This window comes from Zobellia alginiliquefaciens (assembly GCF_029323795.1).
Taxonomy (GTDB): domain Bacteria; phylum Bacteroidota; class Bacteroidia; order Flavobacteriales; family Flavobacteriaceae; genus Zobellia; species Zobellia alginiliquefaciens.
The window spans coordinates 1,730,145-1,787,815 of record NZ_CP119758.1 but is presented as its reverse complement, the minus strand read 5'-3'; the positions used below and the strand labels follow the sequence as shown (position 1 = coordinate 1,787,815).

Annotated in this window: 52 protein-coding genes (1 of these 52 only partly in view); 29 read left to right on the top strand and 23 right to left on the bottom strand. The window is 38.0% G+C overall.

Features of this window, described 5'->3' with window-relative positions; all coding sequences use genetic code 11:
• The 7 genes from P0077_RS07595 to hemA form a co-directional block, all read right to left on the bottom strand.
• Positions 1 to 26, bottom strand: the 5' end (the start) of a protein-coding gene (locus tag P0077_RS07595; protein WP_276168522.1) for a hypothetical protein. The gene continues 631 nt to the left of window position 1, outside the view; 26 of the gene's 657 nt are visible here — the first part of the coding sequence; its start codon is at positions 24 to 26; its stop codon lies off the left edge, out of view.
• Positions 23 to 184 carry a hypothetical protein gene (locus tag P0077_RS07590; RefSeq protein ID WP_276168521.1) on the bottom strand — a complete coding sequence of 54 codons (162 nt, stop codon included), beginning with the start codon at positions 182 to 184 and terminating at the stop codon, positions 23 to 25. Before P0077_RS07590 ends, P0077_RS07595 begins: the two co-directional genes overlap by 4 nt.
• A 17-nt stretch (positions 185 to 201) precedes the next feature.
• Positions 202 to 1,104, bottom strand: coding sequence for an oxygen-dependent coproporphyrinogen oxidase (gene hemF, locus P0077_RS07585; RefSeq protein WP_276168520.1), 903 nt, complete (start codon positions 1,102 to 1,104; stop codon positions 202 to 204).
• 115 nt (positions 1,105 to 1,219) lie between these two features.
• Positions 1,220 to 1,771 carry a GNAT family N-acetyltransferase gene (locus P0077_RS07580; protein WP_276168519.1) on the bottom strand — a complete coding sequence of 184 codons (552 nt, stop codon included), beginning with the start codon at positions 1,769 to 1,771 and terminating at the stop codon, positions 1,220 to 1,222.
• 12 nt (positions 1,772 to 1,783) lie between these two features.
• Positions 1,784 to 2,818 carry a uroporphyrinogen decarboxylase gene (hemE, locus tag P0077_RS07575; protein ID WP_276168518.1) on the bottom strand — a complete coding sequence of 345 codons (1,035 nt, stop codon included), beginning with the start codon at positions 2,816 to 2,818 and terminating at the stop codon, positions 1,784 to 1,786.
• Positions 2,819 to 2,877: 59 nt separating this feature from the next.
• Complete coding sequence (gene hemC / locus P0077_RS07570) at positions 2,878 to 4,461, bottom strand: hydroxymethylbilane synthase (protein WP_276168517.1); 1,584 nt, start codon at positions 4,459 to 4,461, stop codon at positions 2,878 to 2,880.
• Positions 4,458 to 5,714, bottom strand: coding sequence for a glutamyl-tRNA reductase (gene hemA, locus P0077_RS07565; protein WP_276168516.1), 1,257 nt, complete (start codon positions 5,712 to 5,714; stop codon positions 4,458 to 4,460). The genes hemC and hemA overlap by 4 nt, the downstream gene beginning before the upstream one ends.
• Before the next feature lie 206 nt (positions 5,715 to 5,920).
• Here hemA and P0077_RS07560 point away from each other — a divergent pair, with 206 nt between their 5' ends.
• Entirely contained in the window at positions 5,921 to 6,811 is an 891-nt protein-coding gene (locus P0077_RS07560) for a helix-turn-helix transcriptional regulator (protein ID WP_276168515.1), read from the top strand.
• A 229-nt stretch (positions 6,812 to 7,040) separates the two neighbouring features.
• Here P0077_RS07560 and P0077_RS07555 read toward each other — a convergent pair whose 3' ends face one another.
• The 4 genes from P0077_RS07555 to P0077_RS07540 form a co-directional block, all read right to left on the bottom strand.
• The gene (locus P0077_RS07555; protein WP_276168514.1) at positions 7,041 to 7,886 is read right to left on the bottom strand and encodes an N-acetylmuramoyl-L-alanine amidase-like domain-containing protein; all 846 of its coding nucleotides are present in this window, start codon (positions 7,884 to 7,886) and stop codon (positions 7,041 to 7,043) included.
• Between the two features lie 74 nt (positions 7,887 to 7,960).
• Complete coding sequence (locus P0077_RS07550; protein ID WP_276168513.1) at positions 7,961 to 9,322, bottom strand: hypothetical protein; 1,362 nt, start codon at positions 9,320 to 9,322, stop codon at positions 7,961 to 7,963.
• A 68-nt stretch (positions 9,323 to 9,390) separates the two neighbouring features.
• The gene (locus tag P0077_RS07545; RefSeq protein ID WP_276168512.1) at positions 9,391 to 12,912 is read right to left on the bottom strand and encodes a TraB/GumN family protein; all 3,522 of its coding nucleotides are present in this window, start codon (positions 12,910 to 12,912) and stop codon (positions 9,391 to 9,393) included.
• Between the two features lie 123 nt (positions 12,913 to 13,035).
• The gene (locus P0077_RS07540) at positions 13,036 to 14,112 is read right to left on the bottom strand and encodes a mechanosensitive ion channel family protein (protein ID WP_276168511.1); all 1,077 of its coding nucleotides are present in this window, start codon (positions 14,110 to 14,112) and stop codon (positions 13,036 to 13,038) included.
• Positions 14,113 to 14,373: 261 nt separating this feature from the next.
• Between P0077_RS07540 and hemH the strand changes: the two genes are divergently transcribed.
• Both hemH and P0077_RS07530 read left to right on the top strand, forming a co-directional pair.
• Positions 14,374 to 15,405 carry a ferrochelatase gene (hemH, locus tag P0077_RS07535; protein ID WP_276168510.1) on the top strand — a complete coding sequence of 344 codons (1,032 nt, stop codon included), beginning with the start codon at positions 14,374 to 14,376 and terminating at the stop codon, positions 15,403 to 15,405.
• 29 nt (positions 15,406 to 15,434) lie between these two features.
• Positions 15,435 to 16,823 carry an MATE family efflux transporter gene (locus tag P0077_RS07530; RefSeq protein WP_276168509.1) on the top strand — a complete coding sequence of 463 codons (1,389 nt, stop codon included), beginning with the start codon at positions 15,435 to 15,437 and terminating at the stop codon, positions 16,821 to 16,823.
• Between the two features lie 30 nt (positions 16,824 to 16,853).
• On the opposite strand, the gene P0077_RS07525 is transcribed toward P0077_RS07530, so the two are convergent.
• Positions 16,854 to 18,182 (bottom strand): alpha/beta hydrolase family protein, encoded by a 1,329-nt coding sequence (locus P0077_RS07525; protein WP_276168508.1) that lies wholly within the window; start codon positions 18,180 to 18,182, stop codon positions 16,854 to 16,856.
• Positions 18,183 to 18,242: 60 nt separating this feature from the next.
• Entirely contained in the window at positions 18,243 to 19,058 is an 816-nt protein-coding gene (locus P0077_RS07520; RefSeq protein ID WP_276168507.1) for an EcsC family protein, read from the bottom strand.
• Positions 19,059 to 19,220: 162 nt separating this feature from the next.
• Here P0077_RS07520 and P0077_RS07515 point away from each other — a divergent pair, with 162 nt between their 5' ends.
• From P0077_RS07515 to P0077_RS07485, 7 genes are all read left to right on the top strand, one after another.
• The gene (locus P0077_RS07515; protein WP_276168506.1) at positions 19,221 to 19,763 is read left to right on the top strand and encodes a CopD family protein; all 543 of its coding nucleotides are present in this window, start codon (positions 19,221 to 19,223) and stop codon (positions 19,761 to 19,763) included.
• A 160-nt stretch (positions 19,764 to 19,923) separates the two neighbouring features.
• Positions 19,924 to 21,333, top strand: a complete 1,410-nt coding sequence (locus P0077_RS07510; protein ID WP_276169179.1) for a sensor histidine kinase — start codon at positions 19,924 to 19,926, stop codon at positions 21,331 to 21,333.
• 46 nt (positions 21,334 to 21,379) lie between these two features.
• Positions 21,380 to 22,159, top strand: coding sequence for an enoyl-CoA hydratase/isomerase family protein (locus tag P0077_RS07505; RefSeq protein ID WP_276168505.1), 780 nt, complete (start codon positions 21,380 to 21,382; stop codon positions 22,157 to 22,159).
• A gap of 22 nt (positions 22,160 to 22,181) precedes the next feature.
• A complete protein-coding gene (locus P0077_RS07500; RefSeq protein ID WP_276168504.1) occupies positions 22,182 to 23,732 on the top strand; it encodes a hypothetical protein in 1,551 nt (516 codons plus the stop codon).
• A 57-nt stretch (positions 23,733 to 23,789) separates the two neighbouring features.
• Positions 23,790 to 24,863 (top strand): PA0069 family radical SAM protein, encoded by a 1,074-nt coding sequence (locus P0077_RS07495; protein ID WP_276168503.1) that lies wholly within the window; start codon positions 23,790 to 23,792, stop codon positions 24,861 to 24,863.
• Between the two features lie 67 nt (positions 24,864 to 24,930).
• Entirely contained in the window at positions 24,931 to 25,491 is a 561-nt protein-coding gene (locus tag P0077_RS07490; protein ID WP_276168502.1) for a porin family protein, read from the top strand.
• A gap of 341 nt (positions 25,492 to 25,832) precedes the next feature.
• A complete protein-coding gene (locus P0077_RS07485; RefSeq protein ID WP_276168501.1) occupies positions 25,833 to 27,239 on the top strand; it encodes a glycosyltransferase family 2 protein in 1,407 nt (468 codons plus the stop codon).
• 105 nt (positions 27,240 to 27,344) lie between these two features.
• Here the strand turns inward: P0077_RS07485 and P0077_RS07480 are convergent, their stop codons facing one another.
• The 4 genes from P0077_RS07480 to P0077_RS07465 all read right to left on the bottom strand — a co-directional run bounded on the left by P0077_RS07480 (position 27,345) and on the right by P0077_RS07465 (position 30,760).
• Entirely contained in the window at positions 27,345 to 28,769 is a 1,425-nt protein-coding gene (locus P0077_RS07480) for a Gfo/Idh/MocA family protein (protein ID WP_276168500.1), read from the bottom strand.
• Positions 28,770 to 28,845: 76 nt separating this feature from the next.
• A complete protein-coding gene (locus P0077_RS07475) occupies positions 28,846 to 29,523 on the bottom strand; it encodes an HD domain-containing protein (protein WP_276168499.1) in 678 nt (225 codons plus the stop codon).
• A 1-nt stretch (position 29,524) separates the two neighbouring features.
• The gene (locus P0077_RS07470; protein WP_276168498.1) at positions 29,525 to 30,265 is read right to left on the bottom strand and encodes a lysophospholipid acyltransferase family protein; all 741 of its coding nucleotides are present in this window, start codon (positions 30,263 to 30,265) and stop codon (positions 29,525 to 29,527) included.
• Between the two features lie 84 nt (positions 30,266 to 30,349).
• The gene (locus P0077_RS07465) at positions 30,350 to 30,760 is read right to left on the bottom strand and encodes a BrxA/BrxB family bacilliredoxin (protein WP_194525195.1); all 411 of its coding nucleotides are present in this window, start codon (positions 30,758 to 30,760) and stop codon (positions 30,350 to 30,352) included.
• Positions 30,761 to 31,104: 344 nt separating this feature from the next.
• On the opposite strand from P0077_RS07465, the gene P0077_RS07460 reads away from it, so the two are divergent.
• The 4 genes from P0077_RS07460 (at position 31,105) to P0077_RS07445 (ending at position 34,648) form a co-directional block, all read left to right on the top strand.
• A complete protein-coding gene (locus P0077_RS07460; RefSeq protein ID WP_276168497.1) occupies positions 31,105 to 31,842 on the top strand; it encodes a TerB family tellurite resistance protein in 738 nt (245 codons plus the stop codon).
• A 19-nt stretch (positions 31,843 to 31,861) separates the two neighbouring features.
• Positions 31,862 to 32,446 (top strand): HupE/UreJ family protein, encoded by a 585-nt coding sequence (locus P0077_RS07455; protein ID WP_276168496.1) that lies wholly within the window; start codon positions 31,862 to 31,864, stop codon positions 32,444 to 32,446.
• Between the two features lie 124 nt (positions 32,447 to 32,570).
• Positions 32,571 to 33,020 (top strand): deoxycytidylate deaminase, encoded by a 450-nt coding sequence (locus tag P0077_RS07450; RefSeq protein ID WP_276168495.1) that lies wholly within the window; start codon positions 32,571 to 32,573, stop codon positions 33,018 to 33,020.
• A 2-nt stretch (positions 33,021 to 33,022) separates the two neighbouring features.
• Entirely contained in the window at positions 33,023 to 34,648 is a 1,626-nt protein-coding gene (locus P0077_RS07445) for a S41 family peptidase (protein ID WP_276168494.1), read from the top strand.
• On the opposite strand, the gene P0077_RS07440 is transcribed toward P0077_RS07445, so the two are convergent.
• Both P0077_RS07440 and P0077_RS07435 read right to left on the bottom strand, forming a co-directional pair.
• Complete coding sequence (locus tag P0077_RS07440) at positions 34,645 to 34,851, bottom strand: hypothetical protein (RefSeq protein ID WP_276168493.1); 207 nt, start codon at positions 34,849 to 34,851, stop codon at positions 34,645 to 34,647. The genes P0077_RS07445 and P0077_RS07440 overlap by 4 nt on opposite strands.
• Before the next feature lie 30 nt (positions 34,852 to 34,881).
• Positions 34,882 to 35,460 (bottom strand): MarC family protein, encoded by a 579-nt coding sequence (locus tag P0077_RS07435; RefSeq protein ID WP_432422803.1) that lies wholly within the window; start codon positions 35,458 to 35,460, stop codon positions 34,882 to 34,884.
• Positions 35,461 to 35,577: 117 nt separating this feature from the next.
• Here P0077_RS07435 and P0077_RS07430 point away from each other — a divergent pair, with 117 nt between their 5' ends.
• Positions 35,578 to 36,150, top strand: coding sequence for a DUF3109 family protein (locus tag P0077_RS07430; RefSeq protein ID WP_276168492.1), 573 nt, complete (start codon positions 35,578 to 35,580; stop codon positions 36,148 to 36,150).
• On the opposite strand, the gene P0077_RS07425 is transcribed toward P0077_RS07430, so the two are convergent.
• Both P0077_RS07425 and P0077_RS07420 read right to left on the bottom strand, forming a co-directional pair.
• The gene (locus P0077_RS07425) at positions 36,140 to 37,927 is read right to left on the bottom strand and encodes a tetratricopeptide repeat-containing sensor histidine kinase (RefSeq protein ID WP_276168491.1); all 1,788 of its coding nucleotides are present in this window, start codon (positions 37,925 to 37,927) and stop codon (positions 36,140 to 36,142) included. The genes P0077_RS07430 and P0077_RS07425 overlap by 11 nt on opposite strands.
• A 203-nt stretch (positions 37,928 to 38,130) precedes the next feature.
• Entirely contained in the window at positions 38,131 to 38,865 is a 735-nt protein-coding gene (locus tag P0077_RS07420) for a LytR/AlgR family response regulator transcription factor (protein ID WP_194525186.1), read from the bottom strand.
• A gap of 377 nt (positions 38,866 to 39,242) precedes the next feature.
• On the opposite strand from P0077_RS07420, the gene P0077_RS07415 reads away from it, so the two are divergent.
• The 4 genes from P0077_RS07415 (at position 39,243) to P0077_RS07400 (ending at position 44,236) form a co-directional block, all read left to right on the top strand.
• Positions 39,243 to 39,395, top strand: coding sequence for a hypothetical protein (locus P0077_RS07415; protein ID WP_276168490.1), 153 nt, complete (start codon positions 39,243 to 39,245; stop codon positions 39,393 to 39,395).
• 8 nt (positions 39,396 to 39,403) lie between these two features.
• A complete protein-coding gene (locus tag P0077_RS07410; RefSeq protein ID WP_276168489.1) occupies positions 39,404 to 39,970 on the top strand; it encodes a hypothetical protein in 567 nt (188 codons plus the stop codon).
• 721 nt (positions 39,971 to 40,691) lie between these two features.
• A complete protein-coding gene (locus tag P0077_RS07405) occupies positions 40,692 to 41,339 on the top strand; it encodes a hypothetical protein (RefSeq protein WP_276168488.1) in 648 nt (215 codons plus the stop codon).
• Between the two features lie 59 nt (positions 41,340 to 41,398).
• Positions 41,399 to 44,236, top strand: a complete 2,838-nt coding sequence (locus P0077_RS07400) for a CHAT domain-containing protein (RefSeq protein WP_276168487.1) — start codon at positions 41,399 to 41,401, stop codon at positions 44,234 to 44,236.
• On the opposite strand, the gene P0077_RS07395 is transcribed toward P0077_RS07400, so the two are convergent.
• Complete coding sequence (locus P0077_RS07395) at positions 44,233 to 44,970, bottom strand: tetratricopeptide repeat protein (RefSeq protein ID WP_276168486.1); 738 nt, start codon at positions 44,968 to 44,970, stop codon at positions 44,233 to 44,235. The genes P0077_RS07400 and P0077_RS07395 overlap by 4 nt on opposite strands.
• Positions 44,954 to 45,508 carry an RNA polymerase sigma factor gene (locus P0077_RS07390; protein WP_276168485.1) on the bottom strand — a complete coding sequence of 185 codons (555 nt, stop codon included), beginning with the start codon at positions 45,506 to 45,508 and terminating at the stop codon, positions 44,954 to 44,956. The genes P0077_RS07395 and P0077_RS07390 overlap by 17 nt, the downstream gene beginning before the upstream one ends.
• A gap of 117 nt (positions 45,509 to 45,625) precedes the next feature.
• On the opposite strand from P0077_RS07390, the gene P0077_RS07385 reads away from it, so the two are divergent.
• From P0077_RS07385 to P0077_RS07340, 10 genes are all read left to right on the top strand, one after another.
• Entirely contained in the window at positions 45,626 to 47,161 is a 1,536-nt protein-coding gene (locus P0077_RS07385; RefSeq protein ID WP_276168484.1) for a hypothetical protein, read from the top strand.
• A 198-nt stretch (positions 47,162 to 47,359) separates the two neighbouring features.
• Positions 47,360 to 47,701, top strand: a complete 342-nt coding sequence (locus tag P0077_RS07380; RefSeq protein WP_276168483.1) for a hypothetical protein — start codon at positions 47,360 to 47,362, stop codon at positions 47,699 to 47,701.
• Positions 47,702 to 47,728: 27 nt separating this feature from the next.
• The gene (locus tag P0077_RS07375) at positions 47,729 to 48,349 is read left to right on the top strand and encodes a hypothetical protein (RefSeq protein WP_276168482.1); all 621 of its coding nucleotides are present in this window, start codon (positions 47,729 to 47,731) and stop codon (positions 48,347 to 48,349) included.
• Positions 48,350 to 48,369: 20 nt separating this feature from the next.
• Positions 48,370 to 48,741 carry a DUF4870 domain-containing protein gene (locus P0077_RS07370; RefSeq protein ID WP_276168481.1) on the top strand — a complete coding sequence of 124 codons (372 nt, stop codon included), beginning with the start codon at positions 48,370 to 48,372 and terminating at the stop codon, positions 48,739 to 48,741.
• A gap of 521 nt (positions 48,742 to 49,262) precedes the next feature.
• Positions 49,263 to 49,493, top strand: coding sequence for a hypothetical protein (locus tag P0077_RS07365; RefSeq protein ID WP_276168480.1), 231 nt, complete (start codon positions 49,263 to 49,265; stop codon positions 49,491 to 49,493).
• A gap of 83 nt (positions 49,494 to 49,576) precedes the next feature.
• On the top strand, positions 49,577 to 50,059 hold the full coding sequence (locus tag P0077_RS07360; protein ID WP_276168479.1) for a T9SS type A sorting domain-containing protein: 483 nt from the start codon (positions 49,577 to 49,579) through the stop codon (positions 50,057 to 50,059).
• Between the two features lie 4 nt (positions 50,060 to 50,063).
• Complete coding sequence (locus P0077_RS07355) at positions 50,064 to 52,595, top strand: DUF8740 domain-containing protein (RefSeq protein ID WP_276168478.1); 2,532 nt, start codon at positions 50,064 to 50,066, stop codon at positions 52,593 to 52,595.
• Positions 52,596 to 52,905: 310 nt separating this feature from the next.
• On the top strand, positions 52,906 to 53,892 hold the full coding sequence (locus P0077_RS07350; protein WP_276169177.1) for a ribonucleotide-diphosphate reductase subunit beta: 987 nt from the start codon (positions 52,906 to 52,908) through the stop codon (positions 53,890 to 53,892).
• Positions 53,893 to 54,017: 125 nt separating this feature from the next.
• Positions 54,018 to 56,504, top strand: coding sequence for a ribonucleoside-diphosphate reductase subunit alpha (locus P0077_RS07345; protein ID WP_276168477.1), 2,487 nt, complete (start codon positions 54,018 to 54,020; stop codon positions 56,502 to 56,504).
• A 339-nt stretch (positions 56,505 to 56,843) separates the two neighbouring features.
• Complete coding sequence (locus P0077_RS07340; RefSeq protein WP_276168476.1) at positions 56,844 to 57,515, top strand: hypothetical protein; 672 nt, start codon at positions 56,844 to 56,846, stop codon at positions 57,513 to 57,515.
• The last annotated feature ends 156 nt before the right edge of the window (positions 57,516 to 57,671 follow it).

Here is a 57,671-nt window from a genome sequence, read left to right as displayed (position 1 = left end):
GTATTAGGGGTCTTTAAAAATTTCACTCCTTGGATGAGGGTTTTTTTTGGCCTTGTTTTGCTATCTCCTTCAGGCGTAATTTACGCGTCTCCTTCTCCTGTTTCAACTTTGCTTTTTTCCGATTTAAAAGCTTGGTGTGCTTGGCTTTGTTAACTGTATTTTTTGCTTTTCCTTTTTTTGGCATAACGAGTCATTCAGGATTTATACCCATTCCTTCGGGTTTTCAAGAATATCTACCAACTGGAATTCTTTACTGCCTTCCTTGGGTTGATGGTCATAACGCCACTGTACATGGGGAGGTAGGCTCATTAGTATACTTTCAATTCTACCGTTGGTCTTCAATCCAAATAAAGTGCCTTTGTCATGAACCAGGTTAAATTCTACATATCGTCCTCTTCTAACTTCTTGCCAATTGCGTTGCTCTTTGGAATAATCTAAATCTTTTCTTTTTAAGACAATCGGTACATAACTGTTTAAAAAGCTGTTTCCAACTTCGGTTACAAAATCATACCAGTTTTGCATGCTCATCTCCTCTGTAGCCTTACAATAATCAAAAAATAGTCCACCTATGCCACGTGCTTCATTTCTATGGGCATTCCAGAAGTAGTCATCACACCTCTTTTTATACGTAGAATAAAAGTCCGGGTTATGATTATCACAGGCAGCTTTACAAACAGAGTGGAAGTGAACGGCGTCTTCATCAAAAAGATAATAAGGAGTCAAATCCTGTCCGCCCCCGAACCACTGGTCAACAATATTCCCCTCCTTATCATACATTTCAAAATAACGCCAATTGGCATGGACCGTAGGCACCATCGGGTTTTTAGGGTGTAGCACCAAACTCAATCCGCAAGCATAGAAATCGGCATCTTCCACTCCAAAATAGGTCTGCATGCTCTTGGGCAGGGCGCCATGAACACCGGAGATATTTACACCGCCTTTTTCAAAAACAGCACCATTTTCTATAACCCTGGTTCTTCCGCCTCCACCTTCAGGGCGTTTCCATATATCTTCACGAAATTTAGCAACTCCATCTATTTCTTCAAGCTTAGATGTAATAACATTCTGAAGATTTTGAATGTAACTAAAGAATTTATCTTTCATTAAAAGACGTTGTAAGAATTGATAGCGAATTTACGATAAACAAAGGAGGCTAGAAAGGGATTAGGACTACAAAAGTCCTATATATTAAGATATTGCTTTATGAAGAACAGCGGCTCTAGGCGTAAAGTTCATAAAGCTCCATATCCAAGGCCGATTCGCTAGGAGGCGTATGCTCTTTTAATAATACCTTTTGCCATTTATAACCAGATTTTTCAGCTACGCGTATACTACCAATATTGGTTTTGTGAACAATAATTTGAAGGGTTTTCAGACCTAAATCCTTCAACGCATATTTTGATAAGGTGTCAACTGCTAAGGAGGTAATTCCTTTGCCTTGGAATTGGTAACCTATGCAATACGCCAGTTCTGCTTGTTTTTTCCCCCAGTCCAGTTCTTTTATATACACCAGTCCACAAACTGTCCGTTCTTCATTGTCTTTTAGAACGAACAAAAATTCCTCGTTCTTCTGATATTCACGGACTTTCTGTTCAACAAAAATTTGGGAAAGGCTGGGCGTAAGATTTGCAGCCAGTGTTATGGGAAAATATCGTTGTAAACGTGCGGAATTTATAGTTACGAAATCACAAATATGCCAGGCGTATTTTTCATGTATGGGTTCTATGGAAAAGCTTTCGAAACGGGCAATAGCTCTATTTTCGTTTTCCATGTCCATTTTAATTTAACTAACGGGTTTCCATTCTTTAACCGCGTCTATAAATGCCTTTGCATTTTCAACAGGTACGTTTGGTAATATGCCGTGACCAAGATTTACAACATAGCTATCCTTTCCAAATTCATTGATCATTTGGGTCACCATTTTCTTTATTTCTGATGGAGGGGATAACAATCTAACGGGGTCAAAGTTACCTTGCAACGTAATTTTCCCACCGGTTAGGTAGCGTGCATTACGCGCAGAACACGTCCAATCTATACCTAGGGCAGCAGCGCCGGATTTTGCCATATCGCCAAGAGCGAACCAACACCCTTTACCAAAAGCGATAACGGGAGTTTCATCTTTTAAGGCATCGATAATTTGCTGAATGTACTGCCATGAAAATTCATTGTAATCCGTTGGGGAAAGCATTCCGCCCCAAGAATCGAATACTTGAACCGCATTTACACCTGCTTTTACCTTCGCTTTTAAATAGGCAATAGTTGTATCCGTAATCTTCTGTAGAAGTTCGTGGGCCACTACAGGTTGGGTAAAGCAAAGTTCTTTAGCCTTATCAAAAGTTTTGCTTCCTTGGCCCTGTACACAGTAGCATAAAATGGTCCACGGTGAACCTGCAAAACCAATAAGTGGCACTTCATCATTAAGTTTTTCTTTGGTTGCTTTTATGGCATCCATAACATAACCTAAAGCATCGTTTACATCTGGGACGATAACACTATCCAGGTCTTTCTGCGAGCGAATAGGTTTTGGTAAATAAGGACCGAAATTCGGTTTCATTTGCACCTCAATGTTCATAGCTTGAGGAATAACCAAAATATCACTAAAAAGAATAGCGGCATCCATACCATACCTGCGTATAGGCTGTACCGTAATTTCCGAGGCCAATTCCGGGGTCTGACAACGTGTAAAGAAATCATACTTTTTTCTGATTTCCATAAACTCAGGAAGGTATCTCCCTGCTTGACGCATCATCCAAACAGGTGGACGATCAACAGTTTCACCCTTTAGGGCTCTAAGAAAAAGGTCGTTTTTTAATGACATAGCTATAATTTCATTCCCAAAATCATGGGAAGTCCGTTCATTATTCAACCGTAAAAATATTAATTCTTACGGTACGTTTGGTTCACGAGATCAATAACACTTTCTACTGTAGGTATTTTTGCCGTATGAACCGTTGCAAAATGTTTCTTGGCTTCAGCCGCAGTAGTTTCACCAATACAATAGGCCACTTTATTGGGCGCATTTTTAAGTAAAAAGCTGTTGATGGTAGATGGGCTAAAGAATAAAACGCCTTCTACACTATCTTCAACTTCTGCAGGAGCATGTTTAGTGGTGTAGGCTTCAATTTCATTTACCTTAATCTTATTTTCTTCTAAGATGTTGGGTAAATCATCAAGTCTAAGGTTGCTACAGAAATAGGTGACTTCTGTACCTTCTAAATTATCTACCATGTACTGTGCCAATTTTTTGGCATCATTTTCATGGTGCGTTACTGGTCCTATATAACGTTTGATCATGCGTTTGGTCTTGCGGCCTACGCAATAGATATTGCTGAATTTTAATTCTTCAGGAGAAATACTTTTTATAAGGGCTTCCACCGCGTTCTGACTTGTAAGAACTACATTTCTAATCTCTTTTTTAAGGATAAGATTAGAAATTCTGTTAGGGCTTACTTTGATGAAATCTTCAGACTTCACCTTTATGTCCGTATCAAAAAGCTCCTCTTGGTCTTGAGTAAGGTTCTTGGTGGAAAATATTTTAGTGTTTTCTAAAGTACCTGTAGCGCTGGTCATAAGTAACTTTCCGCCTCTACTAAAAATACTATTGGCGCAATCTCTCGCCAAGTAGGTATGTTTTCCCAGTGGTGCGGTGAACTCTGCTTCAAGTTTTTTCTTGCCATCAACGGTTAAAAGCACTCCTTTAAGAGTTACCTCGTTTTCTTTATCTATAGTGGCAAGTGCGCCAATAGGTGCTGAACAACCACCTTCTAGAATTCGTAAAAATTCACGTTCTAGTTGGGTGCATATTTCGGTAGGCTTGTGATTCAGTTCCGCACAGGCCTCACGAACAAATTCATCTTCTTCCTTGGCCACCACCATTATAGCACCTTGTGCTGGTGCGGGAACCATCCATGTAAGTCCAACTGTGTTTTCAGGTTCAAGACCTATGCGTTCAAGTCCTGCTGCTGCAAAGATAGCTCCGTTCCAATTACTGTCTTCTAATTTTTGGTAACGGCTATTGACATTTCCACGAAGGTCAACAACGGTATGCGTAGGGTAGCGATTAAGCCATTGTGCTTTTCTGCGGAGGCTTCCCGTGGCTATTATACCTTCCCTTTCGCCCATGAATTCTTCGTTATTTTTGAACGCTAGAATATCAAGAAAGTTGGCGCGCTCAAGTACGGCCGCCTGTACAATTCCTTTGGGTAATGCAGTAGGCACATCTTTCATACTGTGTACCGCAATATCAATATCATCATTAAGCATCGCTACATCTAAGGTCTTGGTAAAAATACCCGTAATGCCCAATTCATATAGCGGTTTGTCAAGTATGAGGTCGCCCGTAGACTTTACGGAAATGACTTTTACCTTATGGCCTAAAGCTTTTAATTTGTTTTTAACGGTGTTTGCTTGCCATAGCGCTAATTCGCTATCGCGTGTACCAATTCGTATGACCTTGCTCATGGAGTGTCGAGTTCGAGTTGAAAGACTTTTTGAATGAGTTCTAGACTAGTGTCAGAATCGACATTGTCGTCTTTTAAGTGATTTGCGAACTGCTTTGTTATTTTTTGAATAATTCTATTGGAAATTACATCTGCCTGTTGCTCGTTGAAGTCGGACAATTTCTTGGACTGGTAGTCCATTTCTTCGTCCTTCATTGTTTTGAGCTTCATTTTCAGTGCTTTGATAACGGGCGCAAATTTGCGTGTTTCCAGCCACTGAATAAAATCGCTTTTCACCTCGTCAATAATGACTTCGGCCTCAGGAATGAATTGTTTTCTTCGCTCTAAGGTATCATCTGTAATTCTAGACAGCTGATCTAAGTGTACCAGAGTAACATTCTCCAAATCCTTAACATTGTCCGAAACATTTTTTGGAATAGAAAGGTCTAAGATTAAAAGCGGTTTTTTGGTATGTATAAGTTCTTTTGATATTGTGGGCGATTGTGCACCAGTGGCAACAATCAATACGTCCGTAGAACGAATTTCCGTTTGGAGGTCGCCATAATCTTTCACCAAAAGTTGAAACTTTCCGGCAATTTTTTCAGCCTTATCCTTTGTACGGTTAACAAGGGTAATATGCGTGTTTTTGGTATGCTTAATAAGATTTTCGCACGTATTTCTACCAATCTTTCCTGTGCCGAACAGTAAAATGTTTTTGTCTGAAATATCGGTAACGTTCTCCATAATATAGCGAACGGAAGCAAACGAAACAGATGTTGCTCCCGAAGAAATTTCAGTTTCGTTTTTGATGCGCTTGCTGGCCTGAATGACCGAGTTGCACAAACGCTCAATAAATGGGTTGGCAATACCGTGTTTTTTAGAACGGTTAAAACTAGCCCTTAACTGACTAATGATTTCAAAATCTCCTAAAATCTGACTGTCCAAACCGGTACCCACACGAAAAAGATGGCTAATGGCATCGTTATTCTTGTATACGTATGCCACTTCTTGAAACTCTTCTACTGAACCTGAAGTATTATCGCAAAGTAATTTTATAAGTTGAAAAGGGTGTTGGGCAAAACCGTTAAGTTCGGTCCGGTTACAAGTTGAGGTCACTAATAGACCATCTATACCCAACTCACTGGCTTTAACCAAAATGCGTTCCATTGCAGCATCGTCTAAACTGAATTTGCCACGAACCTCGGCATCAGCTTTTAAATAGCTGAGGCCAATAGTGTAGAACGAATTGTTTTTTGAAATGTGGTAATCTTTCATGAAAGCTTTTTCAAAGCGGAAACAAAAATAAGAGGCATTGTTGAATAAAAATAACGCTAGAGGAACAATAAGTGTCGTTGAGGGTTTTTTTAGTTGTTTGTGAATGTAAATCCGTTGAAAACCAGTATTTTTGTAGGAAATACTGTGCTTAACGGTATATCTATTTAGAACGCTTCTAAATAAAAACAAACAAATTCTTGTTTCAGATGGAAGGAAAAAATATCGCTCAAGGTTCATTTCAAGAGGTCTTAATAGAAGACGGTTTTTATGTGCTTAAAATTCAAAATGACACCACGGAAACACAACGTGTAGTGCGGGATATAGATAGCAGTTTCATTCAATTTCACTTTTGTCTAAAGGGTGAGGCTAAGTTTATTTTTAACGAAGGGAGATACAGCCTTGAGGTTTCCGAGGAGAACTCTTTGTTGCTGTATAACACGCAAATAGATTTGCCTATGGACTTGCAATTGGAACCCAATTCTTGGTTGGTCTCCGTAGTAATGACCATTAGAAAATTTCATTCGCTTTTTTCCAAAGAGGCAGATTATATTCCTTTTCTAAGTGCGGACAATAAAGATAAAAAATATTATGCCCAAGAAGGAGTGAGTCCGGCAATTGCGGTTATTTTAAGTCAAATGATGAATTACAATCTTCATCCCTCCATAAAAGAACTGTATATAAAGGGTAAGGTGTATGAATTGATTTCTCTGTACTTTAATAAAAGTGATGATGCAGATGTTGAGCAATGCCCTTTCTTGGTAGATGAGGACAATGTACGGCGTATTCGTAAGGCAAAAGAAATTGTTATTTCCCGCATGGCTGAGCCTCCTACCCTCACTGAACTATCTGAAGAAATAGGGTTATCCTTAAAAAAGCTGAAAGAAGGTTTTAAGCAGATTTATGGTGATTCTGTTTTTAGCTTCCTATTTGATTATAAAATGGAGTATGCGAGAAAAATGTTGGAAACCGGTAAGCACAACGTAAACGAAGTAGGTTTAAGAGTTGGGTATAGTACGGCCAGCCATTTTATTTCTGCCTTTAAAAAGAAATACGGGACTACTCCTAAAAAATATTTGATGGCGTCTGCAAATAGTTAAACTTTTTAGCTAGATATATCAGGTTGATTTTTGGTGGCGCAAATTTTTACGGAAAAAATAAGAACCAACTAGTTAGTCGGTACAATGAAATATTTCTTGAAACCGTTATTTCATGGGAGCCGATTTGTATCGTGAAACTTTCGGTGAACGGTCATATGGCAGGTTTTAATAGGAAGGTTTCAAATAAAACGGACTGGACAGTCGGTTCTTTTAGGATGTTTTACGTAGCTCAACGGGTAGGTCTAGCCACCATAATCCCAGTATTTTTCTTGATTTTTTTGAGGTATTCAGCAAGAGGTTTTTCGGAGACCTCCACTTTCATTGAACCTGTGGAAGCGTGCAGTAAATGAATGCGACCATCCTTTTCTCTTGTGGCAATTCCGGTGTGTGTAATGTCCAATCCATTGATTGACGTGGTCAAAGCAATGATGTCACCAGATTGAATCAAATGCTCGTTTGCGGCAATGTCATCCTGAGCCAATATGCAAATAGGTTGATTGTTGAGGTAGTTTTCTGAAGCTTTTATTTTTTCAAAATTTTTGTCATCGCTTAAGAACGGATAAAGGTCGCGATGGGTGCTCATAAAGTTAATGGGCTTGATAATTTCTTCACCACCAATTTCGGAAGTAATATCTTTTAACAACCCTTTCTTTTCATTGTTGGCAATCCACTCTGAAAAGTAGTGCAGACGAGAAGCGTACCCGTCTAATTCCCCATCTTTATACCGAATGCTTTCAAGTATTTCCGTAAAATCATTAAAACCGGATTTTTCGTTTTTCAACATCAATCCAAAAGCCAAGACATTTTCTACATACGTGGTGCAGTCCAAACCTTGAAGGTTGATTACCAGAGTTTCTGTATCCCCAATTTCTAGTGTTTTCGCCACATAAGGTGTGTCCATAAATGTTTTACCTATAGCAACTATGGTTTTGCCAAAGTCTTTCTTTATTAGGCCATCAATAGCAGTAAGCTTGTTTTCTACCGCCTGTTTATCTGCTGGCGAACATGTTATTTGCTGGGCAGAAGTGTATTGCGAGAGGGTTAACACAAAAATAAATAAGATGCTTTTTAGCATATGTATTGGTTTGGATTGATAAATGAAATTAAATAATAATTCCTTGACTTTTGCAAATTTTTCTATTGCTTAGTCTAATCCTGTTCAGGGTAGAGAATTAAAGATTCATTAATTTTTGGAGAGGTTGAATTATTTGGGTTAGATAAGTTTTTTAAAGTAGATTCATAAGTTTTTCCTTGTATAATAAGATGAGTTTGTGAGTACTTTAATTTATCTAAATCCAAATTTGGACATAAAGTATTTACCTCCCCAGGCAAGCTTCCTACGGTATGAGACGATTTATTTGAAGAAAATATTTTCCAGGTGGTGGTACTACGTCTATTTTCAGTTGAAAGTGTTTCTGAGTTCCAAATACTTGATGAGGTAATGTAATTGCTATCTGTATTAAATTCAAAATTATATAAGGCATCTTGAATAATGTTAAAACTGGGTCTCTCCAAGATTTTTATTTCCTCAAGAGGTAGTTGATGTAAGTCTTTAGAATAGAAATAGATGTAATCATTTTCTAACTTAATAGAGAAAGAAGTTGAGTAACTATCAAATCCGGATATATACCCTATTCTTGAAACTGTAGGGTTATCAAAATTTAGTTCTACCGACGTTTCATATGCTATTTTTGGATTTGTTAGGGTGCCAAATCCGTTTGAGGTACTAAATTGATAAGCATTTTGAGGTAGTGTTGTTTCTAATACATATTCATAGTCTTTAAATTGATTATAGTCAAGAATCACATCTTGTGAATCTGAGCCTAGTTCAAAAAAATGATATTTTAATGATCCCTCAGCATCACCAATAAAAAATAAATATCTTATACCAGATAGTAACTCTATGTTTTCAATGGAAAAGGTCTCTTCATTAATTATGTTATAATTACTATCGACAACACCACTTTTTGGAGAGTAAACTTGGTATTTTAGAATTGTAGGAGCCGAGTTCACTGTAATACTGGAATTTCCGGCCTTGTAAGTCAAATTGTTTGTTGATTCATTTGATTTGTAGGTATTCAGTTTTTCAGTAAAAATTGAGCTTGCTTCCTCAGGCTCTGAAGAATTCCATTTAAATCCCTTTGGTATATCTGTATAAGTGTATAAATTATGAGATGATAGGTTGTCATATTCAGCTACGGATAAAGTTGTTACAACTAATTTTTCTGTATTTACTAAGGCGGTATCAATGGTACTAAAAGTTAAAGTGCTATCTTCTTTAATACTTTTATAATCTAGTAGTTCGCCATCTTGGTCATGAACAATTACCCAGTATTCTATTTCGGTTGCGTCCGAATGTTCATTTAATCTATACGTTAGGTAAACTTCTTCTTTAGGTTCTTCAGGAATTGGTTCTTCTTTAGCAATAGGTTCATCTATTTCTGTTCCTTCTGTACAGCTTATTAAAGAGTAAATCGCAGTAAAAAAAAGTAACACATATTTAATTTTCATAAGAAGAGTGGTTAGTTTTAATAGATGTTTAGATAAATATAGTATTACTTTATGATAAAAGTCTAAAATCAAAATCCATGATGACCATACATTCCATAACCGTTAGGCCTATAGATATCTGCGCGTCTTCGGTCTTTTAGTTCAAAACCTTCGGTGAGGTATTCAATTACTTCTTCATCGGTATCCGTGTCTTCAATGCGCATAGCATCACTCTCGTAAAAGGTCTTGGTCTGGAGTTCTTTATTGTTTTCAAAGATTAAGAGGTACATAGAGAAGTTATTGTCATAATCTTCGGTATTTCGCTTTTTAAAGTAATATCCTGTGTAATTCTTTCCATTAAATTCCAATAGCTTTTGGGTTACGAAAGCAACGGAATCCTTGACCTTATCATATTTGGAACTCTCAAAAAGAATAGCTTCAGCTAAATGTTTTTGTGAATTAAACTTAGAAGGAAAATGGCCGAGCATATCTACCTTTTCTAATGTATTGAACAACGGGAGTCTGCCATTTATATCTGAGGCCAAACTTGTTAATTGATTTTGAAGTACTTGTTTTCCGTCCTTAAGTAACTGAGCAAGGTAGGCTGCTTGAACACCAGGGTCTTTAACCTGCTTAATTTGTGTGAAAAACTGTTCTACGGATTTGTCAGTATGAAATGGGTACAACAAGGTAATATAGTCTTCTAACAAAGAGGTATTACTTCTGCTAGTTCTAGGGTTATGGAAATCATTTTGAGAATTGGAAATATCTCTTCCCAACTGTCTTTTAATTAGGGTTTTGGCATCGTTTAGAATCTGAACTCTATACTTTTTGTACAGTTTTGGTTTGATAATACCTTTTATTAATAACTCTGACAAAAGCGAAAAAATAGGTTCTTTATATTCAGGAATGGAACTGTAGTCCAAAAGGGTGGGATACAGTTTTTTTGCTAATTCTAAATTTTTGCGATACGGTTTAAAAATAAGGCTAATATTGAATGTGTTTGATAACAAAGGCAAATCTGTTTGCATGAGTTCTAACAATAGTTTTGTTGATGCTTCATTGGATTTTTTAGCAATTTCTTGAAGCAAAACAGCCTGTGCGGTGGAGTTGTTATACGATTTTGCGTAAAACCTTTTAGAAAACTCAGTGAGGTCAACATCTTCTAACTCTGCTAATTTCCGAATAAGGTGTAATTGTATTTGGCGCTCTCCTTTGCTTAAATCAAACTCATAAATATGCTTTTTAAGGGCTTCCGCGTGTTTGGGATCGAATTTTATAAATCTATATCCGTCAAGAGCGATACTGTCGTTAGTCTCAAGCGCACTAAAGAATTCAGGTACTTTGTCCTCAAACAAATTACGACCGATTATAGTATCCTTCGGAATAAAATTATCAAAGAATTCGCTTATGAAGGAACCAGGTTTTTCAATGGTATCAACAACGGCCTTTAACTCGTAGAGAAGTCCATCTTTCAATATATTTTTTACTAGGATTCCTCTTGTACTTGCGGTGTCCACAAGTGTCAACTGCAATTCGTGGTAGCCTTTGGGAGAGCTTTTGGTCTCCTTTATAATTTTGTATTTTTTATGCGCATACAGTTTTTTTCTCAAGGCCCAAGCAGAGTCCAGATTTCTGAACATTAAGAAATCGTGGGATTTGTTCAGTTCCACAGCTACTGCCTCTCCGTTTTCATTCTGGTAAACGGTTTTTTTATGGAATGGGTCGTATGATTTTGTTTTGGGCGCACCGGTATAATAGTTGGTACTGCTCTCCACAAATTTGGGCGGTTTTACAGTGGTTTTAGTCGTAAAGTACAAGGCGGTATCTATCACAGTTTTAAAAGGCTTCTGATGTTTACTGGTCTTTAGTCTAAACGATTCAAAAAATGATTCAGCCTTTTTTTGGCTCTTTCCAATGGTACCCAAAAGATAATATTCACCTTTTCTTAAGGTAGTCATGAGGTACAGGCGCTTTTTTGTTTTGGCGTCTATTTCGGCAGATGAGATAAGTTTTCGGTCTTTAAACTGGCCGTATTCAGGCGTTAATTCTAAATCTTGGTAAAAACGTTTTTGTATTTGTTTTAATTCAAAAGTATCGGCCTCAATGAAATTAAAGTCGTTCAAAACCGATTTACGAAGAAAGTAATAGTTATTGGAGAGAGAATCAAAGCCTTCCATCCACCGATCACCAGTTCTACTACGATTTGTAAAGCTATAAAGCGATGGCATTTGAACCTCAAAATCTTCATAGATTGAAGTACGAGTTTTAGGAGCTGGAATAGAGTCTGCTCTAAAAGTTAAACTATTAAAAATGGGTTCTGAAAACTTTGTTACATAATCACCTTCCCCACCCATTTTAATGATAACCAATTCTAACGGAGTTTCATAAATCTGATACCGTTGGTGGTCGCCGTTTTTAAGGAGGTTTTTGATGTCTAGGCCTTTGAAATGGCCATTTATAATCGATTTCTTTTCTAAAATTTTTCCAGGAATGTTTTCAAAAAGAAGTTTATCTATTTCTTCAAGAGTTAACAAAACGTCTTTTTTAAGAAATGAATACGTTGGAATGCGGTTAACAACAACAAAACTACCGTTTGCCAAATCTGGCGAAACATAGGTGGTCTTGCCAATATCCGAAACCGGATATAACTTATTAGGAAGTTCTAATGTAATGAAATCATCTTCCGTACTATACGTTTTATAGGTATTTTCACGTTTCTTTTGTTCAAACTTTTGTTTTAGTTTTTTGCCTTTGGATGTAGCTTTGGAAAGCAAGGGTTTTACAGTATATCCCTTTTTTCTCAATAGTGAAATAACTCCTTGATTTCCCGGTAAATGAGCCGCTCCTATCCCAGCGAATATTTTCCCTTTTCGCATTACGGAATCCATACGGTGGGCCATGTTTGCATTGCGTATGTACAACATATTTTTCATGTAATGGGGCGTGTACATGGCTCGGTCAATTGAGTCTAATAATGCAATATTTCGTTCCCTGTAGGCATCTTGAAGTAGAAACATAGGGTCTGACTGTTGCATTTTTTTTTGCAGCCATTCATCTGGTTTTTGTTTAATGGCATTTAAACTGGCCCTGCCTACCAGTGCAGCGGATTCTTCCATATCCTCTAATGGAACAATAGGTTTGTTGAATTTTTTCCCCGCTTGATAAATGAACATGTCAAGGTAAGTTTCCTCTTCAAAGTTTTGGGAAAATTCACTTGTACGATATAGAATGTTGTTAACAATACGGTCCTCGTAGGCTAAATATGCGCCCAATATTTCTTTTCTAGGATTTGCCACTCTAAATGAACGGGCGTAGAAACCTTTGGTTACAAAACCAGCTTCAGCCCCATAAGGAGATGAGCCTACTAAATTTTCTTTTTCTAGCCAAAGACCAGGGTCTGATTCCAAGGCTATCATATCACTTTTATCTAGCGCATCAAAAAAAACATCATCTAAACGAAAAGCGATTTTTTTGCTTACGTGCATCGTTCCGTAGAGGTATGATGTTTTTTCCAAACCGTTTCCAGATATTTCCCAAAGAAGACTATTCTCTTCTTGGGCTTGACCCATAAAAGAAACCAGAATAAGAAAAATAGTTGTTAACCGCATAAACGTCCTTTTGGTATTTTAGGGTATTGTGCTTGCCTTCTTTTTGTAAAATTAAAGAAGTACAGGGGGCATTTCATCCCTAAAAACCGTTAAAATTGGAATTCAAAGTTAAAGGTATAACGGCTATTCGTTAGTTGTATTTTCTTGAGTTTCCATATTTTCTAAACGTAAGCGGGTACGTGGCAAACTCTCAGGATAATTCTGCTGTAAAAAGGTGATTAGCTTTTCGCGAACATGCACACGTAGGTCCCAAGCGGTAGATGAGTCTTTAGCGCTCATGAGCGCCCTGACTTCTATCTGGTTGGCTTTGGAATCGGTTACCTGAATTACGTTTACTTCACCATCCCAGAGATCCGTGTTTTCAAGTATTTTTGTCATCTCTTTCCTAAGGGCGTCAAACGGAACGGAGTAGTCCGTATAAAGAAAAACAGTCCCCAAAATATCCGACGAAGTTTTGGTCCAGTTTTGAAAAGGCTTTTCAATAAAATACGTGGTAGGTAAAATTAATCGTCGCTTATCCCAAATCTTTACTACTACATAGGTCAGTGTAATTTCCTCTACACGGCCCCATTCACCTTCAACGACAACCACGTCATCTAGTTTTATGGGCTGTGCAATAGCGATTTGAATACCTGCTAAAATAGTGCCTATCATCTTTTGAGCGGAAAAACCAATGATAATCCCAGCAACACCTGCCGAAGCAAAAATGCTCACACCAATTTCACGTATACTTTCAAAACTCATGAGAGCAATACTAATGGCCAGTATAACTACGATAAAAATTATGATACGCTCAAGTATATTAAATTGAGTGGCTACTTTGCGTGCGCGTAAATTATCCGAAGAATTCATATCGTAATTATGCATTACATGCTGCTTCACAATGGTAATCACCTTGAGTAGAAGCCATGTAAATGCAAAGATGAACAGTAGGGTGCTGGCCTTTCTAAAATAATAGTCTAGATGGGTGAGTCCTAATAACTCCCTTAGAGAGGATAAACGCAGAAGGATAGATAGAACAATCAGGAATAGGGGCGTGCTCACCTTCTTAACAGAAGATGGTGGAATCAAATATTTTGGATTCTTGCCCAACCTTTTAAGAATTTTTAAAAGGGCATAATAGCCAATCAATAAAATGACCAGGGCACCTGCAAGAAATGAGAGTGATTTGTAGTTTTCGTTGAAAAAATCGTTTAACATAGCAAATTGTTCAAAAGCAAGAATAGCTTGTTATTTCAATTTAACAGGGCTGAATCACATCTAAAATTGATGTAATCTATAGTAGCATCAAAAAGTATTTTAATAACATGCGCCCTAGATACGTTTCAAGGCGTATTTTTGTAAAAATTATACGTTCGCCCAAGTAAGTGGGCATTTAAAGATAGCTGTATTCCCGCAAAGTGGAAAGTTCTTTATGGTGAAATAAACTGTCTTGAAATCAAAAAAAAGTATTGCTAAGCTATGAAAGGAGTTTTATTGGTTAATTTGGGTTCTCCAGACAGTCCCACGGCTAAGGATGTTAAGCCTTATTTAGATGAATTTTTAATGGATGAACGCGTAATTGATGTTCCTAATTGGCTTCGGAATATTATAGTTCGTGGCATTATTTTGCAGTCTCGGCCGAAAAAATCTGCTGAAGCTTATGCAAAAATATGGTGGGAAGAAGGTTCTCCGTTAATTGTTATTTCAGAACGGTTTTCAAACAAGTTGAAAGAGCATTCAGATATGCCTATAGCTTTGGGAATGCGCTATGGTAGCATGACCATAAAAAATGCTTTGAAGGAATTACATGATAAGGGTGTAGATGAGGTGTTGTTAGTGCCGTTATACCCGCATTATGCCATGTCATCCTATGAAACGGTTGTTGTTAAAGTGATGGAAGAGCAAGAAGCATTTTTTCCGAATATGAAATTGACCACCCTGCCTCCTTTTTATAAAAACCCAGAGTATGTTCGTGTACTTTCAGAACGAATTGCAGAAAGTTTGGAAGGTTTTGATTACGACCATATCTTGTTTTCGTATCATGGCATTCCCGAAAGACACATACGAAAATCCGACCCGACCAATTTTCATTGTAAAATAGACGGTAAATGTTGCCAGACCAATTCTGTAGCGCATCATACATGCTACCGTCACCAGTGTTTTGATACTACTGAATCTGTAAAAGCCTATTTGAACCTGCCAGCGGATAAAGTGAGTAATTCGTTTCAATCCAGACTACCTAATGACCCTTGGTTAAAGCCGTACACTGATTTTGAATTTGAGCGTTTCCCTAAGGAAGGAATTAAAAACCTTGCTGTAATAACACCTGCATTTGTTGCCGATTGTTTGGAAACACTAGAGGAGATTGCAATGGAAGGACAACATCAATTTCAAGAAGCCGGAGGAAAGGAATACAAACACATTCCCTGTTTGAACGAAAGTGATGCGTGGGTAAAAGTTATGGCCAATTGGATTAAGGACTGGCAAACTACAGGCGCTTTGCCTGCGTAAATCTGTAATAGGCTTAACAGGAATAAAGAATGGCTAAAGTATCATCGGAACAGTTAGGGTCGGAACCAATTGGTAAGCTTTTGGTAAAACAGGCCTTGCCAGCTTCTATTGGTATTTTAGTAATGTCTCTTAATATACTGGTAGACTCTATTTTTGTTGGTAATTGGATTGGCTCTATTGCCATAGCCGCTATCAATGTAGTTCTTCCTGTATCCTTTTTTATTGGGGCTTTAGGGATGGCCATTGGTATTGGAGGAGCAAGTATTATTTCTAGGGCTCTTGGGGCGGATAACCACGCAAAGGCCATAAAGACCTTTGGCAATCAAATTACGTTAACGCTGTTGATTACCACGGTAATGGTGGCATTGGGACTCTATTATATTGATGTGCTCATACCTGCTTTTGGTGGTAAAGGAACCATTTTTGAACCCGCAAAGATTTATTATACCATCGTTTTGTACGGAGTTCCGTTTTTGGCGCTTTGTATGATGGGTAATACTGTTATTAGGGCCGAAGGGAAGCCCAAATTTGCTATGATAGCCATGATTATACCTTCCGTAGGAAACCTTCTTATGGACTATATATTCATTTATATATTTGATTGGGGTATGGAAGGGGCGGCCTGGGCTACTACCGTTGGCTACGTATTGTGTGCAGCATATGTCTTCTACTTTTTTCTATCTAAAAAATCCGAACTGAAACTTAGTCCGTCATGTTTTCGGCTTGATTTGCCGATTATAAAAGAAATTGGGTCTTTAGGTTTTGTAACCTTATCCAGACAAGCTACCACGAGTGTGGTCTATTTGCTAATGAACAATATTCTTTTTGGCCTTGGTGGTGAGGCTATGGTTGCCGTTTATGCTATTATTGGTCGTATGTTAATGTTTGCGCTGTTTCCTGTATTTGGCGTTACCCAAGGATTCTTGCCTATAGCGGGATTCAACTACGGGGCAAAAAAATACCAAAGGGTACGAGAGTCGATTAACACCGCTATTAAATACGCGTCACTGTTGGCTGCCGTTGTATTTATTGGGCTTATGAGCTTTCCGCAAGAAATTGCCTCTTTATTTTTAAGTGATAGAGCTGGTCAATCAGCACATGATTTGGCGGCCAATGCGTATGTTTTAGAACACATACCTCTAGCTATGCGATTGGTATTTGCTGCGACACCTATTATTGCATTACAGCTGATAGGTGCAGCCTATTTTCAAGCGATCGGAAAAGCGATACCTGCATTATTACTCACCTTATCTAGACAAGGTTTCTTTTTTATTCCTCTTATTTTGATTTTGCCCAACTATATGGGCGAACTAGGAGTTTGGCTTTCCTTTCCTGTAGCCGATGTGTTGGCTACAATTGTAACGGGTTTCTATTTGAGGAACGAAATTAAGAATACCTTAGTCGCAGAAGAGGCGTAAGTCAGCCTCCTCCGGACTAGGTAAGTACTATTATTGTTTCATATTCACTCCAGCAGCTTTAGCGTGTCTAAGTTCCATACCTGTTGAAGATCTAGGTTTAAAACCGTGCCAATCCTGTGCATTAGATTCTTTGGGGATATTTAAATACGCATCGTTGTTTTCGCCTTTAAGGTGTGTTCCTAAAAAAGCAGTTAGAAAGTGCTGGTTAATGTTGTTAATTTTTCTTTGGTCCCAAGAAGGCTCGGCATATCTGTAATATTCGTCAATGTGTAAACCGGGTTGAAGAGCTTCTGCTGGTGGAGGGTTCGGAGCTACGTTATGTCTCGCATTTTTATAGGTAAGCAAGTATCGGTCCGCATTAACGGCGCCCTCATAAATAGCTTTAATACCTTTTTCATAACCAGAAATATCATCTTGGTCGCCTGCAATAAAAAGAGTGGGTTTTTTTAGACCTGCCAATCCGTTGGCATCCCAAACACCACGCTCCATTCCCCACGGGGCAAAAGCCACTACTGCCTTAATTCTTGGGTCTATTTGTTTTTGATATTCTGCATTGCTAGCTGCTAGAGCGGAAATTGCACTACTACCTCCGGTCATTTGTCCAAAGAAAACTGTAAGTCCATCGCTATAGCCAGCTCCTCCAACATTTAAAACACCGTAGCCACCCATGGAATATCCAACAATACCAATATTTTCAGCATCTATCATTCCTGAAAGTTGGTCTTTTGATGCTGAGTTTCCTTTTTCGACTACCGTATTAATTACGAATTTAATGTCCTTAGCACGGTTCAACAAGGTGCTTTGAAATGCATTGGCATCCTTAAAAGTTGAATCCGTATGGTCTATTGAAACTACTACGTATCCTTTTGACGCCAAGTTTTCGGTTAAATAAGTCATTAAGTACCTTGAGCCCACATACCCATGGGATACTACTATTAATGGATATCCGCCAGTAGTTGCTTTGGGTGAGGCATCACGGTAAGCCCTTCCTTTAAAAGAAAAAGGCACCAATGGACGTAAAGTATCACCTCTGGTGCCCATTACCTCTTCGTAAGTTACGGTAGCGCCTTTGTCCGTTGGTGCTTCTGAAGGATACCAAACCTCTATGGTAAGAGGTCTATCATACATTGGGTCTGTACCTCCTTTTGAGTTTAAAATATCAACCTGATTCTTATGTGTAATGTTAAGCGTACGTACCCCAACGGTATGTTCACCTCTATTGGATAGTTCGGGAGCGTCCGGTAAGGCATCGCCATACAAGAATTCTTGTGCTTGTACGGTAATCGTTGCGCACAAAAGCAGCACAAAAGCTGCCATACGCGTGTTCTTCCTTAGGGGGAAGTTGAGTTGAGTTTTCATAGTTTTATAATTGAGTTATGGTTAAATGTAATGAAATTACACTGAAAAGAGAGTAAAGCGTTAAACTTTGGCAACAGTCAACTCTTCGTATTTCAACCTAATCTGCTCTTCTCCATATTTGCGTTCCAATCGCCTGATGCTAAAGTGCGCGTGGGCCATATTTTGAAAATGGTCAATGAACGCCAAGTTAATAGTAGCCCCACCGGCAGCACCTACTATGGGTATAGCTTGGGCCACAAATTTCTCAGAAACTTGAACGCTAAAACGAGAAGCCACTTGGGCTATGAGTTGCAAAAGTGGATTTCCTGTTGTATTGAGTAAGGTGGTAACGGTCTTTCCTGCAATTCCGGTAGCGCCTTTCACCGCGGAACTCATGGCTAATTTTGTGGCATAATATCCTGTATCAAGATTGTCATCGTGTTTGCTCTTGCCCCCTAAAGCGAATACTTGTAAACATGCCAACTGTGAATCTAGTGAATCTAGGTCCTCTCCTTCACTACGGGCAATATCCATAATGGAGCGCATCATGAGTTTGGTAGCTAATGTTAAATCAACTGCGAAAGCGCTAGCACCCAATGCTCCACCAATAGCTCCTGATGAAGTGACCAGTGCCTTGTACAAATTGTTCATAGGTGAGGCTTTTGATTTTTTGCTCATTGAGATCAAATTGGTTTTTACCACAGTATGTAATACTTTGTACGTGATCTGCTGAATCCAATCACGCTGCTTTTGGGGTAGCAGTTGAATCCTACTTTCTATAACATTCCCCATTTTATTGAGGCCTTGCATAGCCCAACCTATTTGCTCCATATTTTGTTTAGCGTTGCTAAGTGTCTGGAAATCTTCCGGTGTCATTTCGTTTTTAATAATTTTCAAGAGATGATAGTTTAAAATATGGGTTGCTCTAAATTAAGCATTCTTCTAAATATATAAGGGTTTAATGAAGCAAAGGATCGTTCGGAAAAATTCGTTTTGGGTTATATGAAAGGAGTTTGTAGTTTTTCCTAACTTTGAACGGCAATTCTAAAGCTTGGTCCGTTGTACGAGTACATAAAAGCATTACATCTTATTTTTGTGATTACATGGTTCGCGGGCTTGTTCTATATACCACGCCTATTTATCTATCATATTGAGGCCTCCCATAAAGCTTCACCTGAAAAGGAAATTCTTACCAAGCAATTTCAGCTTATGGCCAAACGGTTGTGGTTTATTATAACTTGGCCATCAGCTATATTAGCTGTTTTTTTTGCTGTTTGGTTATTGGTTTTGGTTCCTGCCTGGTTGGAGCAACCTTGGATGCACGTAAAACTTGTTTTTGTTTTACTATTGATATTGTATCACTTTAAGACACATCAGATATTTAAGCAACTACAACGCAATGAGGTAAAGTACAGTTCCAAGTTCATGCGTATTTTTAATGAAGGTGCTACACTTATTTTATTCGCTGTAGTGTTTCTGGTGATTCTTAAAAATGCGTTCAATTGGATTTTTGGTGTTGTCGGAATTATTGTTCTAGGAGTCCTCTTAATGCTTGGCATCAGAATATATAAAAGTATAAGGTCTAAAAACCCTGAGGCATAACTCTTGTCTGTAGTAAAATTAGCTTTGTAGAATACTGGAATTTAGTCAGTTTTGAGAAGCCTATGAACATATGTAAAATGGCGTGATATTTGCTACCTTTGATGTAAAATCAAGTCTTTTGTTCACAAAACTTTCGTTAAGGTCACGCATCTTCTTATCTATGATCCTACTCGTGGTCATAGCTTCTATCTTGATTGCTGGCGTTACTGTGTATCAGTATAAAGAGCAATCAGAGGATTATCATTCAGACCGTTTGGAGCGTAAAGAAGAGCAGGTGAGGCAAAGCGTAGAGTACGTTTTAAAGAAAACAACCTACCCGGTCACCACCAATAATTTAGGGCTGATATTTAATGAGGAAATTTATGAGATAGCCAATGTTCAGAACCAGCGCCTTAATATTTATGACTTAGAAGGCCAACTAATAAAAAGCTCCAGAGCTAAATTTGAAGTCGATTCTATAGCAAACTGTTTGAGTCCATCTATCTTAAGTCTTTTGGAAACTAGTCCCACAAAAAGATTTGTTGATCAAAAAGCCTTGGCGGGCGATAATTACAAAGCTTCATATACCTATATCAATGACAAAAGATTTAAACCGATAGGTATTTTAAATTTACCTTACTACGAAGATGATTCTTTTAACAATATGGAACTCAGAGAGTTTCTAATGCGTCTAGGAGGGGTGTATTTCCTAATGTTGCTCATTGCTATCGGTTTGGCCTATTTTATTTCAACCTACATTACACGGTCATTACAGACTATTTCGGACATGATGGATAGGACAGACCTGAGAAAAAGTAACGAGAAAATACTTATAGATAATCCTAGTGAGGAAATTGAAAAATTGGTAAGTTCCTATAATGCCATGATAGACGAATTAGAGCATAGTGCCGTTAAATTGGCACGAAGTGAAAGGGAGCAAGCTTGGCGAGAGATGGCAAAGCAGGTGGCACATGAAATTAAAAACCCGTTGACACCTATGCGACTTACCGTTCAAAGTTTTGAACGAAAATTTGATGCGCAAGACCCAAATATAGATACTAAAATTGCCGAATTTTCTAAAACGCTTATTCAGCAAATAGATACCATGAGTAGCATTGCTTCTGCATTTTCCAACTTTGCTGAAATGCCGGCACAACAAAATGAAACCTTAAACATAGTTGAAATTGTTCGCTTGGCATTGGACATTTTTAACGAAGATTATATTCACTTTATATCTGAGGAAGAAGAAATTATTACGAAATTAGACCGTACCCAACTCATCCGTGTGGTAACCAATCTGGTCAAAAACGCTATTCAAGCCATTCCTGAAGTAGAGGCACCACGAATTGTTGTTTCAGTAGGTTCTGAAGGAGATTTTGCTAAAATATGTGTGGCAGACAATGGCATTGGTATTGAAGAGGGCTTTAAAGAAAAAATATTTGAACCTAAATTCACCACTAAATCCAGTGGTATGGGTCTTGGCCTCGGTATGGTAAAGAATATTGTGGAAACCTATAAAGGACACATTGGTTTTACCTCAAAACCCAGCAAAGGAACGGTATTTTCAGTAAAGTTCCCATTGGTGAAATAGGTAGTATAAATAACTAAGTTTTGAAACATCACATAAAAGAAATCATATGAAATTTAATAACGTTCTCGTAGATAATAGTAAGTCAACAGCTATTGTAACCGTTAATCGTCCTTCAAAATTAAATGCTTTAAATAGTGAAACTATTCAAGAATTACACGAGGCGTTTAAGGCTTTAGACGAAGATAGCTCCATACAGGTAATTATTTTAACCGGTAGCGGCGAGAAGGCTTTCGTTGCCGGTGCGGATATTTCTGAATTTGCTGATTATTCCGAAAAGAAAGGTGGTAAATTATCTGCTAAAGGCCATACCATTCTTTTTGACTTTGTAGAGAACCTTTCTAAACCCGTAATTGCTGCTGTAAATGGTTTTGCCTTGGGAGGAGGACTAGAATTGGCCATGGCATGCCATTTTAGAGTGGCCAGTCATAATGCTAGAATGGGGCTTCCTGAGGTGTCTCTTGGTGTTATTCCGGGATATGGTGGTACGCAACGATTGCCTCAGCTTGTAGGCAAAGGCAGAGCCCTGGAACTCATTATGACGGCGGGTATGATAGGTGTAGAACGTGCTCTGGATTATGGCTTGGTCAACCACGTAGTGTCTCAGGAAGAGCTGATCGAGTTTTGTGAGAAGTTGGCTAGCAAGATATCGAATAACTCCCCAGTTGCCATTAGTTACGCAATAAAAGCCGTAAATGCGGGTTTTAAGAACAGTAATGGATATGACGAAGAAATAAAAGCTTTTGGTGCCTGTTTTGGTACCGAAGATTTTAAGGAGGGTACTTCTGCATTTTTAGAAAAGCGGAAGGCCCATTTTCCTGGCAAGTAGCATGTCCGCTTAAAACCTACTTATGCGAACCCGAAAAGGCCTTACGGCTCTGCTGTTCTTGGCAACCCTAACGTTATCAACTGCACAGGAAATTCCTGTGGAATATAAGCTTGGTGAAAATTATTCCGATAGGTATAAATATTCTACCGTATTATCTATAGACCGTTCTGCGCAAGAGCAGACTGTTCTAGTGCGAACCTACTACGGCGGTATGCCGTTAAGGCCCAAAGGACATTTTATTGAGGTGTACGACGCGGAACTCAATCTTGTAACCGATTTTAATTATAAATACGCCGGTAGGCATATGGTTGATGGGTTCGTAAAGAACGGGCAACTGTACTTATTGGAACTTGTCTACAGTAATAGAGATGAAGCATATAATTATGTGGTACATCAGAGTCCGCTAGATGAGTTCAATTTTACGGAAAGAAAGTTACTTTCCATACCTTCCAAAGAAGTTTTGAATCCGCTTGCGATAAGCAAATATAACCGCAGTTTTGGCAACGGATTTTCGACTGCAACCCATTTTAATGATGATAGATCGGCGTTTGCGGTAACCGTACACCATAGGGAAGGTAGAGATGAAAAATATCATATGTATCTTTTTGGCACCGACCTGAAACTTCAATTGGAGTATGATTTTAGTGCCAATATTGAGGAGAAGAATTATGCTTTTGAAAATATAGAGGTTTCAAAGGATTTAAAGGAATTGTACCTAATGGGAAAAGCCTTTTTCAAGAAAAGAAGGTTTGATGTAAAGGAAAGAAGATTTCAGTATGAGTTGGTCAAAATCACTGAAAACGGATACAAAACACAAGAATTTGCGGATGCTGGAAGGTTTCCGGAATCTTTGAAACCGGTACTATCGGCTACTGATTTAAAAGTGGTAGGCTTCTACGCAGACAGAAAAGATAATAGATATAACGGTTTGGCATATTTTAATTTAGATGCAAATTCACTTGACATTAAAGCCAAGAAGTACAATCCGTTTTCGGATCAGTTTATGTTGGATAAATTTGGTCGGGAGGTAGATGCAGAAATTAAGAACCTTATTTTTAAGAGTGTGCACATTACGCCTAACAATGATATTTTGTTCAGTGCGGAGGAGTATTTTGTAACCGCGGGACAAGATATAGGTGCAGGTGCTACCAAAAAAGTGGACCGCTACCATTATAATGATATTGTGTTGGCTAGGCTAAATGCTACTGGCACTATGGAATGGGCGCGTAACATTAATAAGGCCGAAGTGACGCAAGGTGATGCTTCGTATGCTTCGTATACCGCTTATGGCGAAGGAGAAAACATGTACTTCTTTATCAATTCTGGAGAGAATCCGCAGAAAATGAGCAAAGAACGTATTCTGTTCAAACAAGGCTTTAGTAGAAATCCAAATATGTTCGTCATCAAAGTAGATGCAGAGGGAGAGCTATCATACAAGAAGCTGGTAGATGATAAAGAGGTAAGGTTGCCTATAATGGTGTCCAGGCCTTTTATTGACGAGGCTTCGGATAGTCTTTTGTTCTACGCCAAGCGTGGTACTAGAAAACAATTGGTAGAAGTTTCTGTTAAATAACAGATGATATATTTATACATTGGATTTATTCCATAAATTTGGAATAAATCCAATTAATTGAAATCAGAAGATTATATCAAAGGCCGTGGAGCCCAACAGAATGTACACAACAAATTTCTTCAGAACGTCTATGAAACAAGAGACGATTTTCTTGAATTCTGCCGTATAGAAGGCGAAGAGGCGGACAAGAACAAAACACAATACATTCCAATTTTTCCCAAGACCATAGTTAATAAGGTTACAAGTCCTGATGTGGGTATGCAATTTTCAATGAATCCCTATCAAGGTTGTGAACATGGTTGTATTTATTGTTATGCCCGTAATACGCACGAATTTTGGGGCTATAGCGCTGGGCTGGATTTTGAACGTAAAATCTTAATTAAGAAAGATGCTCCAAAACTGCTAGAAGCTAAATTAAAGAGCAAACGCTGGGAGGCGAGAACAATTGTCCTTTCAGGAAATACGGATTGCTATCAACCTGCCGAGAAGAAGTTTGAGATTACACGCGCTTGTTTGGAGGTTTTTCTAAAATATAAACATCCTGTTGGTATCATTACCAAAAATGCCTTGGTGCTGCGCGATTTGGATATTCTAAAAGAACTGGCCAAAGACCGGTTGATAGGCGTTAATGTGTCCGTTACTTCACTGTCAGAAGAAACAAGGCGCATTTTAGAGCCAAGAACCACTACTATAAAAAAGCGACTGGAAACCATTCGTGTACTTTCTGAAAATAATATTCCTGTAAATGCGATGTTAGCTCCAATTATACCTGGAATCAACAGCCATGAGATTATGAAGTTGGCCAAAGCGGTTTCTGATAATGGAGCAAAATCTTTTGCTTTTACCGTAGTTCGTTTGAACGGGGCCATAGGTCAAGTATTTACGGATTGGATATATAAAGCCCTACCCGATAAAGCTGAAAAAGTATTGCATCAAATTGAAGAATGCCATGGAGGAACTTTAAACGACAGCCGCTTTGGGATTCGTAGTCGTGGGGAAGGCAAGATCGCCACTCAAATTCATGATTTGGTACGTTTGGCCCGTCAAACGTATTTTAAGGATAAGGCTTTCCCACCTCTTAACCATGGGTTGCATGCACAATATAAAGACGGACAGCTACGATTGTTTTGATCAGCATGTTAACCTTTTTGTTAGTACGGCACTAACAAGGGAAACATTTAAACAAAACATGTAGATTATGAAAAAAGTAGTATTTCTTTTAACCGCATTTGTAACAATCACTTCTACCAATGCACAAGATTTTGGGTTTGGAGTAAAAGGAGGAATTAACGTAGCTTCAATTGGGGGTAGTGCTTATTCCGGTTTAGGTAGTTTGGGCACAAAAGTCAGCTTTCACTTGGGTGGAGTTGCAGAAATTCCAATTTCTGATAAAATAGCCGTACAACCAGAACTACTATATTCTTCACAAGGTACAAATTGGGATTATGGTACAGGCGATAATAACCTGAAATTGGATTATATTAACTTGCCCATTTTAGGAAAGTATGCTATTATAGAAGGCTTAAGTGCAGAAGCAGGACCAGTGGTTGGTTTTTTAATATCCACCAACGAGGAAGATGATGATCGTTTTAATACGTTAGATTTTGCCTTTGCTATTGGTGCATCTTACAAACTGAATGACAATATTTTTTTCAGTCTCAGATATAATAAAGGTGTTACCAATATTAATGGAGATTCTTTCACTGGAGGGAAAAGTCAAAACAATGTTTTTCAACTTTCAGCAGGATATGCTTTTTAACCGATTGAGATAAAAAAATAAGGTATGAAGCGCTGCTTTTTTAAAAGAAGTTTTAGTTCTCTACTGCCTTTAATTTCGGGTGCTTAACAAAGATTCTTAAAATTATTGTAACAAAATTGGAAGGTGCATTTTTAGTGTAATAATTGAAATACTCAGCAGTTGTTTGGAAATCTGTAATTTTTATGCCTATAATTTGTTGAATATGATTGAATGTGAGTAAATCGCTGAGGTTACTAATGTTGGTAGTTAGACTTTTAGTGTTAAAATAGTATGAAGGAAAAATCTGAATTGGAACTCGCGGACGTATAACAAGCGAAGAATACCATTTTAGACACTATTATATGAAACCAAATACCACATTAGATAAAGTTGCAAGAAAAAGTAGCTTTCTCGATAAAATCAAAATTTTCATTGAAACAGCAAACGCATGGGGCATTTTTGTGATGGGAAGCACCTTTGTTTTGATGATAGGCGCAGCTTATATGTCCTATATTTTAAGAAGCGATCTGACCCAGTTTAACATTGAACGTTCTGCCTCAACTTTTGGACAGGCCTTTATGTATGTTGCTCTTGGACTTTTAGTTTTTAAGGCCGCTTTTTTTCTGTTTATCATTTACAGATATTTTAGATATAAGGCTATTGATTCTGTTTCGGATGAAGAATTACCAACGGTAACCGTAATTGTACCGGCTTATAATGAGGGCAAACAAGTGTATGATACGTTGATGAGTTTGGCGGAAAGTGATTTTCCTCATGAAAAATTACAACTATTGTCAATTGATGATGGTAGTAAAGATGATACCTGGCACTGGATGAAGGAGGCCAAAATGGTTTTGGGTGATCGTGTAACGATTTTTCAACAACCTAAGAACATGGGTAAGCGCCATGGTCTGTACAGAGGCTTTAACGAGGGAACAGGTGAAATCTTTGTAACGGTAGATAGTGATTCTATTGTGGACCCAGATACACTTCGTAACCTAGTAAGCCCATTTGTAGTGAATGAGAAGTGCGGGGCCGTTGCGGGTAATATTCGTGTTCTGAACAACAAAAGAGCATTACTTCCAAAGATGTTAGATGTAAGTTTTGTTCAGAGTTTTGAATTCGTACGATCTGCAGAGAGTTCTTTAAACTCGGTGTTATGTACTCCAGGAGCACTGGCAGCTTACCGTAGAACTGCTGTTTTTAACTGTTTGGATGAGTGGATCAATCAGACTTTTATGGGGCAACCTTCAGATATTGGTGAAGATCGCGCCATGACCAACATGATTTTAAAACAAGGGTTTCACGTATTGTTTCAGAGAAACGCATACGCTTATACCAATGTACCGGAAAAATATAAAGGTCTTTACAAGATGTTTATCAGATGGGGTAGAAGCAATGTTCGTGAAAATATTGAAATGTCTAAGTACGTTTTTACCAACTTTAGAAAAGACTCAAAATTTGGCCCAAGGTTATTGTTCATTAGCCAATCGATTAAAATACTAATGAGCTACCCATTTTTATTGTTTATGTTGTTCTTTATTTTGACTCACCCATTATTGTTTTTAAGCTCTACGCTGTTGAGCATCTTGGTGTTGTCTACATTCCCGGTATTGTTTTATGCAAACCGGTATGATTTTAAAGAATCTTTTTGGGCGTATTCATATAGTATTTTGTTCACCTTTGGTTTATTCTGGATTACCCCTTATGCAATTGCAACTGCAAACAAGAGAGGTTGGTTAACTCGTGAATTGCCTACAAAGAAGTAAGTAAGAATATAGTATACTACGGATGGTTCTGATTCATCCGTTTAGAATAGAAAAAGTCCCGTATTGCTACGGGACTTTTTGTTTTTATATATACATTGAAGTTGTTTATTTTAACTCCCAACCTTTACGATACTTACCTTTTACCCACTCGTTGGCCATATCCCAATTGGTTACTTTCATATTGTCACCGTCCCAAAGGATTTTTCTTCTCCCGGGGTATTCAAAAGGATCCCAATCACCAAGTTTTTTGCCCTCCTTTAATTTTTTATATTGAAAAGCTTTAATGGCCAAGTTCCCCATTAATACAGCTTCGGTCAGAGGTCCTGATCTCTCAAAGTCAGATGAGGTTTCGGCACCATTTAAGCAACCTTCTACAAAGTTTCTTTGGTGACCTTCAACATCGCCATCAATTCGCTTTAAATAAGGAGCAGGGGCTTTGAACATGTCCATGTTTTTGCTTGGTAACAATCTGGCATTACGTGAGTAGGTGTCCGTTACTAAAATACCTTTGGTTCCATAAAAAACAGAACCTCCGCCGCCGTCGCCAATAGTTTCGCCATCTGCCAACTCATCCGGTAAGTCAGGCTTTAGTCCGCCATCATACCAATTTAGGGCAATGTCACCGTGTTGTTCCGTGTTGAACTTTAATCGTACAATTGAAGATGCCGGGCAAGATTCGCTGTAATCGGCTTCTACAAAATCGCCCACCCAATTGGTAGTACAACTCGCTTCAGCTTCGGTAGGATAGCCTAAGTTCAATACGCTAAATGGGGTTTCCATAATATGGCATCCCATATCACCAAGAGCTCCGGTGCCGAAGTCCCAGAAACCTCTCCATTTAAAAGGAAGATAGGCTGCATTGTAATCGCGCTTTGCTGCAACGCCAAGCCAAAGGTCCCAGTCAAGGCCTTTAGGAACTGGTTGTTTTTCCGTTGGTGCGGGCACACCTTGTGGCCATACGGGACGGTTTGTCCAACAATCTACTTTATATACCTTTCCAATGATGCCTGAATCTATCCATTCTTTTGCTTCTCGACTACCATCACTTGATGCTCCTTGGTTTCCCATTTGGGTTACGATACCATGTTCTTTGGCAACTTGGGTCATCATGCGAGCTTCGTTGATATTGTGTGTCAACGGCTTTTCTACATAAGCGTGTTTTTTGGCGCGCATAAAAGGTAGGGCAATAGAGGCGTGCATATGGTCTGGCGTTGCTACCATAATGGCATCTATGTCACTTAAGTGCTTATCATAAACTTTTCTATAGTCTTTGTATTTTTTTGCTTTTGGATATTTTTTATAGGTATCTGAGGCTCTTCTGTCATCTACATCACAAAGGGTTACAAACTTCACTTTTCCGGTAGCGTCTAGCCCGTTGATAACTCCTGAGCCACGTCCGCCAACACCAAAAGCACCAACATACAAGGTGTCACTGGGAGCAACATGGTTCTTGCCCATTACAAAACTAGGAACAATGGAAAATACGGTGGAAGCCGCTGCGGCATTCTTGATAAACTTTCTTCTTTGCATCTTCAAAAATTGGATTTAGGTTCTGGTCTTGAAGGTACAAATTTTGAAGAATACACAGCCGGATTTTTTAGCTGATTTATGCTGTGAACCCTGTATTTGGTTGAAGAGGGTCCCATTCCTGATAAAACTGTTCAAGGTAATCTAACATATAATCATGCCGTTGTTCTGCTAGTTTTGTGCCAGTTACGGTATTCATTTTATCCTTGAGCAGAAGTAACTTCTCGTAAAAATGATTTAATGTGGGCGCGGTAGATTTTTTATACTCCGCTTTGGTCATTTTTAGGTTGGGAGCAATCTCCGGGTTGTAAAGTTCCCGATTCTTAAACCCACCATAGTTAAAAGCTCTTGCAATACCTATGGCACCTAGCGCATCTAAACGGTCTGCATCTTGAACTACTTCTAATTCTATAGACGAGAATTTCTTTCCTTTTTCTAGAGAATTTTTAAAAGAGATGTTCTCAATAATTTTAATGACATGGTCAATGGTGTCTTTGTTCACCCCCAAGTCAGTCAAAAAGTGTTGAGCAAGTTTTGGGCCTACGGTTTCATCGCCATCATTGAATTTTGCATCTGCAATATCATGCAATAGTGCCCCTAGGCTTACCACTAGAACATCTACTTTTTCTTCTTTTGCTATAAGTAGGGTGTTCTTAAATACACGTTGAATATGAAACCAATCGTGCCCGCCTTCGGCGCCTTGTAAAGTCTCTTTTACAAAAGCAATGGTTTGTTCTACTATTTCGGAATTGGTCATGCTAAGATTTAAAAGAAGTTATGCCGGAAACCACGCTTTTTTCCGTTTTTGCCAAAGCGGAATCTAAATCGGAATTAACTTCTATAGGTTTGTGTACATCAAAAGTAATACGATTGCCTATGCCATTAGGAAACTTGCCATATTTGAGCATTTTCCATGAATTGTTGATACTGATTGGCACAATTAAAGCCGAAGGTGCATTTTTCATTAGCAACTTTAATCCTGTGGCTTTAAACGGTTTTGGGTGGCCGGTACGGCTACGGGTCCCCTCGGGAAATATTACTGCGCTTCTTTTGTACTTTTCTATATAACGCCCCAGTTTGGCAATTTCGGATAATGCCTGTCTACTATCGTTTCTGTCAATAAGTACGGAGCCTCCGTGTCTTAAATTATAGGATACACTGGGTATACCTTTGCCCAGTTCTTTTTTACTGACAAATTTAGGATGGTGTTTTCGCATGAACCACACAATAGGGGGTATATCATGCATACTTTGATGATTGAGAACAATAATCAAAGGCCTATCTGTTGGAATATTATGCGGGTTGTTAAAGGAATAGGTAGTGCCCAAAACATGTGTTGACCGCATTAATGATAGGTTCAGTAGGGCAACACTCATTCTGTGGGCATTATACCCAAATACATTAAAGCACACCCATTGAATGGGGTGGTACACAAGCAAACACAATCCAAAAAGAATTATGTAAAGGAAGGTTAAGGGATAGGCCAGTAGCTTTTGCATGCTACAAAAATAAAAAACCGCTTCTTTGTGAAGCGGTTTTTTGTATTCTTTTATGCGCTCTTATCTAGAGGCATTAAAATAGTTCTAACAGAACTCCTCGTAAGCACCTACTAAGTTTTCGGCAATTAATTCTGCTGGTCTACCTTCAATATGGTGACGCTCAATCATATGAACCAATTCGCCATCTTTAAAAAGAGCCATACTTGGTGATGATGGAGGAAAAGGAATCATAAGATTTCTTGCTGTATTAACGGCTTCAATGTCAACACCTGCAAAAACCGTAACAATATGGTCAGGTTTCTTAGTGTTGTGTAAGCTTAACTTAGCCGCAGGTCTAGCGTTTGCCGCTGCACAACCACAAACAGAATTTACTACAACTAAAGTAGTACCTTCTTTTTTGATTGCATTTTCGACTGCTTCTGATGTATGTAATTCTTCAAACCCAGCTGATGCCAAGTCTTCTCTCATAGGTTTTACCAATTCTGCAGGATACATATTATTATATTTTATATATGGTTAACAAAGATACTTATTTTGTCGCATTTATTAGAAGGACTTAACATTACCTTAGGGGAAGTTGAATAAGTCTTGTTTAAAGCTGTTCATTATGGAGGAACAACCGTTAAGGATGAACGGTCTTCAGAAGAGTTGTAATCGTGAGAACTAATCTCTGTTTACACCAATCTGAAAATTAGGGAATATATTACACTGAATTTGAATGGATGTAAGGTTTTAGCAACTTTTAGAAAAATAATGGAAATGGACGGTTAAAAGCTGTTGAACAATAACCTATCATTTCTAAGTCCTTTTAATATCTTTGCCAAAATTTTTTGTACGATATGATTAAATGGTTCGCAGCCATTATTGGATATTATTTTTTTCGGTTTCCCGGAGCAATTTTAGGATATCTAGTAGGAAGCTTAATTGATGGGATTAAAATTACCGGTGGCGGAGGAGCGCAGTCTGTTTTTAGGGATATGACACGTCAAAATGTTTCTCCGGCAGATTTTGAACTGAACTTACTGTCTTTATGTTCAATTGTGATAAAGGCCGATGGTAAGGTTAGCCAGCGAGAAATGGATTATGTACGGCAGTACTTCGTAAGTACATATGGTAAAGAAAAGGCCAATGCCATTTTCAGGACATTCAATGAGATTAACAAAAAGCATGAGATTTCCGCGCAGCGTATTTGTACGTTTTTAAATCAGCGCACTCGCTATGAGGTTCGGTTACAACTGCTTCACTTTTTATTTGGAATAGCTCAGGCAGATGGTTCTGTTAGTACTCCGGAGATAAATAAAATTCGTGAAATAGCAGGCTATTTACGGGTTAGTGCAAGGGACTTTGAGAGTATTAAGGCCATGTTTATTAAGTCGGTCAACAATGCGTACAAAATACTTGATATTGAAAAATCAGCAAGTAATGACGAGGTTAAGAAAGCCTACCGTACAATGGCCAAGAAATATCACCCGGATCGTGTAAATACCCAGAACGAGGCAATTAAGAAAGGTGCAGAGGAGAAGTTTAAGGAGGTTCAAAAAGCCTACGAAGAAATTCAGTCGGAAAGAGGATTGTAATCTAATTTAGTATTTATAAATGGAGGAATTTCTGTTCTACATAAAGATGGGGTTAAATCATGTGCTAGATGTTAATGCGTATGATCACATTCTTTTTTTAGCAGCATTGGCTGTACCATTTTCCTTTAAAAATTGGAAGAAAGTAGTTTTGTTGGCTACGGTTTTTACCATTGCTCATTGTTTATCACTTTCTTTAAGTGCGTATGATGCGGTAACCGTAGATGTTAGCCTTATTGAGTTTTTGATTCCTGTAACTATAATGATGACCGCTGTTTTTAATCTGGTGTTTATGCGCAATATGGCGACGGTTAAAAATATGCAAGGGCATGTGCTGGCTACATTGGTATTTGGTTTAATTCACGGTTTTGGTTTTAGCAATTACTTTAGAATGCTTATGGCTGAGGAAGATAGCAAATTAGTGCCACTTTTGGGCTTTGCAGCCGGAATTGAGCTCTCACAGGTTACCATCGTAGTTTCGGTTTTGGCACTAAGTTGGGTTGTAATTACAATTACGAAATTAAAGAAAGTGCTATTCGTCGTAATTACATCTATTTTAATAATACTTCTAACAATACCAATGCTCATTCGTACGTTTCCGCTATAGCAACTCAGTATTTTCACTTAAAATTAACCCCTTATTATTGTTGGGCTTTTTAAAAGCGGGTATCTTAGTTGTATTGCAGGTAAGATAATTAGCACATGTGTCTATTATTGTATCTTCGCAGTCCATGGAAAAAATAAAACAAACAAAATACGATAAGGCATATCTGCGCATGGCTCAAGAATGGGGCAAGCTTTCCTATTGCGAGAGAAAACAGGTGGGTGCTATTATTGTAAAGGACAGAATGATCATATCTGATGGTTACAATGGTACGCCAACGGGTTTTGAAAACGTATGCGAAGATGAAGAAGGGTATACCAAATGGTATGTTTTACACGCTGAGGCCAATGCTATCAGCAAAGTAGCATCTTCTACCCAATCCTGTGAAGGGGCAACCCTCTATATTACACTATCACCATGTAGAGAGTGTAGTAAGTTAATTCATCAGTCTGGCATAAAACGTGTTGTATACACACGGGCTTATAAAGACGACTCTGGATTACAATTTTTAGAACGAGCAGGTATAGAATTAGTGCATTTACCCGAAATTGAAGAAGAGGTAGACGAAGCAATATAATTATGAAACGACAACAAAACTACATATGGCCTACCGTTATAGCTGCAGCACTTGCCCTAGGTATTTTTGTTGGCGGAAAATTGCATTTTGCAGATTCACCAGAGAAACTCTTTACCACCAATTCCAAAAAAGACAAACTCAATAGACTCATTGATTATATAGATTATGAGTATGTAGATGATATTGATACGGACAGCATTGTAGATGTAACCGTAAATCAGATTTTAGAGAAACTGGATCCTCATTCAGTGTATATACCAAAAAATGAAATGGATCGTGTTTCGGAGAATATGAAAGGCGATTTTGTTGGCATCGGTATTAATTTTTACCCGTATAAGGACACTATTTCAGTTATTAGAACAGTGCCAAAGGGACCTAGTTATTTAAAAGGGATAAAAGCCGGCGATCGTATTTTAATGGCCGATAGCGATACCTTGTACGGTAAAGCCTTGGCCAGTGAAGATATTGTAGGGAAACTAAAAGGAGAAAAAGGCAGTTCGGTAAAACTGAAGGTCTATAGAAAAGAAGACGATAAAATATTCACGGTAAACGTAAAAAGAGATATTGTTCCCATAAAAAGTGTGGAATCTTATTATATGTTAACGAAGGATATGGCATATATAAAGGTGAATCGCTTTGCGGAATCAACCTATAAAGAATTCAAGTCCGCTCTCTCTGAATTGATAAAGCAAGGAGCACGTAAGTTAACGTTGGATTTAAGGGATAACCCCGGTGGTTATTTAGGGGTGGCCGAGCAAATGGCAGATGAATTTCTTAAAGATGGCAAGCTCATTCTTTTTACCAAGAACAAAAAAGGAAAAATCAATAAAATTCATGCCACCTCAAAAGGTAGGTTTGAAGATAAACCGGTCTACGTTCTTATCAATGAGCGTTCTGCGTCTGCAAGCGAAATTATAGCTGGGGCCCTGCAGGATAATGATATAGGTACTATAGTTGGTCGCCGTTCCTTTGGTAAGGGTTTGGTGCAGCGGGAGATGGAGTTAGGTGATGGTTCAGCCGTACGTCTTACAGTTTCTAGATATTACACGCCTACGGGAAGAAGTATTCAGAAGTCTTATGAAAACGGAAATGACGACTACTATAAAAAGTTTACCGATAGGTACCACAGTGGTGAGCTGGTTACTGTAGACAGCATAAAAGTGGCTGATTCATTAAAATTTACCACACCCAAAGGCAAAGTGGTGTATGGTGGTGGTGGGATTATTCCAGATGTTTTTGTTCCCATAGGATCTAATGAAGAAGAAGCTGTAGAAAGTATGGACAGTTTCGGTTGGCTTTCCTATTTTATTTTTGAGCATTTGGACGGAGACAGAAAACGATACAATTCCTTCTCAAAAGAAGAGTTTATCAACGATTTTAGAGTAGATGATATTCTTTTTGAAAAATTTGTAGACTACTCCGTAAATAGAAATCTTAGAATGAATTTCTACGATTATGAAGATAGCATAAAACTGTATTTAAAAGCAGCATTGGCAGAACAATTGTTTGGAGCCAACGTACATGCAAAAATTAAAAGTACGGAAGACAAAATGCTACAGGAGATACTTAAGTTAGATAATCCCGTGGTGCAACAAGAAGAAGCGGAAGCTATTGAAAGCAGCAACTAATCCCTTTCTTGTACTTTTTGTTGTATTTTTTTACTCGTCCTGAAAATTAATAGTAGTAGCACGGCACAAAGAGAAGCTACAATACCAATTAAGGCAATAGTGCTATCTCCGTTAAAAGGATCTTGAAAATTAATCATAGTAACGTTATACGCCATAAGGGCGATAGCTGCAACAATTAAAATTATGGTTAAGGTCTTGTTCATTTTTAATTTTTTAAATTCTTATTGTAATCCTTAGAATAAACCGTTAACGTTAGCGGCAAATAGTTTTACGGCTATGGCCAAAAGAATAACTCCAAAGACTTTTCGTATTACATTTAGTCCGTTTTGGCCTAGTACCCTTTCTATTCTTTTTGAAGATTTCAAAACTAAGAACACAAAAATAGTGTTTAGGGTAATGGCAACAATAATATTTTCTACTCTAAACTCTGCCCGTAACGATAATAATGCGGTTAAAGTTCCCGCACCTGCAATTAATGGGAAGGCAATGGGTACTATTGATGCGCTTTCAGGCTCATCTTCCTTATAAAGTGTAATGCCCAATATCATTTCTAAAGCAAGAAAAAATAGAATAAAGGAACCCGCTACAGCAAAAGAATATACATCTATGCCAATTAATTTCAATATTTTTTCTCCAACAAAAAGAAAGGCTATCATAATAATCAACGAAACAAAAGAAGCTTTTTCAGATTCTATATGCCCCACTTTTTTTCGTAATCCAATGATTATAGGGATACTTCCTAAAATATCAATAACCGCAAAAAGTACCATGGTAGCGGTCGCAATTTCTCGAAGATCGAATTGTATATCCATACCTTAAAATTTTTCGCAAAATTACATTTTATTAAACCGATTTAAAGCATAGATATAGAATAAATTACTGTTAATAATCCTTTTAAAAAGTATCTTTGCCCTATCTAAAACTGGGGTATGTTTCAATTGGGGAAAACAATAGTATCAGAAGAAATTATTGAGAACGATTTTGTCTGTAATATTTCGGCCTGTAAGGGTCAGTGTTGTGTAGACGGTAATGCAGGCGCTCCTTTAGAGGATGAAGAGACTGAAATTCTTGTAGATATCTATAGTAAGGTAAAACCCTTTCTTAGAAAAGAGGGAATTGAGGCGATAGAGGAGCAAGGTGCCTTTGTAAAGGGAGATGACGGCGAGTGGGAAACTCCTTTGGTAAACGATAGTGAGTGTGCCTATGTGGTATTCGCGGACAATGGAACTGCCAAATGTGGAATTGAAGAGGCTTATAATCAGGGCGAAGTAAATTGGAAGAAACCTGTATCATGTCATTTGTACCCTGTACGTATACGAGAGTATACAGAGCTTACCGCGGTAAATTATCATAAATGGAATATCTGTGATGCTGCCTGTGCTTTAGGGGACGAGCTTAAAGTGCCTATTTATAAATTTGTAAAGGAGGCACTTATCAGAAAATTTGGCGAAGCCTGGTACCAAGAACTGGAGCAGATTGCTATAGAGCATTCTAAATCGTAGGAATGTGAAGTATGACCCGTGTTCCTAAAGATTTATGGTTTTCGTCATATAGGTCCACAATTTCTACATCAAAAGAATTCTGCAGGTCTTTTGAGAAGTTTGCGAGCCGTTCTTTGGTAATTTCAATTCCAACCGATTTTCGTTTTAATACTTTATTCTGTTTTATTTTCTCTGCTTCTACTCTTCCTACTCCGTTATCGGAAATGGCAATGTGTATAAAATCTTGTTTGTCTTTTGATATATGAATGTCAATTATTTTTTCACCAGTTTTTGGGGAAAGACCATGCCAGATTGCATTTTCCAAAAATGGTTGTAGGATTAGCGAGGGTATTTTAACCGTATGCGTGTCAATATCCTCGTCTACACGAACTTTAAAATCTATTTCATTTGAAAACCGAATGTTTTCTATGTTCATATAGAGTTCTACGGTTTCCAACTCCTCCGCCAAGGGAATTTCACGCATGGATGATGCTTCAAGAATTTTACGAACTAGTTTTGCGAACTTGTTCAAGTAATGAACGGCATTTTTTTGTTCATTATTTATGATGTATAGTTTTATGGAATTCAGTGAATTGAACAGAAAGTGGGGATTCATTTGACTACGAAGCATACTTTGCTCTAGAGTCAGTACTTTTTTTTCGTTTTTAAGTTGATACTGCCTGTATAGAATATAAAAGATACCAGCTAGCAAAGCGAGAGCTATACTACCGATAAGAAGAGTGGTGTGGGTGGCGCGCAGTTCCATTTGAACCCTTTCTTTCTCTTGGGCCAAAATCTGAATTTCGTTGTTCTTTTTCTCCGAGTCATATCTAAATATGATATCGTTTACGTATCGAACGGTATTTTCGTTTACGATTTCTTCATCAAGCTCTGTTGCTTTTAAATTATAGGTAAGTGCCTTTTTGTAATCACCGGTTTTCTGAAAAAGTTTGGTCAATAAGTGGCTTGCTCTTGCGGATTCATTTCTTAGGTTGAATTTTTCTGCCACGCGCAGACCTTCCATCATGTTTTTTTCAGCATTTACGTAATCCCCAGTTTCCATCTCCCCCCAACCAAGGTTTATATAAATGGGTGAAATAAGAAAGCCATCGCCTATATTTTCGGCAATAGGTAAAATAGGTTTTAGAAGTTTTGTTGCTTCTTTTATAAGTCCTTTTTTTAAGTATACCTTGGCTATGTTCGTTTTGCATATAACACGGCCCATATCGCTATTGATTTCTTCATTATAGGCAAGGGAGGTACGGTAATTTTCCAGGGCTTCGTCTAACTGGCCCATTGCTTCAAGGCAGTTGCCAATATTACCGTAATTAATGGCCATACCTAAGGTATTGCCCAATTCAGTTTCTAGGACCAAGGACCTTTTAAAATAATCTATGGCCTGACCATATTGGTTAAGCTTACTGTAAAGATTACCAATAGAATTTAACGAAACGTTTATACTTTTTTGAAGGTTTTTGGAGCGGTCTTCTTTGTCTACCGTTTCCGCCAGTTCTATGGCCTGTTGGTTGTAATCCATAGCAGTACGTATAGAAGATGTTCTGCGGAAAACTACACCCAAATCATTTAAGCTGGCCACTTTAAATTCAATGTCGTTTACCTCATTGGCAATATGCAATGCTTTTTTGTGAAATTCAACCGCATGTACGTATTGGGATTTATTTCGGTAGGCCCTTCCCAGTTCATTATAAGAATAAATTTGGCCTGAAGTATAGTTTTTATCTAACGAAACTGTAGAGAAATAGCGCATAAGTAGCGTATCCGTCTTATATTTTTTCATTACCGAATGGATGTCCAAAAACTTTTTCGGAGCCTCGGTGATTAGACTGTCTACAGTTTTTTTGAATGTTTCCGGTATATGCTGGCTATTGCAAATACTTGCGTAGAGCAGACCAAATAGAAGTATATATAGTTTTGCCAAATGATAAAGGCATCTGGAGCTAGATATTTTTTTATTTTGTATTTGCGAACGCATTAAACATTTTAGAGCATATCCAAAAAATCTGATTTCTTTTGTCTGGAAACGGGAATCTTATGGTTGGATTCCAAAATAACATATCCATCGGTTTTCAAAAACTCTTTTATTTTGGTAAGGTTGATAATGAATGAATTATGGATTCTAAAAAAAGAATCGGCAGGCAAAAGTTCATTTACTTCTTTCAATTTTTTAGTAAGGACAATTTTGTGTCCATCCGCTAAAAATATGGTGCTGTAGTTTCCGTCAGACTCCGCATAAAGAATTTCATCGCTATCTAGAAAAACTAACTTCCCATCTGTGTTGAAAGTTATTTTTTTATGTTTAGCATTGGAGTTAAAGTTCAGTAATAACCTTTCCAATCTATCTGCGGTGAAGTTTTTAGCGTTGTGTTTTCTGATTTTGGCAATCGTATCTTTTAAATCGTCCGTATCAATAGGTTTAAGAAGATAATCTATGGCCTCGTTCTTTAAAGCCTTTATAGCATATTGGTTATAGGCGGTAGTGATGACCACGGGAAAGTTTTTATTGGTCAATTTTTGAATGAATTGAAAACCGTCCATCGTAGGCATTTCAATATCCAAGAAAAGGCAGTCCGGTGTATTTTTATCTAAGTAGGTCAATGCCTCAAAGGGGTCGGTAAAAGACGCTTCTACCTTTATTTCATCGCTAAAATTGGTTAGTTCCCAAGAAAGGCTCTGGAGTGCCTTTATTTCATCATCAACGATTACGGCTTCAATCATAGAATTATACTTTAAGGTAAAGTAAACAAATTTAACTGTATGACATGTTTTATGATAATAAAGATGTACCGATGGGGATAATTAAAGTGTGTTTGGTATAAAAAGTGACAAAATTGGTCATGAACGTGTCTTAATAGATGTTCTGGGTACTATTTGCGAGTAAATATGCTTCCGAATCCCTATGAACACTGTTAAAATAAGGCATTTACCATTTATACAGAAAAATATACCATTTATACATAAGAGTTATTACTGGCGGGTGTTCAATACTACTTTAGCCCTGAGAGTATTGACGGTTATTAATGTTTCCCCAGGTTTATGTAGCAAATGCTTAAATGGTAAAACTAATAACAATAGCAATGAAAAAATGTATGTTCATGTTCGCATTACTTGTCATTACATTAGTAGTGGCAGCTTTGACGGATACAAATGAGATAACTAAATCGGATAGCGATTTGGTCATTGGAGAGCAGTTTGTTGACAACACACTAATCGCTCAAGAAAAATCCATACAGACTTCTAAAAAATAGTAAATACTATGTATAGTCTACTATTTCAGTTTTTTATTAATGGAACCAAAGCTAGTTTTTGGTTGGTACTCGCGGTTTTCTTTTTTAGTAATTCTGGGGTGAGCCATAAGTTGTCATCGTCTTTTGCCTTGGAGAATACACATTCTGTGCATAGTTCGGCTATAAAGGATAGTGTAACTAGAATTTTAGAAGAGTCCTTAGTCTTTGAATTAAGTACTAAGGAAACCAGAAAAGGGGTGACTTTTACAAATATTAAGGTAAAAGCGGACCCTAATATGATTAAGGGAGAGCAGCTTTTTGAAATATATATTTCCAAGCCTACACAAGATATCAATGCGTTATTAGGAAGGCACGAGATTACAGGGAATTTCAATAGCCTTTTAAGAGGGTTTGATGGAGTGTTCGGTTTTATTAATGTTACGGATTTGGACGAAAAACCTTATTTCAGTTATAAGGGAGCCGTACATATTACCACTATTAATCCTAAAGCGATAAGTGGAAGCCTAAATATGTCTTTTAAAAATTATGACGGTATTATGGTGCATATAAACCAACATTTTAGGGCGTACAAATAGAAAAGATTAAACTTACATTTGGACCGCTGTTTTGTCCTGATTTTAATGTACTCATGTGTCATTTGTAATATTCTACGAATGATGGAGTTAGGTCTAATAATTATCGTGTCTAATGGTGTACGGTCTTAAGAAAATGCTTATTTTTACCACCCCCCGATTGGTAATTACCAATAACGAATATCACATAGCGCCAGCAAGAAATACACATCAAAAATACCAAACCAATAACTAGACACAATCTGCATATGGGGAACCATCTTACAATTTTATGAAACTGCCAATCCAAAAAGGTACGGTTCTAGGCAACATGTTATGAAATAGAACGTGTATAGTCCGTCTGATGAAGCCATTTTGGGATCTCCTATTCAACTTGTTGGAAAGGTGATTGCCGATTATAGGTTTCGGGGGAACTACCTGAATCAGCACCCTTTCTGGTATTAATCGATTTTGATACATTAGAAGGACCGTACGGTTTGGCGGTATCATATTACTTATAAAAAAGACCGAAAAGTATTTTTCGGTCTTTTTTTATGCCCTGTGGTTTTCTTCCGATTTTACTAACCATCTATACTATGCATTGTACTACACATACAAGAAATTTAACCAATAAAACATAAGCAATTGCTGCATATATGAATTATGGGCATCTTTAGCCAAATTGATTAATTTCCATGTTTACCTTTTTAGGTTTTGGGTACTCATCTATAGAAAACCATAAATTATGAAAGCAATGAATTATTTAGTCTGTCTTATGTCCGTTATGTTGGGTTTAGTCTCATGTTCGCAGCAAGAACTGCCCGAAGAAGAACTGTCCGCGAACAATTTTAGTTACCGTTTGGTTCAAGAGCCAAAATACCTGAATGGTATTGAACTGTACAAACTTGGAACGATACACAGCCTTTCCGTTATGAAACAGGAAATTGCGGAGCTAAAAGAAGCAATAGACCTAAGTAAAAGGGGAAAAAGCTTAATTCCACAGTTGGAAAAAGCCCAAAAAGAGGAAGCTGGGTTAAACGCATTTAAATCAGGGTTGGTTAGTATTGTTATGCCAAGGGGAGGAAAATTTCCGCCTAGGCCGCCAAGAGGTTGTTTTGATAATCCACAGGCCGGTTGTGTGCCTAAAATCAATATTTCGGATTTTTCAGGGATAGAGTTGCCAGCTGATGTGGAAGATGCTGAAATAACTATAATTAATGAGAAGAACAAAGTGGTAGCCAAAGGTGGTTCTGCAACTCTTACCAAAACCGGCAACAAGGTTGTTACAATGGAAGGAAATTTTGAGGGCAATGCAACAATGGTCATAAAGATGCCGAGCACCAAAGAATTTGGGGAGGCCGTTACAATAGAAGTGCCGGTCTATAAAGATTAGTTGAAATTTTTTTGATTAAATTAAAGTCCTTTACGGAGATTCGTAAAGGACTTTTACATATGAAATACCTTTTATACATAGCTTGCTTTTTGTTTGTCTGTCTCAGCGGTTGGTCCCAAGGAGGAACGTTAAACCTGGACGATGCTTTTAGCAAGGCTTTGGAATATCATTACGTAAATAAGGACAGTGCTTATGTATATTATGAAAAAACCATAACACTAGCTAATGAGCAAGACAATATGGACTACCTTCTAGGTAGTTTAAGTTACTTGATCAATGCGAACAGTAATTTTTACGATTTGCGGCAATACCGCCGTAACCTACAACGAATGGAGAATCTGTTGGTTAATGATGCTCGTACCAATGGTATAGAGATAAGTGAAACTTACAAAAACCGACTTCTTTTTGATAAAGGAAATTTTCATTACAAATTAAAGGAATATAGCACCTCCAAGGCTTATTTTTTGGAACTGTATTCCATTTTAAAAGCCATACCGGAGGAACAGCGCACTGCCTTAGAAATAGATACCATTTCCGCAATTTATAGTTTCTTAGGTCTTATTTACAGACATACGGGTAAATATGAACAGGCGGAGTTTTATTATAAGCAAGATTTAAGCCTGTTAGCTACCTATAGGGATAGTATTGAAGGTTGGCAATCTACTAGTTTTAATACCAAGAAATTGCTTTCACAAGTGTTGGAGGAACAGGGCAATACTAATGGGGCCAATGATTTGCTAAAAGAAACATTGGAATTTTATAAGGCGAAAGTGAATAACCCCAGATTTAAGAACAATTTTTTGTCTACCTACATTTTGTTGGCCAAAAACTACTTAAAGCAGGGGGGGTATGATAAGGTAGTAACGGTCTTAAACGAAAACCAGCTAATTAGGGGTCAAGAAAATCCTTTTTCCAAAGAGATATTTGTGCTTTATGCCGATGCTTTCTTAGGGCAAAAAGATTACCAGCAGGCAAAGGATTATTACGAGCGGGCGTTGCACGCTTTTAAAACATACCGGCAACATAGACCTCACCAGGATATAGCCCATGTTTATGGGAAAATGGCAAAACTTTATTTGGAACAAGGCAATTTTAACGAAGGTCTGAGTATCATCCATAAAGCATTTTATAATGCAGGGGATACTGCATTAGAATCAGGGGGAAACCCCAAGCCTAGAGAAGTATTCTCTAAACTTCAATTGTTGAATTTATTGGATATAAAACTTCAGCTTTTACAATCGGCGTATGCCAAAACGAACGATGCAACCTACGAGGAAGAGGCGATAATTACGAGCACGGACATACTCTCCACTTTTGATGAGTTGAAACTAGAGTTTGATAGTAAACTGGACAAGCAATATTTAGCCGAAGAGGTCTACCCTATTTTTCATAGGATGTTAGATGTAGTATATGAAAACTACAAGGTAACCGCTTCTGTCAACTTAGTAGAGTTGGCGTTGAACATTGCAGAAAAAAACAAAGATTTTGTTTTGCTCGAAGCACTTAGGGATGCACAGGCCACTAGATACGGAAATGTGCCGCAAGAAGTATTGGACAAGGAGGCGCGTTTGCGAGCAGAAATCACTCATTTTGAAAAAGAGATTTTTGATGGTTCTGAGGAGAATGCCACATGGGAAGATCAACTTTTTGATTTAAAACAAACATATTATGGTCTATTGGATACCCTAAAACAGGAGTATCCTGAATATCACAATTTAAAATATGGCAGCAAATCAATAGATTTTGGAGCCATACGGAATACACTTTTTAAAGATGGGAGCACCATAGTTTCCTTTACTCTTGCCAACCACCACCTGTATGCCATTGTATTGAACAATGAAAAGCAGAAATTTTTAAAGCTACCATTTTCTGAAGACGATAAGAATGATATCAATGATTTTTATAGAGCGCTTTCTAAACCTGCTATAAACAATGGGGGAGAAATTGCCGTTTTGGGCAACCGTCTCTTTGAAAAAATACTGAAGCAGCCATTAAAAGAGATTGACTCTAAACATCTTATTGTCATTCCAGATGGCGAATTGCATTATTTACCGTTTGACCTTTTACGCAAAGAGGATATGTACCTTTTGGAAACAAAAAGTATCAGCTATGGTAATTCAATTACATCCCTTTTGGAGCTCGTAAAAAAAGAAAAGGGAAAAGAGAACAACGTCTTGGCCTTCGCGCCAAATTTTGATGAGGAAGTTGTAGTTCAAGAAAATAGACAGTTTGGGAAGTTGCTTTATAACGATGATGAGGTTTTTGGAATTAGTTCTTATTTTAACACGCAAAAGGTCTTGGACCAAGAGGCGACCTTGGCGAATTTCAAGTCGTATACCTCTAAATTTAATATCATCCATTTGGCTACACATGCCTCGGCTAATGATGCGTATCCGGATTATTCCTATCTAGCTTTTAGCCAACCAAAGGATAGTAGTGAGAACAGTGTACTCTATATAAAGGACCTATATAATATCTCCTTGAATGCCGATTTGGTGACCTTAAGCGCATGCCAAACGGGTATAGGAAAACTTCAAAAAGGGCAGGGTATGTTGAGCTTGTCTAAAGGCTTTTACTATGCCGGGGCCAAATCTTTGGTAAATACATTGTGGAAGATCAACGATAAGAGCAGCGTAAAATTAATGGAGTTTTTTTACGAAGGGCTTAGCAAAGGTAAATCTAAAGCATTGGCTTTGCGGGATGCAAAACTAAAATACCTAAAAACTACGGATGATGACTTGTTGAGACACCCGTATTACTGGTCGGCTTTTGTGGTTTCTGGAGATGTTTCTCCAGTTACCCACACCAATTATTGGTGGTATTTAGGTGCGTTACTTTTGGTGTTGGCTATTGTGTACGGTATTTTATATTTTAAGCGAAAGCGTAATTTAACTTAGTCTAATTCATCCAGTAGTCTTTGTGCCTCCTTCTTTTTAAATCCTTCGTTATGCACCAAAACACGTAACTGTTCCTTACAATCTTCAATTTCATCAAGCTTCAAATAGGATAGGGCCAAATACCAAATAGCTCTTTCTTTAAGTTCGCCGCTGCTTGCAATGTAGTCTTCCAATAAAGGAATAGCTTCATCTTGTTTGTTCAATTGCATTAGGGAGATAGCTTCATAAAAAACAATATACTTATCGTTGTTTTTTTCGTTCAATGTTTTGAACAGTTCTATGGCTTCCTTGTAATTTTCATTCTCATATGCCATAAAGGCCCTTGTTTTAAGGTCTTCCAATTGTTCCCCGCGTTCAATAGGGTGAACTACATTTTCATAGGGAGCAAAATTGCTATTGTACAGATTTTGAGAATCAATGTCCGTACGGTCAAATAATATTAACCACGAGCTAATCCCAACAAGTACGAATACGGAGGCGGCCACAAGCCAAGGTCGTAACCGTATTACCTTGGGTTGCTCCTTTTCCGGTGGTACCGCAGTATTGGATAAAATTTCTTTTAGTTGTTTTCTTTCGGATTTAACCAAGGTTCGTTTTAGCTCTTCCTGAAACTCAAATTCGGTTTTAAAGTCGGCATTTGTTTCAAATAAATGGTCAAATTCCCTCTTTTGCTCTTCTGAAAGAGAACCTTCAAAATAACCATTGATCAATTCTTCATTATCCATTCTTTGCATGAGTAAGCTCTTTTAATGATTTGAGACATCTAGATTTTTGGCTTTTAACTACATTTTTGTTTTCATAGCCCTGCACGCTCATTATTTCGTCTAGTTTTAATCCCTTTAGATAAAAAAGTTCAAGAATTTCGCGGCATTTATCGCCAAGCTTCTTAAAATTCTCTAGTATCTTTTGCTGGTATTCATTAGGGCCTTGATCTTCATATACGTCGTTTATGATAGCTATTTCATTTTGGTCAAAAACATAGGTTTCATCTGTGGTTATTTCTTTTGTATCTCTGAACTTCTTGAAAATCATAAACTTTCCTGTACTGAAAAGGTAGGTTTTTAAACTACTTCTTAATTCATCCAATTTTCCTGCTAGGGCATTTTCATAAAGTACGATAATGGCATCTTGAAAAATGTCCTCTAGCGCATTCGTGTCGGAAGTATACCGGGAAGCGAATTTGAAAAATTCAACTTTATACCCTTTATAAACTTCTTTAAGAGCATTTCTGTCCCGCTGTTTCATTTGGGAAATAATATGCTGGTCTTTCATTGGTGCTCAATTGGTTAAAAAGTAAACATCATTTAAAGATATAATTTTTTTAGTGGGTATGTTGACCTTTTAATTTTTGGGGTACAAACACCTGTGGAATCATTAAAATATAAGATTATGAAAATTAAAAATGTAATGTATATGGCGGTTATTGCCCTCATAATGGCGTCGTGTACCAAAGACGAGGTAAATGATAGTGTCAACGATCCGGAATCAGTAGATGAACAGCAGGAGGGACAGTCGGAAGAAGAACTAACGCTCGATAATTTGATGGGTTCTTGGATCAGAATTTCAAGTAACAATATTCCTAATGACGGAATGATTGTAGAAGTAAAAAATGCACAAGGGACAATTACGGATAAAGCGGGTTCCTCATTTAGTAATGGGGATATAAAGTGGAGTGATATTAAAGCTGTGGATACCGAAAATTACAAATATGGGGAGTTGGGAAGCGACTATAACTACTACGATGCTTTTATGGAACTTAAAGAAGATGATACCCTAAGAATTTCTGTGGGGTCCAGTGGGGCCGGAAATATACAGAAATGGGTTCGTGAAGGTCTGTATATTCCCATATCCGAACAAGAGAGCCAAGAAACACAAACTTTGGATTGCGATATAAATGCGGAAACGGTACTAAAGAACGGTCCTGCAGAAGTAGATTACGTTGTAGATTGTGTTGTGGATGTTAAGGCCCCATTGGTTATTGAAGCAGGTGTGGTCATACAGTTCAAGGAAAATGCCGGTATAGGTGTTTATGATAATGGGTCAATAACCGTTAATGGTACGGCAACTGAACCGGTAGTAATGAACGGTGAAGAAGCTACCAAGGGGTATTGGAGAGGTATTCACATAGAATCCAACAAACAAGCAAATTCCCTAAATTATCTTGAATTATCAGACGCTGGGGGTAGCTATGTATATTGCTGTAATGATGCCGCTTCCATATACCTTAAAGACGGAAAATCTGCGATTACCAATACAACGATCAGTAATGGAAAATCATACGGAATCGTGGCAAAGGATGATTTTGAGTTTAGCGATTACGCTAGCAATACTATAACAACTCATGAACAAGCCCCATTAAAGCTTACCTTGGGCGGAATTGACCAAATTGATGGTGCTTTATCATCATACCAAGGTAATGAAGAAGATTATATATTGATCGCAGATTCAACAGTTGAGGAAGAAGTAACCATCAAAGCAACCGATGTGCCTTATAGAATTAGCAATAACGATGTATTGGATATTAAAGATCGCTTAAACATTCTACCTGGTGTAGAGATTGTATTTGAAGAAAATGCCGGTTTGGGTGTGTATGACAATGGAGTGTTCTATGCTGTGGGTACAGAAAATCAACCCATAGTCTTTAGGGGGTCTGAAGATATCAGCGGCTTTTGGCGAGGAATACATACGGAAACCAATAGCGCCTCTAATATAATTCGTTATGCCGAGGTTAAAAATGCAGGCTCAACCTATGTATACTGCTGTAATGATAAGGCTGCTATATATCTTAAAGCAGGCCAGCTAACGGTTGAAAACTCACTTATAACCAAGAGCGGTGGATGTGGAATAAGTGTTAGGGCCGATGCAAATTTTATGGAATCTGAAAATGAATACACCAATAACGAAACCGATGGTGTCTGTAATTAGTATGTCTTACTATTTAGGATAACAACCTTATTAGAATACGTGTAAAAGTCCGATGACAGTTATGTTATCGGACTTTTTTTTGAGTTTGATGTTTACCTTTTAATGAATAGAACACTAATAGATGTAAAACACCTTTTAGGGAAAGCTTTCCCGGAGAGAACATTACAAATATTAATTAATCAACAAAAAAATAGAAGTATGAAAAATTTAAGGAAACAAATTCTTTTAGTCGTTTGTGGTGTGGCAATTATCTTAACGTACAGTTGCAGTAAAGACAATCCTTTAAACCCTACCGGAAACTGCTTTGGAGGAAACTGGGTCGATGGCTATGCAGATGAGCTACAAGCATGGTCAGATGCAACTACTGCTTACTCTGAAAATCCCACTGCAGAGAACTGTGCAGACTATAAAAGCGCCGCAAAGGCTTACTATGACGCTGTAAATGACATTTATGATTGCATACCAAATGCAAGTAGGGCCGAAATTGATCAAGCGGTAGAAGAGGCCAAAGCGGAAATAGATAGTGAAAGTTGTGAATAATCAGTACTGTTCTTAAATCCTTCAAAAATGAAAAATAGAGTTAAAAATATGGCCCTCATATTGGCAATGTTGGTTTTTGGATCTTGTGTTGGCGAGGTTAAAGAGAAACTCTCCAAGGCCAAGAACGGCGTGTCTAATGCATCCACCTTTGTAAAGGAAGCCAGAAAAGCGGAAGGAAGAATTGAAAAATTAAAAGATGCCGTTCCCTTAACAAATGAACAATTAAAAGCTTGGTTGCCCCAAAGCTTGGGCGTTTTGGATAGAACGGGTTTTAAAGTAGGCCAAGCGGGAATGTACAAGGTCAATTCTGTAGAAGGGACCTATAAAAAACCGGATGGCAAGAAGAAGTTCAATGTGATGATAATAGATGGGGCCGGCCCCACCGGAAGTATGATGGCAACTGGGTATGGACTGCTGGGAAATTTTGAAATGGAGACGGAAGATGAATATAAGCATCAACAAACGGTTGAGGTTAATGGAGTGCAGGCACAACAGACTTACAAGAAAAAATCTAACGACACCCAACTAATGTTTGCATATGCAGAGCGATTTTTGGTAACGGTAAATGGATATGATATGCAACCCGATGAAACTTGGGATATGGTTAAAGCGCTCAAATTAGGGCAATTGATTAAAATGACAGAATAAAACCAATTAAATAAACAATAATGGAAAATACAGGTACAGATTTTAATAAGACACATACGGCTACGGATACAAGTGAGAATGATAAGACAATAGCCATTCTTGCTTACATTACCATAATAGGTTTAGTGGCTGCATTTGTAATGAACAATGAGAAGAAACAAGAATTCGCTAGCTATCATATTCGGCAAGCGGTGGGGTTATGTGTTACGGGTTTGGCCTTGGGAGTTATTGGTATGATACCCATTTTGGGATGGGTCATAAATTTTTTAGGTGTTTTCGTTTTGGTATACATGTGGGTAATGGCATTTATGAATGCACTAAACGGAAAAGAAGCACCGGCCCCTATTTTAGGGAAGAAGTATGAAGTTTGGTTTGCGGGTGTTCAACAATAGAACTGTGTGTGAGTACTTTTTCTAGTGGTATTTAATTTTTTGTCTGTCTAGATAATCATTGGCAAGAAGGGCGATTGGTTATTAGCACTCTCCTCATAGGATTGCATCATTCTTGCCGATTATACATTGGTAACATCAAATTGTACATTTTTAAATCTAGAAAATTAAAGTTGCCAGTATCTTGTCAGTGGTTACAAGGGGCTGGCAATTCATTTGTGTATTAAAGTGAATGCTATCTTCTTCTTAACCTTCCCAAATCAGTTTCCCCCTATCATCTTTAATGCCCCAAAGCATTTAAGCAAATAGAGAAAGCAAATGAAACTGATTCATCAACACATACCTTTTTATCGCGGTCTTAGTAATTCAATGGAGCGGTTGTGCCTATTTCTGTTGCTTGAAGGAGTAAATAGAATATTTCGTGGTGGTCATCAAGAACCATTTCCTCTTAAAATCAGCTATTCACAAGAACCTTTATATAAGACGGATAGTATACAATTCTGGAACATTTTAAACCTGTAGATATGAAAACCACCATCATTTTAATCGTAGCCTTATTATTCAATACCTCACTGTTACTTGCGGAGCCTTTGCTTGTTTTGGTCAAAGAGATAGACCCAATAGTACTTATTTCCATAGAAGCACTTCTGATCATTTTGTTTGCAATACATAAATTTTTGAATGATTTCTCAAAGTGTATGAAAATAGATTTTGATGGTTTGGAAGTGTTCGTCTATAAGAAGAAAAGAAGATAGTTCTTAAGGGTGGCCTTTAAAATCATGAATCGGTCATGTTAACCTTCAGGATTAGAAAAACATTAATCTTAAAACGAACTAAAATGAAAATAAAACTACTCCTCTTTTTTCTAACGGTAAGTGCCACATTTTCATTTGCCCAATCAATAGACCGCAGTGTTGTTAGTAATGTTGGTGGTACAATGGCAAGCGCAGAGGTCTCGGTAAGTTTTACTATAGGAGAGCCCATTGTGGGTCTGGTGGTTAATGATGATTCTGTAGATCAAGGTTTTTGGGCCGGAAGGGGAATTCTGGTAATCCCATTGAGTCCAGGCGAAGAACCTTCGGATATTTTAGTGTACCCCAACCCGGTTATAGAAGAAGTAACTGTTTTTACCAGTCAGAACAAGGTTTTTGGCATAGAACTGTTTTCGGTAAACGGCCAACGGGTTATAAGTCAGCAAATAGAAAACACCCAATTAGAATATAAAATTGATATGGCCTATATGGCCAAAGGGTTGTACGTGTTAAAACTTTATTTAGAAAATAACTCAGAAACCAAGGAATATAAACTGATCAAAGAATAGAACCATGAAAATAAATTACACATCATTACTTATAGTCTTGACCATTATGTTCTGTGGAGCTTTTATGGGACAAGCGCAGCAGAAAAACTATATCAATTACCAAGGGGTGGCCCGTAATTCGGATAATGAATTAATGGAGCAGGAGACTATAGACATTGGTATCGCCTTAAAATTCGGTAGTGCGGATGCGGATGCGCAATATGAAGAAAGTCACTCCATAACTACGGATGCCAACGGCGTCTTTAATTTGCAAATAGGCAGTGGAAACAGCAATAGTGGTAGTTACTCCAATTTGCCTTGGGGCCAAGCTACTTTTGTAGTGGTGTCCTTTAATGGCGTTGAAGTGGGTACCACGGAACTAATGGCAGTTCCTTACTCCATGGCCTCGGGCAGTCAACAGTGGGAAACCAATGGGAATGATATAGAAAATAAGAACGTTGGAGAGGTAAAAATAAAAAGCGACTTAAGAATTTTAGGCGGTTTCAATCTTAACTCTGGAAATCAGGTTAATGAGATTTCGGATGATGGTGGGTTGGCCGAAAATAGCAACGGTATTTTACCCACCCAAAGAGCGGTAAAAACTTATGTGGATAATCGTCTGTTTAGTGGAGGCGGTGGCGGAGACGCTCAGATTGCTTCCGAAGTGCCTTATAACAATGTAGATTCAGGACTTACGGCGGGTAATGTCCAAGAAGCTTTAGATGAAATTGTAGCGACTGCTGGAGGTGGCGCCGATGCGGATGCTGACCCAACTAATGAAATTCAAGATATAAGTCTTTCTGGAACTGATTTAAGTATTACTGATGGATCTACCATAGATTTATCGGCAATAATTCCACCCGGAGAAACAGATGACCAAAACGCTTCTGAGGTTCCTTTTGATAATACAGGAACAGGTCTTGCGGCTGCGGATACACAAGCGGCAATAGAAGAATTGGCATCAGGTGGATTGGTAGATACGGATGATCAGAACCTATCATTATCGGGAACCATGCTTCAAATAGATGACGGTACAGGGGTAGATTTGTCTACAATTATTCCACCCGGAGGAACAGATGACCAAAACGCTTCTGAGGTTCCTTTTGATAATACAGGAACAGGTCTTGCGGCTGCGGATACACAAGCGGCAATAGAAGAATTGGCAGCTGGTGGTTTGGTAGATACGGATGATCAGAACCTATCATTATCGGGAACCATGCTTCAAATAGATGATGGTACAGGGGTAGATTTGTCTACAATTATTCCACCGGGAGGAACAGATGACCAAGAAGCTTTGGAAGTTCCTTTTGACAATACAGGAACGGGTCTTGCGGCTGTGGATACACAAGCGGCAATAGAAGAATTGGCGGCTGGCGGCTTGGTAGATACTGATGATCAAGATTTGGTCTTAACCGGAGATGTGCTTTCTATTGAAGATGGTGTTGGGAGTGTTGATTTTAGCGATTATTTTAATAGAACTACCAGGCACGGACTTTTAGTAGGTGATGACGGAATTATAGATGGATTAGTTGGAACAGCCGATGGTCAGGTGGCAAAGTGGGATGCAGCCTTAGGTAATTGGGTTGCTGGCACTGATGAAGTTGGTGGAGGGGGAGGTAGTTCCTTATGGTCTGAAAACGGGAGTGATATTTATTTTGATAGTGGTAAAGTAGGTTTGGGTACGGCTAGTCCTACTTCAGATTTACACATCTCCAGTACCTCCACTAGTCCTTTAATTCTAGAAACTTCAGCATCTGATAATTGGTTACGTTTTGCAAATTCCAATGGCTATATCGGTTATGCAGGTATTTTTAATGGTGATAAAGATATGGACTTTGGTACGGGTAGTTTTAATGCTACGGGAAAGGTGCATCTTGTTGCCAATGCTGAACCTAAGTTAACCGTAATTCCTAATGGTAATGTAGGTGTTGGAACAGTTAATCCTAGTACAGGTTTACATATATCAACTGGCCAGAACAATCCTTTAATATTGGAAACTTCACGACCTGAAAATTGGTTACGTTTTGATAATTCCAATGGCTATATTGGCTATGCAGGTATTTATACTGGCGATAAAGACATGGACTTTGGTACGGGTGTTTTAAATACTACGGGTAAGGTTCATCTAGTAACCAATGCAACTCCTAAGTTAACTATAATTCCTAATGGAAATGTAGGTGTTGGAACAGTTAACCCCACTACAAAGTTAGATGTGAATGGAGAAATTAAGGTCTCAGGGGAAATGAGGAGAGGAACTACGGGCACTACTGATATGTTACCCATTGCCTATGGTTATATTGACGATAATACCGATATACTCTCTGGAAGTGGGAATTTTACCATAGAAAAGACTGCAACAGGGCTTTATACAGTTGCAATACCAAATGAAGAAGACCCTAAAAATTGGACTGTGCTAACGACTATTAACCATACGGTACCCGCCATCGCATCAGTTTCGCATTTCAGTTCAGGAGCAAGGAAATTCAATGTAAATACTTGGAGACTTAATTCTACTCGTGCTGATTTCAGCTTTTCTTTTGTTGTTTATAAAAAATAAGAAGTACTTAGTTATAATAGCTTAACAGAATAACTCAGTACTAATTAAACCAAAAAGTATATTAAAACATACTTTTTGGTTTAATTTTTCGTGTTTAATATATACGTGTTTTTTCAGTTAATAGTCGATCCCTGTTGAGGTCCGTGTATATACAAGGCGAGCGCACATTTCAACAATTTGTGTTAAAAACTTTGTGATTGAAATGATGGGACACCTCTCAGATTTTGGCGCTTTTTTGCCATCTTTGTTACTCCATCACATGGGAGGAAATTTCTTCCTAATACACGAATTTCTTAAAAAACAATTTGATATGTCCGTAGCCTTGGAGCCTATTTTGGAAGAAAACAACGACCGTTTTGTAATCTTTCCCATTAAACATCATGACTTATGGGAGTGGTACAAGAAGTGTGAAGCTTGTTTTTGGACGGCCGAGGAAATTGACCTTAGTGAAGACATAAACGATTGGAATAACAAATTAAGTGATGATGAGCGGTACTTCATTAAGCATATATTAGCCTTTTTTGCTGCTTCTGATGGTATTGTAAACGAAAATTTAGCAGAAAACTTTGTTAGCGAAGTGCAATATGCGGAAGCTAAGTTCTTCTACGGTTTTCAGATAATGATGGAGAATATTCACTCTGAAACCTATTCACTTTTAATCGATACTTACGTAAAAGACGAAAAAGAGAAAAATATACTTTTTAAGGCATTGGAGAACTTTCCGGCCATTAAGAAAAAGGCAGACTGGGCATTGAACTGGATCGAGTCACCTAGTTTTGCCGAAAGGTTGATTGCATTTGCTGCAGTTGAGGGTATTTTCTTCTCCGGTGCGTTCTGTTCTATTTTTTGGTTGAAAAAAAGAGGCTTAATGCCAGGGCTTACCTTTTCTAACGAATTAATTTCTAGAGATGAGGGTATGCACTGTGATTATGCCGTGCACCTACATAATAAGCACTTGATCAATAAAGTGCCAAAAGAACGTATCACTCAAATTTTGACTGATGCGCTTGATATTGAGCGTGAGTTTATTACCGAGTCGCTGCCGGCGAGTTTAATAGGTATGAACTCAAAGCTAATGACACAGTACCTAGAGTTTGTAACAGATAGGCTTCTTGTAGAGCTTGATTGCGATAAGGTATATAACGCTACAAATCCATTCGATTTTATGGATATGATTTCACTTCAAGGAAAAACCAATTTCTTTGAGAAGCGTGTTTCCGAATACCAAAAAGCAGGTGTTCTGAACAAGGATAAGGATGATGATTCGCAGAAAATAAGCTTCGACGCAGATTTTTAAATAATAGAAAAATAGAAGGCCCTTTCTTTTGGAGGGGTTTTTGTTCCCAATTTTAAAATTGTTAAAATTTTTAACAGTTTATCATAGACAAAACCAACGTTTAACCCCACTAAAAAAGTATTCACATGTTTGTAGTTAAAAGAGACGGCAGAAAAGAAGTGGTCATGTTTGACAAGATCACCGCCCGAGTTAGAAAATTGTGTTATGGCCTAAATGGTTTAGTAGACCCGTTAAAGGTTGCTATGCGTGTTATAGAGGGGTTGTATGACGGTGTAACTACTTCGGAACTAGATAATTTGGCGGCTGAAATTGCAGCTACCATGACTACCACACATCCGGATTATGCAAAATTGGCGGCCCGTATTTCGGTTTCTAACCTGCATAAGAATACAAAGAAGTCTTTCTCGGAAACGATGAAAGATCTTTATGAATATGTAAATCCACGTACGAACAAAAAAGCACCTTTATTGTCCGATGAGGTTTTTAAGGTGATTTCCGAGAATTCGGAAAGATTAGATTCTACCATTATATACAATAGAGACTTTGGGTATGATTATTTTGGTTTCAAAACGTTGGAGCGTTCATACCTTTTGAAGTTGAACGGTAAGATTGCCGAGCGTCCTCAGCATATGCTAATGCGTGTTTCCGTGGGGATTCACTTAAATGATTTAGATGCGGCTATTGAGACCTATGAACTTATGTCCAAGAAATATTTTACACACGCTACACCTACACTTTTCAATTCCGGTACGCCAAAACCGCAAATGTCTTCTTGCTTCCTATTGGCAATGAAAGATGATAGTATAGACGGTATTTATGATACCTTAAAACAAACGGCTAAGATTTCTCAATCTGCGGGAGGTATAGGTTTGTCTATCCATAATGTACGTGCTACAGGTTCTTATATTGCTGGAACAAACGGTACATCCAACGGAATTGTACCTATGCTCCAAGTGTTTAATGATACGGCGCGTTACGTAGACCAAGGTGGCGGAAAACGTAAAGGGAGCTTTGCCATTTATATGGAGCCGTGGCATGCGGATATCTATGCGTTCTTGGATTTAAAAAAGAACCATGGTAAAGAAGAAATGCGTGCGAGGGACCTTTTCTATGCCATGTGGATTTCAGATTTGTTCATGAGAAGAGTAGAGGCAAATGAAGAGTGGACCTTAATGTGTCCTAATGAATGCCCAGGTTTGTTTACTCACCACAGCGAGGAATTTGAAGCCTTATATACCAAATATGAAGCTGAAGGTAAGGGAAGAAAAACCGTAAAGGCACGTGACCTTTGGGAAAAAATATTGGAATCTCAGATTGAAACGGGTACACCTTACATGCTGTACAAAGATGCGGCTAACCGTAAGAGCAACCAGAAAAATTTAGGTACCATTCGTTCTTCCAACTTATGTACCGAGATTATGGAGTATACTTCTCCAGACGAAATTGCCGTATGTAACTTGGCGTCTATTGCATTGCCCATGTTCATTAAAAACGGAAGCTTTGATCATAAAGAACTGTTTAGGGTAACCAAAAGGGTAACTAGAAACCTAAACCGTGTTATTGATAGAAATTATTATCCGGTAAAAGAGGCAGAAAATTCTAATATGCGTCACAGACCAATTGGTCTTGGAGTACAGGGTCTGGCGGATGCTTTTATTATGTTGCGCTTGCCTTTTACCAGCGAAGAAGCTAAAAAACTGAATAAGGATATTTTTGAAACGCTTTATTTTGCCGCTGTTACCGCATCCATGGAAATGGCCAAAGAAGAAGGGGCATATTCTACTTTTGAAGGTTCGCCAATTTCTCAAGGCGATTTTCAATACAACCTTTGGGGAGTTAAAGATGACGAGCTGTCCGGAAGATGGGATTGGGCCAAACTTCGTAAAGAAGTTATGAAAAATGGAGTTCGTAATTCGCTCTTAGTAGCGCCGATGCCAACGGCTTCTACTTCTCAAATCTTGGGTAATAACGAATGTTTTGAGCCATACACCTCCAACATATATACTAGAAGAGTGCTTTCTGGTGAGTTTATTGTGGTGAATAAGCATCTATTAGAAGACTTGGTAGATTTGGGTCTTTGGAACGAAAATATGAAACAAGAGTTAATGCGTGCCAATGGTTCTATACAACACATAGAAACCATTCCGCAAGACATTCGTGATTTGTATAAAACGGTTTGGGAGCTTAGTATGAAAGATATTATTGACATGAGCCGTCAAAGAGGGTATTTCATTGACCAAAGCCAGTCATTAAATTTGTTCATGGAAAATGCAAACTACTCCAAGTTAACATCAATGCACTTTTACGCATGGAAAAGCGGCCTAAAAACGGGCATGTATTACCTACGGACCAAAGCGGCTGTAGATGCTATTAAATTTACATTGGACAATAGCAAGAAAAACGCAGCACCTGTTAGTGTTGCTGCGGAAGCCGAAGCGGCAGCAACTACACCACCGGTAGAAGCGGCAGTAGCAATGGAAGTAAATACAACTACAACTGCTCCACAGGCTGAGTCGGACATTCAGCCCATGACTCCTGAAGAAATGAAGGAAATGATTGCCCGCGCCAAAGAAGGTCAAGCAGATGACGATTGTTTGATGTGCGGTTCTTAAAATTAATATATAAGGGAGGTTTATAGCCTCCCATTTTCATTAACTTAAATAGAAATGCTGAGGTAGTAAAAAGCAAAAGAAAAGGGATGCGTCAACATCCCTAACTTGTATATTTCTTAATTTTATTCATAAGGTCCGACACCTAAAAAAATTTAAGAAAGAGTTGAAGAGAAAAACCTCCTCTCCAGTTTTGTATATATCAAATATATAAGATTTGATACTCTCATACAAGTTGAAAACAAATTGAACAGGTCATTGTTAATAAAGAAACCTTCTTAGGGTTTGCGAACATGGAATTTAACAGGCCAAAGTTTATTTATCAACATTTAATTTTAAATTATGAGTTATCAGATTTCGATTAATCAAGTAGCGGATTTTATAAATTCTTCATTCGCTAAAAAGAAAAGAATAATTAGACAGCAAAAGGAGCCAAATCCATTCAGGATAGCGTACTATCAATTACCAAAGGCTAGAATTAGGAAAAGTGTGGAGAGATCAGGAGATTTAGAGCCTATACTTTTGGGAATAGAAGAGTTGAAGCGGAGAACTTTATTGAAGCCTAGACAAATTAATGATAGGAAAGTTTCTCTGGAGGCAATGAGAAGATTTTTATCTATGTCCTTCCCGACAATTTTGAAAAATGGGAAATACGAGGTAATTAAAAAGCCACCGATTAGATCAATTTTTATAAATGGAGTGGAAGTAATAATTTCTCTTGATGTTATACTTAAGATGAGTATTGATGGGAAAACTCATTTAGGAGGGTTGAAAATACATATAGCGAAAACTAATGTATTTGATTATTCTCAGCAAAAGGCTATTGCAGTTTCGATTTACAAGTATTTAAATGATGTGGTAGCGAATGAAGGAGAAATAGTTAACCCTAAACTTTGTTTTTCACTCGATGTTTTTGGTAGAGGAATTGTATCGGCGCCACTTAATATTTATGAGACTCTTGGTGATGTAGAAATGATTTGTGAAGAAATAAAGAGTTTGTGGACGGCAGCTTGATTGGCTGTTGAAATTCACTTGAAAGCCCTGTCCGTTTGGTCAGGGTTTTTTTATGCGTATTTCGGATGGATTTTAATAAGCACTTAAGGATGAATGATTTTCTATAGTAGGAAAGAGTTGGCGCTAAATAGGAACGGCTTAGCCGCAATAGGTTAA

Bases quoted from the DNA above. Each gene is read 5' to 3' on its own strand.
- P0077_RS07390 (WP_276168485.1), bottom strand. From the start codon at position 45,508: ATGAAAGACCAGCATATTATTTCCCAAATGAAACAGCGGGACAGAAAT.
- P0077_RS07555 (WP_276168514.1), bottom strand. From the start codon at position 7,886: ATGCTAAAAAGCATCTTATTTATTTTTGTGTTAACCCTCTCGCAATAC.
- P0077_RS07590 (WP_276168521.1), bottom strand. From the start codon at position 184: ATGCCAAAAAAAGGAAAAGCAAAAAATACAGTTAACAAAGCCAAGCAC.
- P0077_RS07425 (WP_276168491.1), bottom strand. From the start codon at position 37,927: ATGAAAAAATATAAGACGGATACGCTACTTATGCGCTATTTCTCTACA.
- hemH (WP_276168510.1), top strand. From the start codon at position 14,374: ATGAAAGGAGTTTTATTGGTTAATTTGGGTTCTCCAGACAGTCCCACG.
- P0077_RS07470 (WP_276168498.1), bottom strand. From the start codon at position 30,265: ATGCAAAAGCTACTGGCCTATCCCTTAACCTTCCTTTACATAATTCTT.
- P0077_RS07430 (WP_276168492.1), top strand. From the start codon at position 35,578: ATGTTTCAATTGGGGAAAACAATAGTATCAGAAGAAATTATTGAGAAC.
- P0077_RS07410 (WP_276168489.1), top strand. From the start codon at position 39,404: ATGTATAGTCTACTATTTCAGTTTTTTATTAATGGAACCAAAGCTAGT.
- hemE (WP_276168518.1), bottom strand. From the start codon at position 2,818: ATGTCATTAAAAAACGACCTTTTTCTTAGAGCCCTAAAGGGTGAAACT.
- P0077_RS07440 (WP_276168493.1), bottom strand. From the start codon at position 34,851: ATGAACAAGACCTTAACCATAATTTTAATTGTTGCAGCTATCGCCCTT.
- P0077_RS07475 (WP_276168499.1), bottom strand. From the start codon at position 29,523: ATGACCAATTCCGAAATAGTAGAACAAACCATTGCTTTTGTAAAAGAG.
- P0077_RS07355 (WP_276168478.1), top strand. From the start codon at position 50,064: ATGAAAATAAATTACACATCATTACTTATAGTCTTGACCATTATGTTC.
- P0077_RS07435 (WP_432422803.1), bottom strand. From the start codon at position 35,460: ATGGATATACAATTCGATCTTCGAGAAATTGCGACCGCTACCATGGTA.
- hemA (WP_276168516.1), bottom strand. From the start codon at position 5,714: ATGAAAGATTACCACATTTCAAAAAACAATTCGTTCTACACTATTGGC.
- P0077_RS07360 (WP_276168479.1), top strand. From the start codon at position 49,577: ATGAAAATAAAACTACTCCTCTTTTTTCTAACGGTAAGTGCCACATTT.
- P0077_RS07415 (WP_276168490.1), top strand. From the start codon at position 39,243: ATGTTCGCATTACTTGTCATTACATTAGTAGTGGCAGCTTTGACGGAT.
- P0077_RS07530 (WP_276168509.1), top strand. From the start codon at position 15,435: ATGGCTAAAGTATCATCGGAACAGTTAGGGTCGGAACCAATTGGTAAG.
- P0077_RS07490 (WP_276168502.1), top strand. From the start codon at position 24,931: ATGAAAAAAGTAGTATTTCTTTTAACCGCATTTGTAACAATCACTTCT.
- P0077_RS07525 (WP_276168508.1), bottom strand. From the start codon at position 18,182: ATGAAAACTCAACTCAACTTCCCCCTAAGGAAGAACACGCGTATGGCA.
- P0077_RS07385 (WP_276168484.1), top strand. From the start codon at position 45,626: ATGAAAATTAAAAATGTAATGTATATGGCGGTTATTGCCCTCATAATG.
- P0077_RS07545 (WP_276168512.1), bottom strand. From the start codon at position 12,912: ATGCGGTTAACAACTATTTTTCTTATTCTGGTTTCTTTTATGGGTCAA.
- P0077_RS07345 (WP_276168477.1), top strand. From the start codon at position 54,018: ATGTTTGTAGTTAAAAGAGACGGCAGAAAAGAAGTGGTCATGTTTGAC.
- hemC (WP_276168517.1), bottom strand. From the start codon at position 4,461: ATGAGCAAGGTCATACGAATTGGTACACGCGATAGCGAATTAGCGCTA.
- P0077_RS07405 (WP_276168488.1), top strand. From the start codon at position 40,692: ATGAAAGCAATGAATTATTTAGTCTGTCTTATGTCCGTTATGTTGGGT.
- P0077_RS07550 (WP_276168513.1), bottom strand. From the start codon at position 9,322: ATGAAAATTAAATATGTGTTACTTTTTTTTACTGCGATTTACTCTTTA.
- P0077_RS07370 (WP_276168481.1), top strand. From the start codon at position 48,370: ATGGAAAATACAGGTACAGATTTTAATAAGACACATACGGCTACGGAT.
- P0077_RS07460 (WP_276168497.1), top strand. From the start codon at position 31,105: ATGATTAAATGGTTCGCAGCCATTATTGGATATTATTTTTTTCGGTTT.
- P0077_RS07395 (WP_276168486.1), bottom strand. From the start codon at position 44,970: ATGCAAAGAATGGATAATGAAGAATTGATCAATGGTTATTTTGAAGGT.
- P0077_RS07340 (WP_276168476.1), top strand. From the start codon at position 56,844: ATGAGTTATCAGATTTCGATTAATCAAGTAGCGGATTTTATAAATTCT.
- hemF (WP_276168520.1), bottom strand. From the start codon at position 1,104: ATGAAAGATAAATTCTTTAGTTACATTCAAAATCTTCAGAATGTTATT.
- P0077_RS07485 (WP_276168501.1), top strand. From the start codon at position 25,833: ATGAAACCAAATACCACATTAGATAAAGTTGCAAGAAAAAGTAGCTTT.
- P0077_RS07480 (WP_276168500.1), bottom strand. From the start codon at position 28,769: ATGCAAAGAAGAAAGTTTATCAAGAATGCCGCAGCGGCTTCCACCGTA.
- P0077_RS07365 (WP_276168480.1), top strand. From the start codon at position 49,263: ATGAAAACCACCATCATTTTAATCGTAGCCTTATTATTCAATACCTCA.
- P0077_RS07505 (WP_276168505.1), top strand. From the start codon at position 21,380: ATGAAATTTAATAACGTTCTCGTAGATAATAGTAAGTCAACAGCTATT.
- P0077_RS07580 (WP_276168519.1), bottom strand. From the start codon at position 1,771: ATGGAAAACGAAAATAGAGCTATTGCCCGTTTCGAAAGCTTTTCCATA.
- P0077_RS07455 (WP_276168496.1), top strand. From the start codon at position 31,862: ATGGAGGAATTTCTGTTCTACATAAAGATGGGGTTAAATCATGTGCTA.
- P0077_RS07465 (WP_194525195.1), bottom strand. From the start codon at position 30,760: ATGTATCCTGCAGAATTGGTAAAACCTATGAGAGAAGACTTGGCATCA.
- P0077_RS07450 (WP_276168495.1), top strand. From the start codon at position 32,571: ATGGAAAAAATAAAACAAACAAAATACGATAAGGCATATCTGCGCATG.
- P0077_RS07445 (WP_276168494.1), top strand. From the start codon at position 33,023: ATGAAACGACAACAAAACTACATATGGCCTACCGTTATAGCTGCAGCA.
- P0077_RS07380 (WP_276168483.1), top strand. From the start codon at position 47,360: ATGAAAAATTTAAGGAAACAAATTCTTTTAGTCGTTTGTGGTGTGGCA.
- P0077_RS07400 (WP_276168487.1), top strand. From the start codon at position 41,399: ATGAAATACCTTTTATACATAGCTTGCTTTTTGTTTGTCTGTCTCAGC.
- P0077_RS07500 (WP_276168504.1), top strand. From the start codon at position 22,182: ATGCGAACCCGAAAAGGCCTTACGGCTCTGCTGTTCTTGGCAACCCTA.
- P0077_RS07350 (WP_276169177.1), top strand. From the start codon at position 52,906: ATGTCCGTAGCCTTGGAGCCTATTTTGGAAGAAAACAACGACCGTTTT.
- P0077_RS07420 (WP_194525186.1), bottom strand. From the start codon at position 38,865: ATGATTGAAGCCGTAATCGTTGATGATGAAATAAAGGCACTCCAGAGC.
- P0077_RS07540 (WP_276168511.1), bottom strand. From the start codon at position 14,112: ATGTTAAACGATTTTTTCAACGAAAACTACAAATCACTCTCATTTCTT.
- P0077_RS07510 (WP_276169179.1), top strand. From the start codon at position 19,924: ATGATCCTACTCGTGGTCATAGCTTCTATCTTGATTGCTGGCGTTACT.
- P0077_RS07560 (WP_276168515.1), top strand. From the start codon at position 5,921: ATGGAAGGAAAAAATATCGCTCAAGGTTCATTTCAAGAGGTCTTAATA.
- P0077_RS07375 (WP_276168482.1), top strand. From the start codon at position 47,729: ATGAAAAATAGAGTTAAAAATATGGCCCTCATATTGGCAATGTTGGTT.